The organism is Tepidiphilus baoligensis, from assembly GCF_012911495.1.
In the GTDB taxonomy this organism is placed as follows: Bacteria; Pseudomonadota; Gammaproteobacteria; order Burkholderiales; family Rhodocyclaceae; genus Tepidiphilus; species Tepidiphilus olei.
On record NZ_JAAAUB010000013.1, the window covers coordinates 1 to 54,638 of the forward strand.

58 protein-coding genes and 2 pseudogenes (1 of these 60 running past the window's edge) are annotated in these 54,638 nt (G+C 65.9%); 31 read left to right on the forward strand and 29 right to left on the reverse strand.

Annotation, left to right across the window (positions count from 1 at the left end; all coding sequences use genetic code 11):
• Positions 1-73: 73 nt before the first annotated feature.
• Genes GV368_RS08655 through GV368_RS08665 form a run of 3 tightly spaced genes read right to left on the reverse strand, consistent with a single transcriptional unit; the run spans position 74 to position 3,089 of the window.
• Positions 74-469, reverse strand: a complete 396-nt coding sequence (locus tag GV368_RS08655; RefSeq protein WP_206673363.1) for a GtrA family protein — start codon at positions 467-469, stop codon at positions 74-76.
• On the reverse strand, positions 466-2,043 hold the full coding sequence (locus GV368_RS08660; protein ID WP_142803637.1) for an ArnT family glycosyltransferase: 1,578 nt from the start codon (positions 2,041-2,043) through the stop codon (positions 466-468). The genes GV368_RS08655 and GV368_RS08660 overlap by 4 nt, the downstream gene beginning before the upstream one ends.
• A gap of 56 nt (positions 2,044-2,099) precedes the next feature.
• A complete protein-coding gene (locus GV368_RS08665) occupies positions 2,100-3,089 on the reverse strand; it encodes a glycosyltransferase family 2 protein (protein ID WP_206673364.1) in 990 nt (329 codons plus the stop codon).
• 54 nt (positions 3,090-3,143) lie between these two features.
• Here GV368_RS08665 and GV368_RS08670 point away from each other — a divergent pair, with 54 nt between their 5' ends.
• From GV368_RS08670 to ccmI, 10 genes are all read left to right on the forward strand, one after another.
• Entirely contained in the window at positions 3,144-4,136 is a 993-nt protein-coding gene (locus GV368_RS08670; RefSeq protein ID WP_169116247.1) for a ChbG/HpnK family deacetylase, read from the forward strand.
• A 61-nt stretch (positions 4,137-4,197) separates the two neighbouring features.
• Positions 4,198-4,839 (forward strand): cytochrome c biogenesis heme-transporting ATPase CcmA, encoded by a 642-nt coding sequence (gene ccmA, locus GV368_RS08675; protein WP_169116248.1) that lies wholly within the window; start codon positions 4,198-4,200, stop codon positions 4,837-4,839.
• Positions 4,839-5,507, forward strand: a complete 669-nt coding sequence (gene ccmB / locus GV368_RS08680; RefSeq protein ID WP_169116249.1) for a heme exporter protein CcmB — start codon at positions 4,839-4,841, stop codon at positions 5,505-5,507. The genes ccmA and ccmB overlap by 1 nt, the downstream gene beginning before the upstream one ends.
• Positions 5,508-5,524: 17 nt before the next feature.
• Positions 5,525-6,340: a heme ABC transporter permease CcmC gene (ccmC, locus tag GV368_RS08685; RefSeq protein WP_178086761.1), complete on the forward strand. Its 816-nt coding sequence runs from the start codon at positions 5,525-5,527 to the stop codon at positions 6,338-6,340.
• A 4-nt stretch (positions 6,341-6,344) separates the two neighbouring features.
• The gene (ccmD, locus tag GV368_RS08690) at positions 6,345-6,536 is read left to right on the forward strand and encodes a heme exporter protein CcmD (protein WP_142808499.1); all 192 of its coding nucleotides are present in this window, start codon (positions 6,345-6,347) and stop codon (positions 6,534-6,536) included.
• Positions 6,533-6,979 (forward strand): cytochrome c maturation protein CcmE, encoded by a 447-nt coding sequence (gene ccmE, locus GV368_RS08695; RefSeq protein WP_142808501.1) that lies wholly within the window; start codon positions 6,533-6,535, stop codon positions 6,977-6,979. Before ccmD ends, ccmE begins: the two co-directional genes overlap by 4 nt.
• Before the next feature lie 10 nt (positions 6,980-6,989).
• Positions 6,990-8,987, forward strand: coding sequence for a heme lyase CcmF/NrfE family subunit (locus GV368_RS08700; RefSeq protein WP_169116250.1), 1,998 nt, complete (start codon positions 6,990-6,992; stop codon positions 8,985-8,987).
• Positions 8,984-9,580, forward strand: coding sequence for a DsbE family thiol:disulfide interchange protein (locus tag GV368_RS08705; protein WP_169116251.1), 597 nt, complete (start codon positions 8,984-8,986; stop codon positions 9,578-9,580). The genes GV368_RS08700 and GV368_RS08705 overlap by 4 nt, the downstream gene beginning before the upstream one ends.
• On the forward strand, positions 9,577-10,101 hold the full coding sequence (locus GV368_RS08710; RefSeq protein WP_169116252.1) for a cytochrome c-type biogenesis protein: 525 nt from the start codon (positions 9,577-9,579) through the stop codon (positions 10,099-10,101). Before GV368_RS08705 ends, GV368_RS08710 begins: the two co-directional genes overlap by 4 nt.
• On the forward strand, positions 10,098-10,982 hold the full coding sequence (ccmI, locus tag GV368_RS08715) for a c-type cytochrome biogenesis protein CcmI (protein ID WP_142808508.1): 885 nt from the start codon (positions 10,098-10,100) through the stop codon (positions 10,980-10,982). Before GV368_RS08710 ends, ccmI begins: the two co-directional genes overlap by 4 nt.
• 19 nt (positions 10,983-11,001) lie before the next feature.
• Here ccmI and GV368_RS08720 read toward each other — a convergent pair whose 3' ends face one another.
• Positions 11,002-11,847 carry an HDOD domain-containing protein gene (locus GV368_RS08720; protein ID WP_169116253.1) on the reverse strand — a complete coding sequence of 282 codons (846 nt, stop codon included), beginning with the start codon at positions 11,845-11,847 and terminating at the stop codon, positions 11,002-11,004.
• A gap of 173 nt (positions 11,848-12,020) precedes the next feature.
• Between GV368_RS08720 and GV368_RS08725 the strand changes: the two genes are divergently transcribed.
• On the forward strand, positions 12,021-14,042 hold the full coding sequence (locus GV368_RS08725) for a methyl-accepting chemotaxis protein (protein WP_169116254.1): 2,022 nt from the start codon (positions 12,021-12,023) through the stop codon (positions 14,040-14,042).
• On the opposite strand, the gene alr is transcribed toward GV368_RS08725, so the two are convergent.
• From alr to GV368_RS08760, 7 genes are all read right to left on the reverse strand, one after another.
• Complete coding sequence (gene alr / locus GV368_RS08730) at positions 14,032-15,123, reverse strand: alanine racemase (RefSeq protein ID WP_169116255.1); 1,092 nt, start codon at positions 15,121-15,123, stop codon at positions 14,032-14,034. The genes GV368_RS08725 and alr overlap by 11 nt on opposite strands.
• Positions 15,124-15,229: 106 nt before the next feature.
• On the reverse strand, positions 15,230-16,264 hold the full coding sequence (locus tag GV368_RS08735) for a cytochrome-c peroxidase (protein ID WP_169116256.1): 1,035 nt from the start codon (positions 16,262-16,264) through the stop codon (positions 15,230-15,232).
• A 143-nt stretch (positions 16,265-16,407) separates the two neighbouring features.
• Positions 16,408-16,836, reverse strand: coding sequence for a ubiquinone anaerobic biosynthesis accessory factor UbiT (gene ubiT, locus GV368_RS08740; protein WP_206673365.1), 429 nt, complete (start codon positions 16,834-16,836; stop codon positions 16,408-16,410).
• The gene (locus GV368_RS08745; protein WP_169116257.1) at positions 16,833-17,756 is read right to left on the reverse strand and encodes a U32 family peptidase; all 924 of its coding nucleotides are present in this window, start codon (positions 17,754-17,756) and stop codon (positions 16,833-16,835) included. Before GV368_RS08745 ends, ubiT begins: the two co-directional genes overlap by 4 nt.
• A 5-nt stretch (positions 17,757-17,761) precedes the next feature.
• On the reverse strand, positions 17,762-18,793 hold the full coding sequence (gene ubiU / locus GV368_RS08750; protein WP_169116258.1) for a ubiquinone anaerobic biosynthesis protein UbiU: 1,032 nt from the start codon (positions 18,791-18,793) through the stop codon (positions 17,762-17,764).
• Positions 18,794-18,880: 87 nt separating this feature from the next.
• Positions 18,881-20,350, reverse strand: coding sequence for a sodium:solute symporter family protein (locus GV368_RS08755; RefSeq protein WP_169116259.1), 1,470 nt, complete (start codon positions 20,348-20,350; stop codon positions 18,881-18,883).
• Between the two features lie 93 nt (positions 20,351-20,443).
• Complete coding sequence (locus GV368_RS08760) at positions 20,444-21,733, reverse strand: NCS2 family permease (protein ID WP_169116260.1); 1,290 nt, start codon at positions 21,731-21,733, stop codon at positions 20,444-20,446.
• Positions 21,734-21,838: 105 nt separating this feature from the next.
• Between GV368_RS08760 and GV368_RS08765 the strand changes: the two genes are divergently transcribed.
• Entirely contained in the window at positions 21,839-22,726 is an 888-nt protein-coding gene (locus GV368_RS08765; RefSeq protein WP_169116261.1) for a DNA/RNA non-specific endonuclease, read from the forward strand.
• 6 nt (positions 22,727-22,732) lie between these two features.
• Here the strand turns inward: GV368_RS08765 and GV368_RS08770 are convergent, their stop codons facing one another.
• The 6 genes from GV368_RS08770 to GV368_RS08795 form a co-directional block, all read right to left on the reverse strand.
• Positions 22,733-23,368: an MBL fold metallo-hydrolase gene (locus tag GV368_RS08770; RefSeq protein WP_169116262.1), complete on the reverse strand. Its 636-nt coding sequence runs from the start codon at positions 23,366-23,368 to the stop codon at positions 22,733-22,735.
• A gap of 50 nt (positions 23,369-23,418) precedes the next feature.
• On the reverse strand, positions 23,419-24,693 hold the full coding sequence (locus tag GV368_RS11660) for a nucleoside recognition domain-containing protein (protein WP_169116263.1): 1,275 nt from the start codon (positions 24,691-24,693) through the stop codon (positions 23,419-23,421).
• 15 nt (positions 24,694-24,708) lie between these two features.
• Positions 24,709-25,824, reverse strand: a complete 1,116-nt coding sequence (locus GV368_RS08780; RefSeq protein ID WP_169116264.1) for a S1C family serine protease — start codon at positions 25,822-25,824, stop codon at positions 24,709-24,711.
• A 119-nt stretch (positions 25,825-25,943) separates the two neighbouring features.
• Positions 25,944-26,450, reverse strand: coding sequence for an Hsp20/alpha crystallin family protein (locus GV368_RS08785; protein ID WP_055424354.1), 507 nt, complete (start codon positions 26,448-26,450; stop codon positions 25,944-25,946).
• Between the two features lie 82 nt (positions 26,451-26,532).
• Positions 26,533-26,928 (reverse strand): Hsp20/alpha crystallin family protein, encoded by a 396-nt coding sequence (locus GV368_RS08790; protein WP_169116265.1) that lies wholly within the window; start codon positions 26,926-26,928, stop codon positions 26,533-26,535.
• Positions 26,929-26,948: 20 nt separating this feature from the next.
• The gene (locus GV368_RS08795; RefSeq protein WP_169116266.1) at positions 26,949-27,389 is read right to left on the reverse strand and encodes an Hsp20/alpha crystallin family protein; all 441 of its coding nucleotides are present in this window, start codon (positions 27,387-27,389) and stop codon (positions 26,949-26,951) included.
• Between the two features lie 338 nt (positions 27,390-27,727).
• On the opposite strand from GV368_RS08795, the gene GV368_RS08800 reads away from it, so the two are divergent.
• From GV368_RS08800 to GV368_RS08815, 4 genes and pseudogenes are all read left to right on the forward strand, one after another.
• The gene (locus GV368_RS08800) at positions 27,728-28,687 is read left to right on the forward strand and encodes a DnaJ C-terminal domain-containing protein (protein ID WP_169116267.1); all 960 of its coding nucleotides are present in this window, start codon (positions 27,728-27,730) and stop codon (positions 28,685-28,687) included.
• Between the two features lie 12 nt (positions 28,688-28,699).
• Positions 28,700-29,026 carry a chaperone modulator CbpM gene (locus GV368_RS08805; protein ID WP_142803614.1) on the forward strand — a complete coding sequence of 109 codons (327 nt, stop codon included), beginning with the start codon at positions 28,700-28,702 and terminating at the stop codon, positions 29,024-29,026.
• 11 nt (positions 29,027-29,037) lie between these two features.
• Positions 29,038-30,855, forward strand: a pseudogene (gene ftsH, locus GV368_RS08810) (ATP-dependent zinc metalloprotease FtsH); the annotation flags it as partial.
• Between the two features lie 139 nt (positions 30,856-30,994).
• A complete protein-coding gene (locus GV368_RS08815; protein WP_169116269.1) occupies positions 30,995-31,804 on the forward strand; it encodes a helical backbone metal receptor in 810 nt (269 codons plus the stop codon).
• 37 nt (positions 31,805-31,841) lie between these two features.
• On the opposite strand, the gene GV368_RS08820 is transcribed toward GV368_RS08815, so the two are convergent.
• From GV368_RS08820 to radC, 7 genes and pseudogenes are all read right to left on the reverse strand, one after another.
• Complete coding sequence (locus GV368_RS08820) at positions 31,842-32,753, reverse strand: porin (protein ID WP_169116292.1); 912 nt, start codon at positions 32,751-32,753, stop codon at positions 31,842-31,844.
• Between the two features lie 56 nt (positions 32,754-32,809).
• Positions 32,810-33,046 (reverse strand): annotated as a pseudogene (locus GV368_RS11795) (hypothetical protein); the annotation flags it as partial.
• A gap of 17 nt (positions 33,047-33,063) precedes the next feature.
• The gene (locus GV368_RS08830) at positions 33,064-33,324 is read right to left on the reverse strand and encodes a FeoC-like transcriptional regulator (protein WP_169116270.1); all 261 of its coding nucleotides are present in this window, start codon (positions 33,322-33,324) and stop codon (positions 33,064-33,066) included.
• Positions 33,321-35,630: a Fe(2+) transporter permease subunit FeoB gene (gene feoB / locus GV368_RS08835; protein WP_169116271.1), complete on the reverse strand. Its 2,310-nt coding sequence runs from the start codon at positions 35,628-35,630 to the stop codon at positions 33,321-33,323. Before feoB ends, GV368_RS08830 begins: the two co-directional genes overlap by 4 nt.
• Positions 35,627-35,857, reverse strand: a complete 231-nt coding sequence (locus GV368_RS08840; protein ID WP_142804224.1) for a FeoA family protein — start codon at positions 35,855-35,857, stop codon at positions 35,627-35,629. The genes feoB and GV368_RS08840 overlap by 4 nt, the downstream gene beginning before the upstream one ends.
• A complete protein-coding gene (locus tag GV368_RS08845) occupies positions 35,844-36,122 on the reverse strand; it encodes a FeoA family protein (protein ID WP_142803606.1) in 279 nt (92 codons plus the stop codon). Before GV368_RS08845 ends, GV368_RS08840 begins: the two co-directional genes overlap by 14 nt.
• 147 nt (positions 36,123-36,269) lie before the next feature.
• Entirely contained in the window at positions 36,270-36,944 is a 675-nt protein-coding gene (gene radC / locus GV368_RS08850; RefSeq protein ID WP_169116272.1) for a RadC family protein, read from the reverse strand.
• A gap of 79 nt (positions 36,945-37,023) precedes the next feature.
• Between radC and coaBC the strand changes: the two genes are divergently transcribed.
• The 10 genes from coaBC to GV368_RS08900 all read left to right on the forward strand — a co-directional run bounded on the left by coaBC (position 37,024) and on the right by GV368_RS08900 (position 45,999).
• Positions 37,024-38,265 (forward strand): bifunctional phosphopantothenoylcysteine decarboxylase/phosphopantothenate--cysteine ligase CoaBC, encoded by a 1,242-nt coding sequence (gene coaBC, locus GV368_RS08855; protein ID WP_169116273.1) that lies wholly within the window; start codon positions 37,024-37,026, stop codon positions 38,263-38,265.
• Entirely contained in the window at positions 38,262-38,738 is a 477-nt protein-coding gene (gene dut, locus GV368_RS08860) for a dUTP diphosphatase (RefSeq protein ID WP_169116274.1), read from the forward strand. The genes coaBC and dut overlap by 4 nt, the downstream gene beginning before the upstream one ends.
• A 5-nt stretch (positions 38,739-38,743) precedes the next feature.
• Positions 38,744-39,223: an NUDIX domain-containing protein gene (locus tag GV368_RS08865; RefSeq protein ID WP_169116293.1), complete on the forward strand. Its 480-nt coding sequence runs from the start codon at positions 38,744-38,746 to the stop codon at positions 39,221-39,223.
• Positions 39,224-39,270: 47 nt separating this feature from the next.
• Positions 39,271-40,188: a glycine--tRNA ligase subunit alpha gene (gene glyQ / locus GV368_RS08870; protein WP_169116275.1), complete on the forward strand. Its 918-nt coding sequence runs from the start codon at positions 39,271-39,273 to the stop codon at positions 40,186-40,188.
• A 3-nt stretch (positions 40,189-40,191) separates the two neighbouring features.
• Positions 40,192-42,306 carry a glycine--tRNA ligase subunit beta gene (gene glyS / locus GV368_RS08875; RefSeq protein ID WP_169116276.1) on the forward strand — a complete coding sequence of 705 codons (2,115 nt, stop codon included), beginning with the start codon at positions 40,192-40,194 and terminating at the stop codon, positions 42,304-42,306.
• A 10-nt stretch (positions 42,307-42,316) separates the two neighbouring features.
• Positions 42,317-42,856, forward strand: a complete 540-nt coding sequence (gene gmhB / locus GV368_RS08880) for a D-glycero-beta-D-manno-heptose 1,7-bisphosphate 7-phosphatase (protein ID WP_169116277.1) — start codon at positions 42,317-42,319, stop codon at positions 42,854-42,856.
• The gene (locus tag GV368_RS08885; RefSeq protein WP_169116278.1) at positions 42,853-43,626 is read left to right on the forward strand and encodes a lysophospholipid acyltransferase family protein; all 774 of its coding nucleotides are present in this window, start codon (positions 42,853-42,855) and stop codon (positions 43,624-43,626) included. The genes gmhB and GV368_RS08885 overlap by 4 nt, the downstream gene beginning before the upstream one ends.
• Positions 43,623-44,321, forward strand: coding sequence for a TetR/AcrR family transcriptional regulator (locus GV368_RS08890; protein ID WP_206673367.1), 699 nt, complete (start codon positions 43,623-43,625; stop codon positions 44,319-44,321). The genes GV368_RS08885 and GV368_RS08890 overlap by 4 nt, the downstream gene beginning before the upstream one ends.
• A 77-nt stretch (positions 44,322-44,398) precedes the next feature.
• Positions 44,399-45,196 carry an enoyl-CoA hydratase gene (locus GV368_RS08895; RefSeq protein WP_169116279.1) on the forward strand — a complete coding sequence of 266 codons (798 nt, stop codon included), beginning with the start codon at positions 44,399-44,401 and terminating at the stop codon, positions 45,194-45,196.
• Complete coding sequence (locus tag GV368_RS08900) at positions 45,190-45,999, forward strand: TatD family hydrolase (protein WP_169116280.1); 810 nt, start codon at positions 45,190-45,192, stop codon at positions 45,997-45,999. The genes GV368_RS08895 and GV368_RS08900 overlap by 7 nt, the downstream gene beginning before the upstream one ends.
• Positions 46,000-46,054: 55 nt before the next feature.
• Here the strand turns inward: GV368_RS08900 and GV368_RS08905 are convergent, their stop codons facing one another.
• The gene (locus GV368_RS08905) at positions 46,055-46,705 is read right to left on the reverse strand and encodes a TetR/AcrR family transcriptional regulator (RefSeq protein ID WP_206673368.1); all 651 of its coding nucleotides are present in this window, start codon (positions 46,703-46,705) and stop codon (positions 46,055-46,057) included.
• 92 nt (positions 46,706-46,797) lie between these two features.
• Here GV368_RS08905 and GV368_RS08910 point away from each other — a divergent pair, with 92 nt between their 5' ends.
• The 5 genes from GV368_RS08910 (at position 46,798) to GV368_RS08930 (ending at position 52,750) form a co-directional block, all read left to right on the forward strand.
• Positions 46,798-47,547, forward strand: a complete 750-nt coding sequence (locus tag GV368_RS08910) for an electron transfer flavoprotein subunit beta/FixA family protein (RefSeq protein WP_169116281.1) — start codon at positions 46,798-46,800, stop codon at positions 47,545-47,547.
• A gap of 17 nt (positions 47,548-47,564) precedes the next feature.
• Complete coding sequence (locus GV368_RS08915; protein ID WP_169116282.1) at positions 47,565-48,494, forward strand: electron transfer flavoprotein subunit alpha/FixB family protein; 930 nt, start codon at positions 47,565-47,567, stop codon at positions 48,492-48,494.
• A gap of 13 nt (positions 48,495-48,507) precedes the next feature.
• On the forward strand, positions 48,508-49,173 hold the full coding sequence (locus tag GV368_RS08920) for an energy-coupling factor ABC transporter permease (RefSeq protein WP_169116283.1): 666 nt from the start codon (positions 48,508-48,510) through the stop codon (positions 49,171-49,173).
• 95 nt (positions 49,174-49,268) lie between these two features.
• Complete coding sequence (locus GV368_RS08925; protein WP_169116284.1) at positions 49,269-51,065, forward strand: acyl-CoA dehydrogenase; 1,797 nt, start codon at positions 49,269-49,271, stop codon at positions 51,063-51,065.
• A 23-nt stretch (positions 51,066-51,088) separates the two neighbouring features.
• A complete protein-coding gene (locus GV368_RS08930) occupies positions 51,089-52,750 on the forward strand; it encodes an AsmA-like C-terminal region-containing protein (protein ID WP_169116285.1) in 1,662 nt (553 codons plus the stop codon).
• Positions 52,751-52,796: 46 nt separating this feature from the next.
• On the opposite strand, the gene GV368_RS08935 is transcribed toward GV368_RS08930, so the two are convergent.
• From GV368_RS08935 to GV368_RS08950, 4 genes are all read right to left on the reverse strand, one after another.
• A complete protein-coding gene (locus GV368_RS08935; RefSeq protein ID WP_142808576.1) occupies positions 52,797-53,582 on the reverse strand; it encodes a peptidylprolyl isomerase in 786 nt (261 codons plus the stop codon).
• A 114-nt stretch (positions 53,583-53,696) separates the two neighbouring features.
• The gene (locus GV368_RS08940) at positions 53,697-53,963 is read right to left on the reverse strand and encodes a BolA family protein (protein WP_142808579.1); all 267 of its coding nucleotides are present in this window, start codon (positions 53,961-53,963) and stop codon (positions 53,697-53,699) included.
• Positions 53,956-54,558 carry a septation protein A gene (locus tag GV368_RS08945; RefSeq protein ID WP_142808581.1) on the reverse strand — a complete coding sequence of 201 codons (603 nt, stop codon included), beginning with the start codon at positions 54,556-54,558 and terminating at the stop codon, positions 53,956-53,958. Before GV368_RS08945 ends, GV368_RS08940 begins: the two co-directional genes overlap by 8 nt.
• On the reverse strand, positions 54,555-54,638 hold the end of the coding sequence (locus tag GV368_RS08950) for an ATP-binding protein (RefSeq protein WP_169116286.1). Its footprint extends 1,308 nt past the window's final position; 84 of the gene's 1,392 nt are visible here — the last part of the coding sequence; its start codon lies off the right edge, out of view — the gene reads right to left on this strand; the stop codon is at positions 54,555-54,557. The genes GV368_RS08945 and GV368_RS08950 overlap by 4 nt, the downstream gene beginning before the upstream one ends.

Genomic DNA, 54,638 nt, shown 5'->3' on the forward strand with positions numbered 1-54,638 from the left:
TATGTGCTACGAAACCGGACAGTTCTATTTGTTGACAACAGGTGTCGATGCCGAATGTACGGAGCGCAACACCTCAGCCGCGTCGGGCGAAGGTCCAGAGGCGGTTTGCGCCGTAATGCCAGAAGAACAGCAGCCCCGTGACGAGGATTTGGGCGAGCAGATAGGGAAGCTGCAACCAGTCGAGGGCGAGCGCCATGCCGGCGACGTTGCCGGTAAAGCCGGTGGCGGCAACGGCGAGGAACTTGGGCAGGGCGACGACGTGGCGCGCGTCGCTGGCGAAGACCCAGCGTCGCGAACCGAGGTAGTTCGTTATGGCGCCGGCCAGGAAACCCAGCGCCGAAGAAGGGAGCGGCCCGAGCGTGTCCGTTTCGACCAGGGCGACCAGTACGGCATAGTGTACCAGGGTGCCGGAGACGCTCACGAGGGCGAAGCGCGACATGCGTACGAGTTCGGCCAGCGGGTTCATCATGGGTCCGCGGCCTCGTGGTCGATGAGCTCAAGGACCGCCAGCGGTGTGCCCAGGCGCTCGATGTGGGCGATTTCCTTGCCGAGCATCGCCTGGTCGCAGTCATCATGGGTGGTGGCGAGGAAGAGTTCGGCGTCGTCCCACGCTTCGGTGATATGGACGTTGGGTGGCAGCCAGGGTTCGATCTGGAAACCTTCTGCGCAATAGGCGAGCGCCCAGTCTTTGCCGGGAGGTTGTTTGGCGACCCAATCGGCGAGTACGGGCAACAAGGCTCGGGTGGCGTCGCTCCAGTAATCCATTTCCCAACGGTGCTTGGCGCCGGCTAGTCCCCGGGCGAGGTGGTTGTAGTAGAGGTGCTGATAGGGGTGCAGCCGTGCTAGGGTGACGAGATCGTCGGCGGCCGAGAGGACGAGCAGGGCGGCAAGGAGCAATGCGCCATGGCGGCGGCGCAGGGAGATCTCGGTCAGGGGGCGATGGAGTGCCGCGAGCGTGCTTTGCCAGCCCCAGCACGCGAGCAGGGCGAACCACGGGACGAGGAAGAGGAAGTGGCGCAGGCCGTTGTAGAGCGGCGGTCTGCCGATGATGACATAGGCGAGCACGAAGGCGAGCGCGAACAGCAGCGGCCACAGACGAGGGGATTCCTTGATGCGCCGCCCGTGGGCGAGCGCGAGCACGGTGCCTAGAAGCACGAATTCCGGCAGTCGCACGAGGAGGTACTTGGGTAAATAGAGACGCGAGACTTTGGCGTTTTCCACGCGCTCGCCGTCTTCCCAGGTATAGAGGTCGAAGGCGAAGTGCGAGAACTTGGTGAGCGCTTGCCAGACGTGATCCCAGCTCATTACCGACCAGGGCCAGAAAAAAGCCATGAGCGCGAGCGCGAGTGCGATGCCTGGCACGAGGCGCACGAGGAGCGCCGTGAAGAGCCGCGGCCAGGAGGGCAGTAAGCGGCGGCGCGGCCACCATGCGAGCAGGAGGGCCGCACCGAGAAAACCGAAGGCGAGCACGCCGCCCACCCGCAATCCGATCGCGGCTCCGGTGGCGAGCCCCCACAAAAGCACGTGGCGCCAACGCGGTACGGGAATCTCGTCGGCGATGCGGCTCGTGTAGTAGAGCGACCACAGCATGGCCGCGGCAAAAGGGACGTCCTTGGTGTGGGTGAAGATCGCGCCGGAGAAGACCCCGCTGCCCATCGTGGCGGCGAGCGCCGCCGTCCCCAGCCAGGCTCCTCCCAGGAAACGCCCGAAACGTGCCGCGCCCAGAAATGCCAGGGCGCCGAAAGCGGCGGTGAGGAGATGCCGTAATGGCCACCAGTCGATGCCGAAGGCCATGGTGATCCAAGCCGCGGGCAGATCGAAGAGACCTCCGTACAGATAGAGATTACTGAAGTCGAGGAAGGTCTTGTCGGCAAGTCCGCTCCTGTAGTAGGCCACGAGCAGTTCGCCGTAGATGTGCTGTACCCATTCGTCGTTGCTCGGTGCGTGGCGGTCGTAACCGTCGAAGACGTACCAGGCGAAAACGAGCCACAGGAGGAGTGAGAGGCTGCGCGGGGTGAGCAAGCGCTGCAAGAGGAGGCGCATCGGGGATGAACTCGGCACGGAATCGTGCAATCGGATGGGGTGAAGTGGCGAAAGGTTCAACGCGGCGGCGAAGGGGGTTCGGCGAGTTCGTCGGGCAGGTTGACGGTGCGCCCGATGAGGTAGAGCGGCCGGCGTTTGACTTCCTCGAAGACCCGGCCGAGATATTCGCCGAGTACGCCCAGGCTGACGAGCTGCACCCCCGAGAGAAAGAGCGTGGCGACCATGAGCGAGGCGTAGCCGGGCACGTCGCGCCCGAAAAGGAGCGTGCGCACCACCAGCCACAGACCATAGACCACCGAGGCGAGCGCCAGGAGCGCGCCGATCGAGGACCAGACGTACAAGGGGACCGTGGTAAAGGAGACCATGCCGTCGATGGCATAGCGCCAGAGTTTGCGCAGCGACCAGCGGGAGGTGCCGGCGTGGCGCTCGGCGGGCCGGTAGGGAATGGTGACCTGCTCGAACCCCACCCAGTTCGCCAGCCCTTTGAGGAAACGCTTGCGTTCGGGCAGGAGATTCAGGGCTGCCACCACGCGTCGGTCGAAGAGGCGAAAATCGCCCCCGCCCGGTGTGAGGGCGATTTCGGAGATACCGCGATAGAAACGGTAGAAGGCGAGCGAGAGCCAGCGGCGCAAGGGGGAGTCGGTGTCCCGGTCGGTGCGCACGGCCGTGACGATGGCCGCTCCGGCGCGCCAGCGCTCGAGCATCTGGGGAATGAGTTCGGGCGGATGTTGCAAGTCGGCGTCCATGATGACGGCGGCCCGTCCGGCGACGCGATGCAGCCCCGCGGCCATGGCGGCTTCCTTGCCGAAGTTGCGCGCAAACCGCACGCCCTTGACGCGGGCATCGGCTTCGCCGAGCCGCTCGATGACCGCGAAGCTCTCATCGCGGCTACCGTCGTCGACGAGGATCAATTCCCAGGAGAGCGCGAGTGCATCGAGCACGTCCTTGAGCCGTTCGTACAAAACCGGTAACGATGCCGCTTCGTTATACACGGGTACAATCACGCTCAGTTCGACCGGGGTCGGCGGTGCGGAGGCGGGAATCACGGCTATCGGCTCCTGTCGTCAGCGAATCGTAACGGGATGCAAGGCAAGGATCGCATGGACGTCCATTTCGAAAAATCCGGCGTTTTGGCGCTGACGCCGCTTCCCGGACTGGGGGTGCCTCCGGCCGATGTCCCCCTGGAAACGGTTGCACCGGTAGAGCGAACTTTCGTCTTGTGCGCCGACGATTATGGTATCGCACCGGGCGTGGATCGTGCCATCGAGCATCTGATCGAATCGGGGCGGGTGACGGCCACCGGGGCGATGGTGACCATGCCTTGCTGGAAGCGCGATGCGCCTGGCTTGGCGGCTTTGGCGCGCGCAACGGGTGCCCAGGTGGGCTTGCACCTGACGCTCACCGAGCAGCGTTCGGCGAGCCCGGCGCGTGGTTTGGCGCAAGACGGACGTCTGCCGTCGCTGCGAACGCTACTCTTGAGTGCATTGGCGAGGCGTCTGCCGGCGGCGGCAGTGGCCGAGGAGATCCGGGCGCAGTTCGATGCCTTCGAAGACGTTTGGGGGGCACCACCGGCTTTCGTCGATGGGCATCAGCACGTGCATCTCCTGCCGACGGTGCGCGAGGCGCTCGTTTCCGAGATCCTGCGCCGGTATGCGCCGGGTACGCTGTGGGTGCGCGATTGTCGCGAAACCGTGCGGCGCATCCGGATACGGGGTGTGGGGGTGCGCAAGGCGCTTTTTCTGCGTCGCTTGGGACGTGGGCTCAAGGCAGCACTGCTCGCGCACGGTATCCCGCACAACCAGGGATTCTCCGGTCTGCACGATTTCAAGGAAACGCCGCCTTTTCGCGAGAAGATGGGCCGTTTCCTCGCGGCGTTGGGGCCGAGAGCTTTGGTGCACGTGCATCCGGGCCGGGTCGATGCGGCGCTCTTGGCGGTCGACACGCTCACGACCCCGCGCGAATGGGAATACGAATATCTGGCGAGCGACGCCTTCGTTGCCGATTGTGCGCGGCTGGGTGTGCGGCCAACTACGCCTTCCTGGAGCAATCAACCCCACCGGAGCGAGGAAAATACGCCTTCCCGCGTTGCCTGAAGTCCGCTCCGCGGCCGGCTCTGCTAGACTTACGGCCTCGATCCCTCCGTCCATCGATGTCATGCTCGAAGCTTCGGCGCTCACCTGCATCAAAGGCGACCGCATCCTCTTTCGCGACCTGACGCACGTCTTCCGCCCCGGTGTGCTCACGCGCATAGCAGGTCCCAACGGCGTGGGCAAGACGAGCCTGTTGCGCCTGCTCTGCGGCTTGGCGCAGCCTGATGAGGGGGAAGTGCGCTGGCAAGGGGTGCCGGTGAGGGCGCAAACGGATGCCTGGCACCGGGCGGTATTTTTCTATGGCCATTTGCCGGCGGTGCATGAGCTCCTGAGCCCGAGGGAGAACCTACGCAGCCTCGCCGCGGTGCAGGGGCTGCCGCACGACGCAGCGGCGATCGACGCCGCCCTCGCGGAGCTTGGCCTCGCGCGGCAACGCGATCTGCCCGTGTGGGTGCTCTCGGCAGGGCAGCGGCGGCGGGTCGCGCTCGCGCGCCTCATTCTGGCGCAGGAACGACCCGTGTGGATTTTGGACGAACCCTTCACGGCGCTCGACGTCGCGGCGGTGGCCGCGCTCGCGCGCCGCATCGAAGCGCGGGTGCGCGATGGAGCCACCGTGGTGCTCACGACGCACCAGGACGTGGAATTTTCCTGTGCTTGCGAAACCCTGGAGCCGGGGCGCTTCGCGCCGCGGCGCAAGGTGGCGTGATGGGGGCGGTATTCGTGGCCATGCTGCGGCGCGAGATGGCACTTGCCTGGCGCGGCCGCACCGACGTGCTGCTCGCGCTCTCCTTTTTCGTCGTCGTGGTGTGCCTCTTCCCCTTTGGCATCGGGCCGGAGGCGAATCAGCTGCGTGCGATCGCCCCGGGCGTGGTCTGGGTGACGGCGCTGCTCGCCTCGCTCCTGGCGTTGCCAAGGCTCTTCGAGCACGATCTGAGGGACGGCACGCTGGAGCAGCTGCTGCTCTCACCCGAGCCGGCGGTGGTGTGGGTGCTGGCGAAAGTGACCGTCCATTGGCTCGTGACTGGCGTGCCGGTGGCGCTCTTCGCGCCGCTGCTCGCCGGGCTCTACGATCTGCAGCCGGAAGTCCTGCCCTTGCTGGCGGGAACGCTCTTGCTGGGCACACCGACGCTCACGCTCATCGGGGCGATCGGGGCGGCGCTCACGCTGGGGGTGCGTTCCGGGGCAGTGCTGCTGGCGCTACTGGTGCTGCCGCTGGCGGTGCCGGTGCTCATTTTCGGGGCAGGAGCGGTGGAAGCGGCCCTGGGTGGGGTATCCTACTCCGCGCACCTGGCCCTGCTGGGGGCCGGGGGACTCGCGTCGGTGGCGCTCGCGCCCTGGGCGTGCGTGGCGGCGTTGCGTTTGGCGGTGCAATGAGGGGGAAGAATCGAGGGATGGATGCGACACCAGGAAGACGGCAGCGTTGGCAGCAGGGAATCGAGGCGCGACAGCGCGCGCCGCGTAGCCTTTGGCGGTTTGCTGCGCCGCAGCAGTTCTATCCGCTCGCCGGGCGGCTCGCACCGTGGTTCGCCGCGCTCGCCGCCGTGCTCACCGTGGTGGGGCTGTACCTGGCGTTTTTCGTCGCGCCGACCGACGCGCAGCAAGGGGAGGTCTATCGCATCATTTTCCTCCACGTGCCGGCGGCATGGATGTCGATGTTCCTCTATCTCGTGATGGCCTTCTGGGGGATCGTCGGCTGGGTGCTCAATACGCGGCTCTCTTTCATGATGGCCCATGCGCTCGCGCCTACCGGGGCGATCTGGTGTTTCATCGCCTTGTGGACCGGCGCCTTGTGGGGGCGCCCTACCTGGGGGACGTACTGGGTGTGGGATGCGCGGCTCACCTCGCAGCTGCTCCTCATGTTTCTCTATTTGGGCTACCTGGCACTCACGCGGGCCATCGAGGATCCTCGCCGTGCCGATCGCGCCGGGGCCTTGCTCGCCATCGTCGGTTCGATCAACGTGCCCATCATCTATTTTTCGGTGCAGTGGTGGAACACACTGCATCAGGGCGCTTCGGTGAGCCTCACGCGTGCGCCTTCCATGGCCACCGTCATGCTGGTGACCATGCTGATCATGGCGTTCGCCGCCTGGTTCTATTCGATCGCCGTGGCGTTGTGGCGGGTCCGTACGATCATCCTCGAGCGCGAGCGGCACACCGACTGGGTGGCCGCCGAGCTCGATCGCCTGGCGGCCAGGGAACGGGGGTGAATGGATGCACTGGGAATCGTGGTCGGCTTTCTGGGACATGGGTGGACGGGGTTTCTTCGTCTGGGGCAGCTACGGCGTGAGTTTCGCCCTCATCGCCCTCGAACTTTATTTCCTCTACCGCACTCGTAAGGCCGTGATCCGCCGTCTGCTGCGCTGGCGGGCGGCACGGCTCGAAGACACGGGAGAAGACGCATGACGGCACGCGGCAAGCGGTTGACTTTGATCCTCGCGGCGCTCGCCCTGCTCGGCGGGGCCACGGCGCTGGTGCTCTCGGCGATGCGCGAGAATCTGGTGTTCTTCCACACGCCTTCCGAGGTGGCCGAGGGCAAGGCGCCTGTGGGAAGGACTTTTCGTATCGGCGGCATGGTGGCCGAGGGCTCGCTCGAACGCTTGCCCGACGGGGTGACGGTGCGTTTTGCCGTCACCGATACGGCCAAGACCATTCCTGTCGTCTATCGCGGCGCGCTGCCCGATCTCTTCAGCGAGGGCAAGGGGGCGGTGGCCCAGGGTCAGCTGGGACCGGACGGGGTGTTCGTCGCCAGCGAAGTGCTCGCCAAGCACGACGAGAACTACATGCCGGTGGAAGCGCAGCACGCCGTGGATCAGGCGCAGCGCGCGGCATCCACCCTCGAGCCATGAGGAGCGCACGATGATCCCCGAGATGGGACAGTTCGCGCTGGCGCTCGCTTGGGCGCTGGCGCTGGTGCAGGCGGTGCTGGGTCTTGCCGGAGCGGCGCGCGGTTCGGCCGGGGCGATGGCGGCAGCGCGGCGCGCGGCGCTCGTACAGTTCGCGGCGCTCGTTCTCGCCTATGCTTGTCTGACGGCTTCCTTCCTGCGCATCGATTTTTCCGTGCTGTTGGTGGCGGAACACTCGTCGACGCGCACACCGTGGGTCTATCGTCTCACCGGCGTGTGGGGTAATCACGAGGGGTCGATGCTCTTGTGGTCGCTGGCGCTGGCGGGCTGGCAGGCAGCGGTGGCGGCTTTCTCGCGCACGCTCACCGCGGCCTTTCGCGCGCGCGTGCTCGGGGTGCTGGGCGCGGTGAGCGTGGGGTTCCTCGCCTTTCTCATCCTGACTTCCAACCCCTTCGAGCGGCTGGTGCCGGTGCCAGTGGAGGGGCGTGATCTCAACCCCTTGCTGCAGGATCCAGGCATGATCATCCATCCGCCGCTCCTGTACATGGGCTACGTGGGCATGGCGGTGGCGTTTGCGTTCGCGATCGCGGCATTGCTTTCGGGGCGAATGGACGCGGCCTGGGCACGCTGGTCGCGGCCCTGGACCCTGGTCGCCTGGGTGTTCCTCACGCTGGGTATCCTGGTGGGATCGGCCTGGGCCTATTACGAGTTGGGCTGGGGGGGGTGGTGGTTCTGGGACCCGGTGGAGAACGCCTCGCTCATGCCGTGGCTGGTCGGAACCGCTTTGTTGCATTCGCTCATCGTCACCGAGAAACGGGGGGCGTTTCGCAGTTGGACGGTGCTGCTGGCGATCGGGGCGTTCTCGCTCTCGCTGCTGGGAACGTTCCTCGTGCGCTCGGGCGTGATCACTTCGGTGCACGCCTTTGCCACGGATCCCACCCGTGGGGTGTTCATCCTGGGCTTGCTCGCGCTCACCGTGGGGGTGTCGTTGCTGCTCTTCGCCTGGCGCGCGCCGCGGCTCTCGGGAGGGGGGGCGTTCGCGCCGGTTTCGCGCGAGGGTTCGCTCCTGGTCAATAACGTGCTGATGGCGGCGGCTGCCGGGGCGGTGTTGCTCGGTACGGTCTATCCCTTGATCATCGATGCGCTGCAGGGAGCCAAACTCTCGGTCGGGCCGCCGTACTTCGAAAAGGTGTTCGTGCCGCTGATGATTCCGGCGGTGGTGCTGATGGCGCTGGCGCCTTTCCTGCGTTGGAAGCGGGACGTGCTCTCGCGGGTGCTGCGCCGGGTGTGGCCGGAAACGATCGGGGCGCTGATCATCGCAGCGCTGGGCGTGTGGGCGATGGATCACGTCACGGTCGGTGCCTTCCTGGGGATCGCTTTGACGGCCTGGGTCGTTCTGGCCTCGTTGCGCCTGCTCGTCGATCGTCTACGCCAGGGGGCAGCTTCGGGGATGACGGCGCGGCTGCGCGGCATTCCCGGCTCTTGGTGGGGGATGTGGTTGTCTCACCTGGGAGTGGGGGTGTTCATTCTCGGCGTGACGCTCGTGGGGGCGTTGGAGCAGCGGCTCGACGTGAAGATGATGCCCGGGCAGGAAGCGGAGCTCGCCGGCTATCGTTTCGTGCTGCGTGGCGTGAGCGAGGTGCCGGGACCCAACTATACCGCCCAGCGCGGCGCGGTGGAAGTGTGGCGCGAAGGGCGGATGCTCACCGTGCTCGCGCCGGAGAAACGCGCCTACTTCCGTTCGGCCATGCCGATGACCGAGTCGGCGATCGATTGGGGAGTATTCCGCGACGTCTATGTGTCGCTGGGAGATCCCACCGGCGATGGTGGCTGGGTCGTTTTGCTCTTCTATAAACCCTTCATTTCCTGGATCTGGTTTGGTGCGGTACTGATCGCGCTCGGTGGTGTGGCTGCCGCGCTCGATCGGCGCTACCGGCGGCTCGCACGACGCACGGCTGCGGTCTCTGCGTCGGAGCAGTCCCACGAACCGGTGGCGGAGGCGGTGCGATGAAGCTGAAGCATCTGATTCCTTTTTTCATCTTCGTTGCGTTGCTCGGGCTCTTTGCCTATGCCTTTCGCCTCGACCCGCGGGAGGTGCCTTCCCCGCTCGTGGGCAAGCCGGCACCGACTTTCGCCTTGCCGCGGGTGGATGCGCCCGAGACGATCGCCGGCCCGGACGATCTGCGCGGTCGACCGTGGATGCTCAACGTCTGGGCCACGTGGTGCGTTGCCTGTCGTGAGGAGCACGCCATGTTGATGCGGCTCGCCCGTGAGGAGGGAGTGACGCTGCTGGGGCTGAATTACAAGGAGATCCGCGGCGATGCATCCTTGGATACGAGCCGGATTTCTCCACGGGAAGAGCGCGAGGCGGCGCTGTTGCGGGCGCGGGACTGGCTCGCCCGCCACGGCGATCCGTATCGGTTCTCCGTACTTGATCTCGAGGGGCGCGTGGCGATCGACTATGGTGTCTACGGCGTGCCGGAGACTTTCCTCATCGACGCCGAGGGCATCATCCGCCATAAGCACATCGGGCCCATCGACGAGCGGGTCTGGCGAGAGGTTTTGCAACCAAAATGGGCGGCGCTAGAGGGGGCTGCGCGATGAGGGGTCATCGGCGTGCCGAGCGGGTGAGCGCCTGGCGTGGCGTGGCGTTCGCCGCCATGATTTTCCTGCTCGCAGGGGGGGGCGACTTCGTCCGGGCGGCGGAAGATGCGCCCAAGGCGCAGCCGGTGGGCGATCCGGCGCTCGAGGCGCGTGCCCTGAAGCTCGGGCACGAGCTGCGCTGTCTCGTGTGCCAGAACCAGTCGATCGCCGAATCCAATGCCGAGCTCGCTCACGACCTGATGAATCAGGTGCGCGAGCAGCTCGCCGCTGGCAAGAGCGAGGAAGAGGTCCGCGCTTACCTGGTGGCGCGCTATGGCGATTTCGTGCTCTATCAGCCGCCCTTGAAAGCGAGTACGGTGGCGCTGTGGGTGGGGCCGTTCGTGCTGGCATTTACCGGGGTGTTCGCCCTGTGGCGGGCGTTGCGGCGCCGTGCGCGTGAAGAAGTGCCGACGCTCTCGGCCGAAGAGGCGGCGCGCGCCGAAGCCTTGTTGCGCGACACGGACGAAAGGGGGCAATCGTGACGGGATTTTTGATGGTGGCGGTGTGCATCGCTTTGGCGGCGACGGCTTGGGTCGTGTGGCCGCTCGCGCGGCGCCACGGAGGGGCTACCGACGAGGAAGCCCAGGCTCGGGTGGCGCTGACGGTATTGCGCGAGGAATTCGCCGCCTTGGAACGCGCGCGCGCAGCGGGCGAACTGGAGGATTCGGCCTATGAGCAAGCCCGGCGCGAGCTGGAAGCGCGGGCCTTGGCCGAGGCGCAGGCGCGCGACCGCCACCCTCGGCACCAGGAGGCTTCGCCCCTGGCGGTTGCGCTCGTCGGCCTAGGGCTGCCACTACTTGCCGCGGCGGCTTATCTGGTGGTGGGTTCTCCGCGCTGGGCGAGCGAGGAAGCCGTGCTCGCGGCCACGCGCGAAGCCGCAGCGGCTCAGGCGGCGGGAGCCGCCGGCGTTTCGCTCGATCAGATCAAGTCGATGGTGGCGCGGCTCGAAGAGCGTCTGGCCAGCGGCGAGGGCGACGCTCAAGCCTGGGTGATGCTCGCCCGTTCTTATCGCGTACTGGGAGATCCGGCGCTCGTGGCTGCCGGCTGGGATAGGCTGGAGGCGAAGATCCCTCAGGAACCCACGGTGCTGGTCGAGTGGGCGGAATTGCTGGTCGTCGCTCGCGACGGGTTCGATGCCGACTCGATAGCCTTGCTGGAGAGGGCGCTCGCGCTCGCTCCGAACGAACCCAAGGCGCTCGCCATGGGCGGAGCGGCAGCCGCCGCGGCCGGAGAGCACGCCAAGGCGGTGGAGCGCTGGGAGCGCTTGCTCGCGCTCGCCCCGAACGAGGGGGAATTCACCCAGACGCTGCGCGCAGCGATCGCAGCGGAGCGGCAGAAAGCAGGGCTGGCTCCGGGAAATTGAGCCCTCACGGGGCTCATGCTCAGCCCACGTTCGCTGCGGTGCGCTGCTGGGCGATCTCCGCATCGATCATGTCGTCGAGCTCATCTTCGGTGAGCCCGAAAAATTCGGCTACCGGACCGCGCGCCTTGTGCCATTCCTTGTCGCGTCCGATACCGACCGTCTCGGCCGCCACGACGTCGGCCATGGCGATGAGGCTCACCAGGTGCGGTACTTGCGGCGGCAGCGTCGTCTCCTCGAACACGGCGACATAGTCGTGGTGATGGTTGATCGCCAAGGCCACCGGCTCGGCCAATCCCCAGCGTCGGGCAAGGAAAAAACCGACCACGGCATGGTGCGTCTCGTAGCGTACGAACTCATGCTCTATAAATGGGCGCTCCGGATCGATCCGGGCGATCGACAGCGTTTCGTGATAGTCGGGATGTGTGCGCGCGAGCAGGAAGAAACCCGTATCGTGCAAGAGTGCTGCCGTGTGGGCCATGGGGGGCGGCACGGTGCGCATCAGGCGGGCGAAATCCGCGGCGGCTTCGGCCGAGACGCGCAGTTCGTCCCAGATGGAAGGCCGCAGATTTTTGGGCAGGCCAAAAGTGGAGTGCAGCAGGGCGTGCAGCACGATCTGGTGGGTGCGCTCGAGGCCGATCACCTGCAGCGCCTGGGCCACCGATTCGATTTTACGCATACGCATGACGCCGTTGGCCGCGCGCAGCACGGCGGCCGCGAGCGCCGGATCCTGCTGGATCATCTTGGCGAGTTTGGCCAGGTTCGGGTTTTCCGCCTCGGCCTCCCGGGCGATGGCGGTCAGGACATCGGGGGCGGGCGGGATGTCGAGTTGCGAAGGTTCGGCAAAGGGCGTGGGGGCTGTGTTCATGGAGTCGTTCCTCGAAGTGGGGGTGGATCACACCAAGGATGTATCGATTCCATGATAGCGCAGCACCGAGCGAATGAGGGGTGGCTCGGCAAGAAATTGGGTCACGTTCGTGAATCTTGCTAAAGTTTGCTGGAGAAGTGCCGATAAGATCATCATCCAGCGGGGAGAGAACCATGAGGGGACAGAATCTCACACGCCGCATCGCCATGGGGGTGGCGATCGCCACGGTATGCTTCATCGCGCTGAGCACCGCTCTGATCGGCGGGCTGGAGTGGCAGAAACTGCAGCGCCGCATCGACGAGACCATGAGCTTCCAGACGCGTAGTGTGCTTTCGGGTTTGCAGATGCTGCACGAGGCCGTTGCCGTGTCGATGCAGTCCCAGCTCAAAATGCTCAAGAGCTTCTTCCCCTATGGTACCCGGGTCGAGATCGACGAGAAGGAGACCACGGAGATGGGGCCGAGCAAGATGAAAGTCCCCATCTTTCGGCTCGGCGGAATCGAGATGAACGAGCGGTTCATCGAGGTCGATCTCCTCACGGAGCAGACGGGTTCGGTGGCGACGATCTTCGAGCGCATCGGCGACGATTTCCTACGCATCTCGACCTCCCTGCGCAAAGAAGATGGTTCGCGTGCTTTCCTGACCAACCTCGATCGTGATCACCCGGCCTACAAACGCTTGCTTGCAGGGCAGGAGTACATCGGGCCGGCGATCCTTTTCGGCAAGGACTACATGACCATCTACGAACCGATGAAATCGGAGGATGGCGAGGTGGTCGGAGCCTGGTTCATCGGCTATCCGCTGGGGAGCCTGTTGGCCAAGTTTCGCAGTTCGGTCATGGAAATGAAAATCGGGCAGACGGGGTACGTCTATGTGATGGACAAAAACGGCTACATGCGCATCCATCCCTCGCTCGAAGGCAAGAACGTGCGCGAGATGCGCGATGCCACCGGGTACGACTTCGTCGGTGAGATGCTGGAGAAGAAAAACGGGGTCGTCCGCTATCAATGGATCGATCCGGGCAAGGACAAGTCGCGGGAGAAAGTGGCTGCCTATGCCTATTTTCCGGAATGGGAGTGGTTGGTCGTCTCCTCGGCTTATGTCGACGAGCTGGCAGAAGAATTGATGGGAAACATTCTTCGCAATTCCCTGGCAGCCATCGGAGAGGCGGCGCTGCTCGCTCTGGTGATGATCTGGCTGGTGCGCCGTGCCTTGCGTCCGCTCGATACCTTCGTGCAGGTGACCGAGCGCATGGCGTCGGGAGATTTGAGCCAGACCCTGCACTATGAGCGCAGCGACGAGTTGGGGCGCTTGGCCACCGCGATCAACCACATGCGTTCCGAGCTCGCTGGCCTCATCGGCGCTTTGCAGCGCGAAGCGAGCGATGTGGCGGTTCGGGCCCAGACGATCGAACGGCAGGCCGAGGAGGTGCAGCAGCGCATCGCCGTTCAGGCCGACGATACCCAGGCCGTGGCTGGCGCGATGGAGGAATTCAGCGTAGCTCTCAATCAGCTCGCGCAGCACATGCGCGAGACGGCCCGGCGCGCCCAGGCATCCATGGAAAAATCAGAGGAAGGAGCGGCGACGATCGCTGCCGCGATCGAAGGGATGAACCAGATCGCGCAGATCGTGGAAACGGCGGCCGAGCGCATTCGCACTTTGGAAGGTTTCTCCCAGCAGATCTCGACCATCGTGGCCACGATCCGTGAGATCGCAGATCAAACGAATCTTCTCGCCTTGAACGCCGCCATCGAAGCGGCGCGGGCCGGTGAGCAGGGACGCGGCTTTGCCGTGGTGGCCGATGAAGTGCGCAAGCTCGCCGAGCGCACGGGTAACGCCACGCAAGAGATCGGGGATATGATCGCCAAGATCCAGCATGCCACGTCCGAAGCGGTCGCCGGAATGGATGAAGGAGTGGACGAAGTGCGGCGGGGGGTGGAACACGCGCGGCAGGCGCGTAGCGCGATCGACGAAATTCGGCAGGAGTCGCTCGAGACGGCGCGTGCAGTACAGGAAGTGGATCAGGCGCTGGACCAGCAGACCGAGGCGGTACACACGATCGCTCAGCGAGTGGAGCGCATCGCCGGTAGCGCCGAGGCGTCGGCTGCGGCGGCCAAAGACAGCGAGGCACAGGCCAAGGCACTGCAGGAGGCGGCCTCGAGCCTGCGCCAGCGGGCCGATCACTTCAAGGTGTGATCATGACCCCGCGATGGATGCGTTGGACGCGCTTGACGTGGCACAGCAACTCGTAGGAGATGGTGCCGGCGGCGCGGGCCACCTCGTCGACCGACACGGTCTTGCCCCATAGCTCCACGATCGCGCCTTGGCCGACGTCTTCAGGCAGGGGGGAGAGATCGACGGTGAGCATGTCCATCGAGATGCGACCGATGAGTCGTGTGCGCCAGCCTTCTACCGCCACGGGCGTACCGGTGGGGGCATGCCGCGGATAACCGTCGGCGTAGCCGATGGCGACCAGGCCGACGCGGGTTGGCCGTTCGGCGACGAAGGTGGCGCCATAGCCCAAGGCTTCGCCAGGGGAGAGCCAACGGGTGGCGATCACACGGCTACTGAGGGTCATTACGGGTCGCAAGCTGCGGGCCGGGTCGGGGTCGGCATGGGGAAGCAGTGGATTGCCGCCATAGAGCAAGATTCCCGGTCGTGCCCAGTCGCCGCGCGCCTGCGGCCAGGCGAGCAGCGCCGCGGAGTTTGCCAGGCTCGTCTCGCCCGGCAAGGTGGCCACCCCTCTGTGGAAACGCTGAATTTGCTCCAAGGTCATGCTCGATCGGGGGTCGTCGGCGCAGGCGAAATGTGTCATCCATACCGGAGCTTCGAGTCCGGGAATGGCCTGCAGGCGTTGCCACACGGACGAAGCCTCTCGTGGGGAGAACCCGGCGCGATTCATGCCGCTATTGATCTTGATCCAGATACGACGGGGGCGGTGTGACGCGAGCTCGAGCATGCGCAGTTGCGCTTCGTGGTGCACGACCGGCCATAAATCGAGTTCGGCGGCGGCTGTGAGCTCGCCGGGGTCGAACACCCCTTCGAGCAACACGATCGGCCGGCTGATGCCGGACGCACGCAGCGGTAGTGCTTCCTCGAGGAGGGCGACGGCAAAGCCATCGGCGATTGGCTCGAGGGCTTTGGCGCAGGCGATCGCCCCGTGACCGTAGGCGTCTGCCTTGACGACGGCCAGAGTCCGACCGCCGGCCAGGCGTTTGGCCAGGAGATAATTTGCGCGTAGCGCGTCGAGATCGATGGTGGCACAGGAGGGGCGCATCACGGGAAAAAAGAGTGAGTCCGGTACGCCATGATAGCCCATCCGGACTCGGAGAAGTGTTTCCGCCCGTGTCACGGCGCCCGTTGCGGGCACCGCCGGGTGAGCGTCACTTGAAGGGGTCGGGGCGCGGCGTCTCGGGCCCGGAAGGCGGCAGCAACGGCAAGGGCATCTGCGGCCGCTCGCCGGTGAGCGTGTGGAGGAAAGCGACGACTTTCTTCAGTTCGTCGTCGGTGAACGTGCGACCGAGTTGCAGGCGCCCCATCAGCGTGACGGCGTCTTCCAGGGTGGCGGCTTCGCCGTCGTGGAAGTAAGGATAGGTGAGCTCGACGTTGCGTAGCGTGGGCACCTTGAAGTACCAGCGGTCTTCGTCCTTCTTGGTCACCGCCGCGCGGCCTTCGGCAGGCGAAGTCGACTTGTACGGCTCGACCACGCCGATTTTCTGGAAGGAATTGCCGCCGAGGTTGGGGCCGTTGTGGCAGGCGATGCAGCCGCTCTCATAGAAGATCTTGAAGCCCTCGAGCTCGGTGGCGGTGAGCGCTTTGTCGTCGCCCTTGAGCCATTGGTCGAAGCGCGCGTTCGGCGTGACCAGGGTTTTCTCGAACTCGGCGATGGCATCGGTGATGTGATCGAGGGTGACGACGTCGGTACCATAGATGGCTTTGACCGTTTCGACGTAGCCAGGGATGGACTGGATCACGGCCACGGCGAGCGTGTGGGGCATGGCCATCTCGACCTGTGCCTGGATCGGACCGGCGGCTTGTTCCTGCAGGTCGGCGGCGCGCCCATCCCAGAACTGGGCGATGTTGAGCGAGGAGTTGAAGACGGTGGGGGCATTGACCGGGCCCGGCTGCCATTTATGACCGATGGAGGTCTTCAGGTTGTCGACCCCGCCCAGCGAGAGGTTGTGGCAGGTGTTGCAGGAGATGATGCCGGACATCGACAGGCGCGGCTCGAAGAAGAGCTGACGGCCCAAATCCACCTTGGCCGGATGTTCGATCTTCGCGGGTTCGATCGGTTGGATGATGGCCTTGGCCTTTTCGCGTAGCTCTGCCGAGAGGTTGGGTTGTGCGGCTTGAACGACGGAAACGGCGGAAACGGCCAAGCCGGCGATGAGCGCGGTGACGAGAGGTTTGCGGGTCATGAACGCCTCCAGCGGAAGGAAAAAATTTGTAAGGCGAATTTAGTCCATTTCGGCCCTCTGCTGCCGGGAAAAAGCACCGAAGTTTGCGTTGGATCAAAGTTGGCCCTTCAGAGACGTTGTCGATCGGCAACAGGAACGCTTCTTCAGTGCAGATGAGGTAGGAAACGGACCTCGAGCTCGATCGCATCCAGCGTGTTTTTCACGAGGAGCCCCAATTCGGTATCGCCGGAAAGTACCAGGCGCCGCTGGAAGAAGAGGGTGTCGGCGTCTTCTTCCCGACGTAGCAGGGCGAGGTAGTCGCGAGCGGTGGCACGCAGCGTCAGGCGCGGTGCGACGTACAGCGGCAAGGGGCGGAAGCCTTGCCGGGTGAGCGTGAGGGCGAGCCGCAATCCGAGGTCGCTCACCTCGATGCGCAGCGGTTGTTCGAGAAGTGTTTCGAGGTCGGCGAGCGGCAGGCGGGGAAAGAGCAGTCGGTCGAGGGTGAAGGCGAGCACGGCCGCCGGCGGGGTCTGTGGCAAGCGGGAGACGATCCGGGCGAGCGCGGGCGGAAAGGCGAAGCGGGATTCTTTCATTGGGCGCGGGGGGCAGTGGGGGAAGAAGAGGGTTCACGATACACGAAGCCGCTCTCGCCGTACCAGAAGCCGTTGCACGACTCTGGCTCGGGCGCGGGCATTTCACCCAGGCGTCGGGCGCGGTCGAGGGCGGCGATCCGCTCGAGGGTGCCTTCGGGGGCGGGCACGAGGCGCAGAGCCTGCGCGAGTGGGGTGACTTCCTCCAAGCGGTCCATCAGGGACCACGGGCGGGCGGAGAGGACTTGGACGCCGTTGAGCACGAGGAAGTCGGCGCCGTCGCGCGTGGCGAGCGGCAGTCCGGCTGGATGCGCCAGGCAGCGGAATTCGCAGGCGTCCTTCTGCAGCCGGTAATGGCGGGCGGTGAAGCAGCGCGCCGAATGCGCCAGCGCAAGGGGGCCCCATACCGGCAGCTCGGTTTCGATCGTTCCCTGCTCCAGAGCGGTGAAACCCTCCAGCAGGTGCGCGAGCGCCGCGCGGGAGAGCTCCGGCGGCGGCAGCCAGCGGCGCGCCCCGGCCTCATGGAGCTGCGCGAGCGCATGGGGATTGTAGACGTTGAGCGAGGCGCCGGCGATCCAGTCGCGCCGGCCGGCGGCCGCGAGCAGGCGCACCGTGCCCATCTCGTTGGCCTCGACGGCGAATTCGTCCTGTTCCACCAGGCGGCGCACCCATTTGAGGTGCGATTCGGATTCGATGAGGGCGTAGCCGGCGAGGACGACGCGCTTGCCTGCGGCGGCGAGGTCGCGTCCGAGCGCGATCCAGTCGGGCAGGCGCAGCTCGGCGCGGCGGGCACATACTGTCTCGCCCAGCACGACGGTGTCGACGGGCGCTTCGGCGATCGCCTCGTAGAAGGCGAGGACGCGTTCGCGCGGCCAGAAGTAAGGGATGGGGGCGAGCACGAGTTCGAACGAAAGCGGGTTCATGGGGGTCATTTCCACGGCCGGGAATAGGCACCTAGGGTGTGGCTCGCGCCTTCGCTGACGCGGTCGAGCGCGGCGAGCCACTGTGGGCGTGGGGAGAAATCCTGCGGGGCGGCGAACGCGGCGTCGATCGCTTCGCGCCACACGCGCGTGACCTGCGCCACGTAGGCGGCGCTGCGCTGGCGTCCTTCGATCTTGATGGCGGCGACGCCGATTTCGATGAGGCGCGGCAGCAGCTCCAGCGTGTTGAGGCTGGTGGGCTCCTCGATGGCGTAATAGGTGTGTCCGCCGACGGCAAAACGGCCCTTGCACAGGGTGGGGTAGCCGGCCGGTTCATCCGGGGCATAGCGGTCGATGAGAAAGCCGTTGAGCCGCGCCTCCAGCCCTTGCGGCGTTTCGTCCCAGCGCACGAACTTGGCCGGAGAGCAGGCGCCGTGGCAGTTGGGCGACTGACCGGTGGCGTAAGCCGAGAGGGTACAGCGCCCTTCGACCATCACGCACAAGCCGCCGAATCCGAAGACTTCGACCGCCACGGGGCTGTGCCGAACCACCTGCGCCACTTGTTCGAGCGAGAGCACGCGCGGCAGCACGGCGCGCTCGATGCCGTAGCGTTCGTGGTAGAAGGCGAGCGCCTCGTAGTTCGTGGCCGAGCCTTGCACCGACAAGTGCAGGCGTAGCTCGGGATGGCGCTCGCGCGCATGGGCGAGGAGACCGAGATCGGCGAGGATGAGGGCATCGACGCCGAGCGAGGCGGCCCGATCGACCGCCGCCGTCCAGTGGGTCCAACCCTCGGCTTGGGGGTAGGTGTTGAGAGCGAGGAAGACGCGGCAGCCTCGCGCATGCGCAGTGTCGATCGCCCGGGCGATACCGTCTTCGTCGAAATTGAGCCCATTGAAGTTGCGCGCGTTCGTCGCGTTTTTGAATCCCAGATAGACGGCGTCCGCTCCCTGTTCGATGGCCGCTTCGAGCATGGCCCGATTCCCGACCGGACAGACGAGTTCGGGGCGGCGCCCGGTCACGGGCGAAGTGGAAGATGGCATCCTGCACCTCTTCGGACGGAGAGGTGCAGGATAGCCGAAATGCTGCGCGCGCACCTTGACCAGGGTCAAGGTGCGTGAGGAAAGGATTCAGCGGCGCGAGGCGACGTGATGGGTGGCCGAGGCGGCGTTATGCTGGCGGGTGCGTTTCGGCAGATGAGGATCTTTGGGGCCGAGGAGGGTGCCAGTGACCATTCCTACGATCGAGGCCAGGAAACCATAGATCTGCGGCTCGATCTCGGATTCGGGCAACACCAGCTCGCCGAATAGCCAGGTACCGATACCCAGGATCACTGAGAAAGTGGCTCCGAGCGAATTCGCCCTCTTCCAGAAGATCCCCGCGACGAGCGGTACGAAGGCGCCGGCGAGGGTTACCCGATAGGCTTTTTCGACCATGCCGTGAATGGAGTCGTTCGACCAGAGTGCGTAGACGAGCACGATGAGCGTGAACGCCACCACCGTCAGCCGCGTCGCTAACAGCAGCTGCCGGTCGGTCAGCGTTGGCCAGGTGCTCTTGAGGATGTTCTCCGTGAAGGTTACCGAAGGGGCGAGCAGAGTGCCACTGGCGGTACTCATGATGACCGAGAGCAAGGCGCCGAAGAACACGATCTGCAGCCAGAGCGGCATGTGGGTCGTGACGAAGAGCGGCAGGATCAGTTGGGAATCCTGATCGAGGAAAGTTTGAACCAGCTGCGGATCGATCACCGTGGCGCTATACGCGATGAATAGCGGCACGGCAGCGAAGAGGAAATAGCAGATGCCGCCCAGGGTCGTGGCCCAGACGGCGACGAATTCGTTTTTCGAAGAGTTGACGCGCTGGAATACATCCTGCTGCGGGATCGAACCGAGGGCCATCGTGATCAGGGCCGAAATCCAGGTGAAGATCGAGAGCCAGTTGCGCTCCGGCAGCCATTCCAGCTTTCCCTCGGCAGCGGCTTTGTCGACCACGGGAGCAAGGCCGCCCGCCAGGTCCCCGGCGTAGAGGGCGACCAAGAAGAGGCCGATGACGATCACGATCATCTGGACGAAGGTGGTCCAGGCTACGGACCACATGCCACCGAAAATCGTATAGACGAGAACGACGAGGGCGCCGATGAGGGTTCCCTGGGTTTGCGAGATCGCCCCATCCGTGAGCGCATTGAAGACCACGCCCAGCGCCGTCATCTGCGCGCCCACCCAGCCGAGATAGGAAATGACGATGCATATCGACAAGACCATTTCTATCGTGGGGTTGTAGCGGTGGCGGAAGAAGTCGCCCAGGGTGAGCAGGTTCATGCGATAGAGCGGCCGGGCGAAGATGAGCCCGAACAGCACCAGACACAGCGAAGCGCCTAGCGGATCGGAGATCAGCCCGTGAAAGCCTTCCTCGAGGAAGGTGGCGGAGATTCCGAGCACGGTCTCTGCACCGAACCAGGTAGCGAACACCATGGCCAGGACGACGGCGAAAGGCAGGTTGCGGCCGGCGACGATGTAATCACGGGCGTTGTGCACGCGGGTGGCTGCGTACAAGCCGATGGCGATGGAGAGGGCGAGATACGCGATCACGAACCACAGCAGCATGGCGGCAGCCTCCGGTGACCGGTTAGAGGGTGAAGAAGGGCGAAGTTTACCCTCGTTTTTTTATGATGGGAGTATTTTTTTGTTCTGGCGTGATCACAGCCAGAGGAATTTCACGAGGAAGACGGTCGCGATCACGGCCACGGCGAGTGGCAACTCACGCACGCGCCCCGTGAGGAGCTTGAGGGTGGCGTAGGTGATGAAGCCGAAGGCCAAGCCGTTGGCCACCGAGAAGGTGAAGGGGATGGTGATGGCGGTGACCGCGGCCGGTGCTGCTTCGGTGAGGTCGTCCCATTGCACTTCCGATAGCCCGCGCGCCATGAGGATGGCCACGTAGAGCAGTGCCGGCGCCGTGGCGTAGGCCGGCACCATGGCCGCGAGCGGCGAGAGCACGAGCATGGCCAGGAAAAGGATCGCCACCACTACGGCGGTGAGTCCCGTTCGGCCACCCACGGCGACACCCGAGGCGGATTCGAGGTAGGCGGTGGTCGAGGACGTTCCCAGCGAGGCGCCGAGCACGATGGCGGTGGAGTCGGCCATGAGCGCTCGACCCAGGCGCGGTAGACGCCCTCGGGCATCGAGCAGTTTCGCGCGCTGGGCCACCGCGATCAGCGTGCCGGAGGCATCGAACAGTTCCACCAGAAAGAAAGTGAGCACGATGGAGAGAATACCCATGTCGATCGCCCCTTTCAGATCCATCTGCAGGAAAGTGGGGGCGAGCGATGGCGGAGGGGCGAACAAGCCCTGGAAGGGTACGAGACCCAGGGCTACGGCAGCGAGCGTCACGCCGAGGATGGCGAGCAGCACCGCACCGGTGACGCGGCGCGCTTCCAGCACCAGGATGGCGAGGAATCCGAGCACGGCAAGGAGCACCGGGAGGTGGTGCAGGTCGCCGAGGGTGACGAAGGTGACGGGGTGCGCCGTTACCAGCCCCGCGTTCTTCAGACCGATGAGGGCGAGGAAAAAGCCCACGCCGGCCGTGATGGCGGATTTGAGGCTCGCGGGAATGGCGTCGATGATCCACTCGCGTATGCGCAGTATCGAGACGACGAGAAAGAGGCAGCCAGAGATGAAAACGGCTCCCAGCGCCGTCTGCCAGGAATGGCCGAGGGTGCCGACCACGACGAAAGCGAAGTAGGCATTGAGCCCCATTCCCGGCGCGAGTGCGACGGGATAGTTGGCGTACAGCCCCATGATGGCCGAGCCGATGGCGGCTGCGAGACAGGTGGCCGTGAAGACGGCCTCGCGCGGCATGCCGGCCGAGCCGAGGATCTCGGGATTGACGAAGGCGATGTAGGCCATCGTCAGGAACGTGGTGAGCCCCGCGAGCACTTCGGTGCGCACGTCGGTGCCGTGGGCCTTGAGCTGGAAGAGGCGTTCGAGCATGGGTGGGGGTGTCCGCAGCAGAGGCTGAATTGTAGAAAAGCCGGGCGGGGAAGGCAATCTGGGGTGCCTATAATCATGAGTTTTTTGGCAACGAAGGAGGTGGACGTGAAGCGACGCAGGTCGGCGGTGGGCCGCAGGATACGCTCCTCGATTTCGGTGCTGGTGCTCGTGGCGTTGGTGGTTTTCTTCTGGGCTTGGTCGTCCGGCAGCGCACTGCCGCAGGATTCGCCCGGGGGCTGGCCGCGCATGCGCGGATTCGTCGATCGGCTGTCGGTGACGGAGCTCGTCAATCCGGGGTTCGTGGTGGGCTATTCGGAATGGCACGGGGTGCCGCGCTGGGTGGCTTATCGCGCCGATCCGCCACCGAATCATCGCCTGCAGCGGCGCCCTGCGCGTTTCGAGCCCGATATGCGTACCTGGCGTTGCCGCCTGGGTTGGTGGTGTGTACGCCACGAGTCCTATCGCAATTCGGGGTTCGATAGGGGCCACATGGCACCGAATTTCCTCATCGGGACACGCTATGGTCCCGAGGCGCAGCGTGCCACTTTTTTGCTATCGAACGTCGCGCCACAGCGCCCGTCGCTCAATCAGGGAAGCTGGCAGCGGCTCGAAGCGGTGGAGGCCGACCGTTTCGCGCCGAACGCGCGCGTGCTGTGGGTGGTGACGGGGCCGGTGTTCGACGAGCATCCGCCGAGGTTCTCGCCAGAATGGATCGCGGTGCCCAAGGCGTTCTTTCGCATCTTCTGGGCGGAGGACGAAGAAGGGCGCCTGCGGGTGCTCGCTTTTCTCATGCCGCAGGAGACGCCACCGCAGGCCGATCTGCGGGCCTATCTCACCACGGTGCGTGCGATCGAAGAGGCCACGGGCATCGACTTTTTTCCCGATTTGCCTCAGCGTGAGCAGGATCGCCTGGAGACGGCCGTTCCGGATCCCGACGCGTGGGGACTCACCGAGGAATGGGCACGGGCGCCGGGTCGCTACCGGGCCGAATGAGCGATGTTAGACGAGGAAGGGATTATGCGCGCGCTCTTCGCCGAACGTCGACATGGGCCCGTGCCCTGGGACGAAGCGCACGTCGTCGCCCAAGGGCAGCAGCTTGGTGAGGATGCCGGTGATGAGCTGGCGGTGGTTGCCGCGGGGAAAATCGGTGCGCCCGATCGAGCCGGCAAAGAGCACGTCGCCGACCAAGGCGAGGCGCTCTTCGGGCGCGAAGTAGACCACATGCCCCGGCGTGTGGCCGGGTACGTGGAGGACTTCCAGTGTGTGCTCTCCCACTCGTACCGTGTCGCCCTCCTCGAGCCAGCGATCGGGCAGGAACGCCTCGGCTTTGCCAAAGCCGAAGGTGCGGGCCTGCTCCGGCAGGGCCTGGAGCCAGAAGCCTTCTTCTTCCTGGGGACCGACGATGGGGATCCCGCCCAGACGCCGGGAGAGCTCCGGGGCGCCGGCGGCGTGGTCGATGTGGCCGTGCGTGAGCAGGATCTGGCGTATGTTCAGGTTGCGGGTACGGATCGCCTCCTCGATGCGCTCGAGGTCTCCGCCCGGATCGATGACGGCGGCTTCACCGGTGCGGTCGCACCACAGTAGCGAGCAGTTCTGCGCGAACGGCGTGACGGGGATGACGAGGGCGTGGAGCATGGCAAAGATCCGCGACGGGAGATGCCACTATTGTAGCGTGGCGCGAGCGCTCACGCAGCGCCCGGGTAGAGCCAGGAACAGATGAAAACGGCGGCGATGACGCCGGCCAGATCCGCCGCCAGCCCCGCTGCGATGGCGTGGCGCATCTTCTTGATGCCGACGGCGCCGAAATAGACCGCGAGCACGTAGAAAGTGGTCTCGGTCGAGCCCTGAATCGTGGAAGCGAGCCAACCGGCATAGCTGTCGGGGCCGACGTTCGGGTCTTTGAGCAGATCGGCGAGCAACGCAAAGGCGCCGGAGCCCGATAGCGGCCGCAGGATGGCCATGGGCAGCACTTCGGCGGGCAGCCCCAGCGGCCCGGTGATGGGCGCGAGCAGCGAGACGAAGAAGGGAAGGGCGCCGCTCGCGCGCAAAAGCGCCGTGGCCGCGAGGATGGCGACCAGATAGGGGATGATGCGCAGCGCCACCTGAAAACCTTCTTTGGCGCCATCGACGAAACTCTCATAGACCGCCACCCCGCGTGCGAGGCCATAGACGATGAATCCAACGACGAGGGTGGGTACGATCCAGGCCGAGACGATCTGCCCATGGCGCACGCTCGCGGCGATGAGCGCCACGAAAGCGAGCGCTACCGTCCATCCTACCCAGCGGGGCAGCGGTGCGAGCGGCGGCGTCTCTTCGCACACGTGCGCTTCGCTGGAATACGTGACCACCGGAGGGGTTGGGCGAGGCGCGGGGTAGAAACGCGCCAGCAGCGGCGTCAGGAAGATTGCCACCAGGGTGGCACAGGTGGTGGCAAAGAGGGTGGTAGGGAGGATGGCGGCCGGCTCGATGCTGCCGGCGGCCGCGCGCAGCGCGATCACGCCCGTGGGCAGCAGCGCCAGACCCGAGGTGTTGATCGCGAGGAGGCGCACCATGGCGTCGGTGGCGACGCCCGGGTGGGGGTTGAGCCGGTCGAGCTCCTGCATGGCACGAATGCCGAACGGTGTGGCTGCGTTGCCCAGACCCAGTAGGTTGGCCGAGAAGTTCATGATCATGGCGCCCATGGCCGGGTGCTGCGGCGGCACTTCGGGAAAGAGCCGCCGCATGAGCGGGGCGATGAGACGGGCCGTGGCGGTGAGCAACCCGCCTTGCTCGGCGATCTTCATCAACCCGAGGAAGAACGCCATCACGCCCACGAGGCCCAGGGCGAGCTCTACGGCGGCGCGCGAAGCGTCGATGACCGCCTGACTCATGGCTGTCATCACGCCCGTCGTGCCACTGAGCTCGCGGCCGGCGCCAGTGGCGAAGGCGATCAAGATGAAGGCGGCGAAGATACGGTTCATGGTGAAAAAGAGGAATCAGGAGGCAGCGGCATCCAGCGTGACGGCAACTCGGCGCCGTTCGGTACCGCGCAGCACTTCCAGCGTCACGCTATCGCCAGGCTGGTAGCGTTCGAGCACGTCGAGTAAGGTGTCGAGATCGGGTGTGGGGATGCCGTCGATGGCCACGATCAGGTCGCCGACGACGACACTGCCCTCGGTGACCGGAACGAAGGGTTTGAGCCCTGCGCGCGCCGCCGGCCCATCGGGGTCGACGCGCAAGATGGCGACGCCGGGCGGCAAACCCAGGGCCTTGTTGAAGGCCGCAGAGGCGGCGGCGATGCCGAGCACGGGGCGGCGGATGCGTCCCTCGCGGATGAGGCGCGGCACGATGCGGTTGACCTCGTCGACGGGGATGGCGAAACCGATGCCGGCAGAAGCGCCGCTGGGGCTGTAGATGGCGGTATTGACGCCGATGAGCCGACCGGCGCTATCGAGAAGCGGCCCGCCGGAGTTGCCAGGATTGATGGCCGCATCGGTCTGGATCACGCCGCGGATGGTGCGGCCGGTGACGGATTCGATCTCCCGATTGAGGGCGCTCACCACGCCGGTGGTAAGGCTCTGGTCCAGCCCGAAGGGGTTGCCGATCGCCAGCACTTTCTGCCCCACTTTGAGCCCCTTGCTCTCGCCGATGGGGATGGGGCGCAGGCGTTCGGGCGGGGCGTCGATGCGCAGCACCGCGAGGTCGCGGTCGGGATAGACACCGACGAGCTTGGCGCGCCAGGTGCTCTGGTCGGCCAGGGTGACGCGGGCCGCGTCCGCTCCCTGGATGACGTGGAAATTGGTGACGACATGCCCGGCTTCGTCCCAGACGAAGCCGCTGCCGGTCCCCTGGGGGATTTCGAGCACGTTGAGGGTGAAGAGGTTGAGCGCTTGGCGGGCGGTGGTGATATGGACCACCGAGGGCGAGGTGAGGGCGAAGATCTCGACGGTATTGCGCTCGTCGGCGGTGAGCTCGCCGCGCGGGGCGATGGCGCGCGGCTGGGCCGGGGTCGTTCCGGCGGTCTTCGCGAGCAGCGTGCCCAGCGAGGCGGCGAGCACGATGAAAAGGATGAAAAGGAGCGAGAGCAGCGTGAAGCGATGGGCGGAGCGCATGCGGCGGATTCCAGACGGTGCGAAGCGCTCATTGTACGGGAAAGGGCGAAGGCAGGGGGGATGGGGCGGGCAAAAACGGCGGCCACGCAGGCCGCCGTCGGACAGGGATGAAGAGAAGGTCAACCTTGAACGGCGATGCGCCGGGTTTTTGCGGTCTCGGCCTTGGGCAGCGTGATTTTGAGCACGCCGTCGCGATATTCCGCCTTGGCCTCTTCGGCCTTGACCGGCACGGGGAGCGCGATGGCGCGCTGGAAGCGGCCGTAGGCGCATTGCATGAGACGGTATTGCCCCTGTTTTTCCTCGCGCTCGAGGCGTTTCTCACCGCGAATCACGAGCTGGCCGTCGAGCACCTCGACTTCGAGATCCTCTCGGTCGAGCCCGGGGATCTCGACGCGGACTTCGAGCGCCTCGTCGGTCTCGTAGATGTCGGCGCCGAGCACCGCCCAGCGCACGCCTCCAGCCGGCGCCGGCAGATTGGGCGAAGCGCTTTTTTCGTCGTTGCGTTCGCGGGGCTGGAAGCGGGTGAGCGCGCCGGCGGCCCGTTCCCACAGCTGTCGCCAGCCCTCCATCAGATGCTCCCAGCTCTGGCCGAGGCCGGATTTCCATTGCTCCAGTACCGAACTCATACTTCGTCCTCCTCTGCGTCAGACGAAGGCCGCCCGGCGATGGGCGGCCAAAAAGGTCATTTCCGTACCGGAAATGAAGGAATCAGCCAGCCTGCACCGTGATGCGCTTGGGTTGAGTCTGCTGATGTTTCGGAATGCGCAGCTCGAGTACCCCTTGATCGAGTTTGGCCTGGATCGCTGCGGTGTCGAGGTCGCGCGACAGGGTGAAGCTGCGGGCATAGCGCGGGGCGCGGATCTCGGCGTAGATCGGCTCCATGCCTTCGCTCACGGGAAGCGACACGTTGCCTTCGATGGTAAGGGTGTCGCCCTCCACCTTGATCTCCAGCGAATCGCGGCTCACACCGGGCAGGTCGGCCCACAGGGTGATGCCGGTTTGATCTTCGATGATGTCGACGCGCGGCACCGCGGTCGGGACGCGCTGGGCTTCCTGGGCGGTGACGTTGGTGCCGGGGCGGGTGGTGACGTTGGTTTCAGCCATGGTCGTTCCTCCTTTCGCGATCATTTGATTTCGATGCGGCGCGGTTGCAGATGGGCTTTGCGCGCGATGCGCAGCCGCAGCACGCCGTCGCGGTAGGTTGCTTCGACCTTGTCCGGATCGAGATCCTCGGACAGGCTGATCGTGCGCTTGAATCGTCCGGCGAAGCGCTCATTGGCATAGACCGTCACTTGGTCGTTTTCCGGGATCGACGAGGGACGCTCGCCGGCGATCGTCAGCACGCCTTGCTCGAGCGTGACCTCGAGCTTCGCCGGATCCACGCCGGGTACGAAGGCATAGACTTCGACCGCTTCCGGCGTGCGGCCGACGTTGATGGCTGGATAAACGACATCGAGCGCCGTTTCACGAATGGCCGCCGGCCAGCCGCTCCACAGGCGGTCGAGTTCGCGTTGCAGCCGGTCGAACTCCTCGAACAGGTTGGTGGGAAAGAGTGTCGTGACCATCGTGCTGCCTCCTCGAAACGGATGGGACGAAAGGAATCGTCTGGAAAACGCCTGTATCACGCTCATTGATATAGGGTGTCTCGGCGAGAATTTCAAGGGACACCGCGAACAACCGCAGCGCGGCTGCAGGGGTCGCACTCCGATGCCCGGATGCCTGCCTATTGATTCGATCGGCCTCATCTCCCGCGCTGCAGCCGTTTTCCTGCGTTCGATCGCGACGGTCAATCGCAGTATCCTTGTAATTTGCCGCACCGACACCAATAATGTGAAAGCCCGGGCGGGATGGTCAAGCCGTGCCGCCCGGATCGCGCTCATCGGCTGTTTGGAGGCGGTACGGAATGAAGTTTCGCGACTACTACGAGATTCTCGGCGTGCCGCGCACGGCCACGGCGGAGGAAATCAAGAAGGCGTGGCGCAAGCTCGCGCGCAAGTACCATCCGGACGTGAGCAAGGAGCCCGACGCGGCCGAGCGCATGAAGGAGGTCAACGAGGCCTACGAGGTGCTCTCCGATCCGGAGAAACGCGCCGCGTACGATCGGCTGGGAGAGCATTGGCGTCAGGGCGAGGACTTCTCGCCGCCGCCGGGCTGGGATGCCGGCTTCGAATTCCGTGGGGCGCCGGGCGGCGGCCCTTTCGAAGGAACGGATTTCTCCGAGTTTTTCGAGTCGCTCTTCGGGCGCATGCACCGTGGCACGGGCGGGCCGCGCCAGCGTCGTACTGGTGGCTTTGCCTTGCGCGGCGAAGACCACCACGCCAAGATCCTCATCGATCTCGAAGACAGCCTGCATGGCGCTACTCGTTCCGTGACCCTGCGTGTGCCCGAGCTCGATGCGTCCGGCCACGTGGTGCTGCGTGAGCGCACCCTCAACGTGCGCATTCCCAAGGGCATCCGGGCGGGGCAGAAAATCCGGCTCGCCGGGCAGGGCGGTCCTGGAATGAACGGCGGTCCGCCGGGCGACCTCTACCTGGAAGTGGAATTCCGCCCTCATCCGCTCTATCGCGTCGAGGACAAGGATCTCTACCTGACGGTGCCGGTGGCGCCGTGGGAAGCGGTGCTCGGTGCCAAAATCCAGATTCCCACGCCGGAAGGACCGGTGACGCTCACCATTCCGCCGGATTCGCAGCACGGCCGCAAGCTGCGGCTGCGGGGCAAGGGGCTGCCGAGCGACCCTCCGGGCGATCTCTACGCGGTGCTCGAAGTGGTGTTGCCGCCTTCGAGCGATCCAAAGGTGCGGGAACATTTCACGGCGATGGCGCGCGAGGTGCGGTTCGATCCGCGCGCGCGTTGGGGCCGGTGAGGAGGAGCAGGGATGAACGCGGCGATCGTGGTGTCGTGCGAATGGTTGGGCGGCGAGCGCTGGCTCACGCTCGAGGAGCTCGCGGTGGCGGCAGGGGCCTCCCCTTCCTTCGTGCGCGCGCTGTGGGAAGAAGGCTTGATCGAGGCCGGTCTGATCGAAGCGGGGGCGCCACGATTCGAAGGAATGGCCCTGGAGCGGGTGCGCCGCATGCGCCGTCTGATGCGTGATTTCGAGGCCAGTTTCACCGCGGCGGCGATGATGATGGAGCTCATCGACGAAATCGCCCGCTTGCGGCGCATGCTCGATCGCGCCGGCATCTCCTGGCGCGATGAACCCTGAAGGGGAATGCCATGAACGAAGAGCAATTGCGCAAATGGAATGTGGGCTATTGGTTGATCGCCATCGCCCTGCTGCTCTTTCTGCAGAGCCAGTGGCAGGCAGCCAACGTCGTGGAGACGGTGTCTTACACCGAATTCGAGCAGGCGCTCGCGGAAGGTCGCGTGTCCGAGGTGATCATCGGCGATCGGGTGATCACCGGCCGCCTCAAATCGCCCGAAGGCCGGAAAGTGGCCATCGCCACGGCGAGGGTCGAGCCGGATCTGGCCGAGCGCCTGGATCGCTACGAAGTTCCCTATACTAGAGTCATAGAAAACACGTTTTTCCGTGATCTCCTCTCTTGGGTGGTCCCGGTACTCGTCTTCTTCGCCCTGTGGTACTACGTGTTTCGCCGGGTGATCGAGAAACAGGGCATGGGCGGATTCATGTCGATCGGCAAGAGTCGCGCCAAGGTCTTCGTCGAGCAGGACACCGGCGTCACTTTCGATGACGTGGCGGGCGTCGATGAAGCCAAAGCCGAGCTCAAGGAGGTGGTGGAGTTCCTCAAAGATCCGGCACGCTACGGCCGGCTCGGGGCGCGCATGCCCAAAGGCGTGCTGCTCGTGGGGCCGCCGGGAACCGGCAAGACGTTGCTCGCCAAGGCGGTGGCCGGCGAAGCGAAAGTGCCTTTTTTCTCCATCACCGGCTCGGAATTCGTCGAGATGTTCGTCGGCGTGGGCGCGGCGCGCGTGCGAGACTTGTTCGAACAAGCGCGCAAACATGCTCCTTGCATCATATTTATCGATGAGATCGACGCCCTCGGCCGCGCGCGTGGGGCCTTCCCGGGTTTCGGCGGGCATGACGAGAAGGAGCAGACCCTCAACCAGCTGCTCGCCGAGATGGACGGTTTCGATTCCTCTTCGGGCATCGTGGTGCTGGCGGCCACCAACCGACCGGAGATCCTCGATCCGGCGCTGCTGCGGCCCGGGCGGTTCGACCGGCAGGTGTTGGTCGATCGGCCCGACAAGAACGGGCGCTTGCAGATCCTCGAGGTGCACGTCAAGAAAATCCGCCTCGCGCCCGAGGTCGACCTCGAGCAAATCGCTGCCATGACGACCGGTTTCAGCGGGGCGGATCTGGCCAACCTCGTCAATGAAGCGGCCATCGTGGCCACGCGTCGGGGCGCCGATGCCGTGACCCTGGCCGATTTCACCGCCGCTTTCGAACGCATCGTCGCCGGCCTGGAGAAGAAAAACCGGGTGCTGAGCGAGCGTGAGCGTCGGGTGGTGGCCTATCACGAGATCGGACATGCCTTGGTGGCGCGGGCGTTGCCGGGCACCGACCCGGTGCACAAAATCTCCATCGTGCCGCGCGGCATCGGTGCGCTCGGTTATACGCTACAGCGCCCCTCCGAGGACCGCTATCTCATGACCCGCGAGGAGTTGCGCCACAAGATCATGGTGCTGCTCGGCGGGCGCGCCGCCGAGGTGCTCGTCTTCGGCCATCTGTCCACCGGCGCGGCGGACGATCTCATGCGGGCGACCCAGATCGCGCGCGACATGGTGACGCGCTACGGCATGGACGACGAACTGGGTTTCGTGGTGTTCGAGCAGAGCCGTCCGCGTTTCCTCGATACGCAGGCCCCCGCGCCGGGCGAAACCTTGGGGGTATCGGAAGCGCTGCACGAGCGCATCGATGCGGCAGTGCGGCGCATCGTGATGGAAGCCTTCGAATGCACGCTCGCCGTGCTCCGGGAGAACCGCGACCAGCTCGAGGCGGCGGCCCGGGAGCTGCTCGCCAAGGAAACCCTGGAGGAAGAGGACGTCGCGCGCTTGCTCTCCAACTTGCGCCGTCCCCCCTGCGTCGGGGAGATCGATGGGGATGAACCCGCTGTGGCAGCGGCAAACCCCGCGCCCGGGACCGCGGCGGCGGGTGAGCATCCGGCGGAGCAGGGATCAGCTGCCGGTACACCCTCGGCGGGAGCTCCGCGAGATGGCTGAGCCGCTGTGGTACGACGCGCTGGGCGTGCCGCACCGCCGGGCCCGGGGTACGCCGCGCATCGTCTCGCTGGTGCCCTCACTCACCGAGACGCTCTTTGCTTTCAGCCTGGGCGAATCGGTGGTGGGGCGCACCGGTTTTTGCATCCATCCCGCCGAGGTGCGGGACCTGCCCAAAGTGGGAGGAACCAAGGACGTGCGCCTCGAGCGCCTCTTCGCGCTCGAGCCGACACACGTCATTGCCAACGTCGATGAGAACCGGCGGGAACAGGTCGAGGCGATCGCCGCGGCCGGCGTCGAGGTGATCGTCACCCATCCCTGCCGGCTCGAAGACAACGTCGCGCTCTTTCGTCTGCTCGGCGGGGTGTTCGATCGCGAGGAGGCGGCGGACTATGCCGTGCAAGCCTTCGAATCCGTGCTGGAACTCGCGCGCACGATCGCTGCCTCCTTGCCGCAGGAGCGCGTGCTCTATCCCATCTGGCGCGAGCCGTGGATGACGGTGGCCCGCAGCACCTGGATCTCCGCCATGCTGGAGGCCGTTGGTTGGCAGACCTGGCCCGTGATCGAGGAACCCCGTTATCCCGTGATCGACGAAACCGCCGTTCGCCAGGCGGGCATCGCGCGCGTGTTGCTGCCCTCCGAACCCTATCGCTTCACCCGGGATCACGCCGAAGAGATTCCCCGTTTGCTCGGAGCGGAGGTGCCGGTGACGCTCGTCGATGGCGAAATGGTGTCGTGGTACGGCACCCGCGCCATCTCGGGCCTGTGCTACCTTGCCGCGGTGCGCCAGGATTTGGCGGAATGACCGCTAGTCGCGGGGGTTTCCCCGCGGTCGGTCCAGTTCAGAATTGGTGGTTCAGCCCGAGATAGAAGAGGTTGGTGTCGCCCACCTTGCTGTCGCCGGCGTGACCGTTGTCGTCCTGGCCGAGGGCGGTCGCCTGATTCCAGTGCAGATCGTCGTGATCGATCCAGGTATAGGCGGCATAGACGGTGGTTCGCTTGGAGAGCGGATGGAGATAGGCCACGCCCAGGGATTTGGGTTTGACGCTGCCGCCATCGCCCATGATGGCGTTGCCTCCGTCGAGCTTGGTCTGACCATAGGCGAGGTTGAGCGTGTCTTCGCCCACCACGGGGATGATGAGGCCGATCTGCCAGAGATGGACATCGAAGCCGCTGACGCCGAGCACGTCGCGGCCCTGCTGCCAGGAGCCGGCAAGGGTGGCAAAGCCGAAGTCGTAGGTTGCGCCAAGCAGCCATTCTTTCTGGGTTTCGTTTTCCCCGGCAGGGTTTTTATTCCAGACGCCGTCATATTGTGCTTTGTATTTGACCGCATGATAGATGGCCCCGACTTTGAGTGGGCCATTTTCATAATATAGACCTAAGCCGTACTTGTCGTCGTCGGTGCGCGAGATGCCGTGCGCCTGGTTCGTCTCGAGGTTGCCGGCCGAGTAGATGGCGCTCACCCCGAGGGTCTCGAATTCGCCGGTGTAACCGATGGCATTGTTCCAGCGTGCCAAATCTTCAGAGACGATGGTGAGGTTGGCCAGTTCAGCGAGCCGCTTCTGCGGGCTTACCGCCATATCGGGCAGTGCGTCGTAGAGCTCAGACAAATGACCCGGTGCGTGTTGACGCCCCAGGGCGATCTGACCAAAGGCGCCCTTAAGTCCGACATAGGCTTGCTGCGTGAAGAGATCGCTGCCGGAGTTGGCGTTGCTGTCGGTTTCGTTGATGCAGCAGGATTTGCCGACATCGATGTCGAACCTTGTTCAAGCACGAAGACAGCCTCGAGGCCAGCGCCAAGCGCCTCTTCGCCGCGCAAACCCAGGAAACTATCGCCGATGCCTCCTCCGTCGATTCCGGCTGTTTTGTTACCCATCTCTTTGCCGTATTGGAAGGAGGCATCAACCGAGCCGTAAAGTTGAATCCCGGACTGGGCGAGCGCGGGCAGGCAGAAGAGGCTGGTGAGCGAGAGGGCAAGCGTTTTTTTGAGCATCTTTTCATCCTTGAGCGAAAAAATAGTTCCTGTTATGCAAAATTTGCATGACATTATTATAAACAAAAAGATTAGCGCAAGGGGGCTACGGATTCAGGATGGGCGTCGGTCGTTTCGACCCATTCGTAGATCTGCAAGTGCTTCGGGTCGCAGGCGCAGCAGCTCTTGCCGCAGGACGAGCCGGCGGGAAGACGGCGTATGCGGCCCTTGCGCTCGAGCGTGGCAAGCATGGCCTCGACCGCTTCGGGCGCGGCTTGAAGGGCCGTGGCCAGATCGTCGAGGCTGGCACGGTGGTGCAGGCGCAGGGTATCAGTGAGGCGGGAGAGGATCATGCGGAACCCTCCTGACGGACGGTCTTGGCGCCTCCGGCTGCCGCCGGGAAGGCGCTTCCCCGGCGCATGAGCAGGAAGACGAGGACGAAGAACGCGGCGATGCCCGCGATCCACGCGGCGGAGGCGAGCGGCGCTCGGGGCAGGCGGGCCAGCTGGTAAAAAATCGTTGCCGCGGCCCAAGCGATAGCGGTCGTCCAGGCGACGACGAAGAGCGTCCAGCGTCGGCCGGATTCGTGGTAGATGGCGGCGGTCGCGGCGGTACAAGGGGTATAGAGCAGGATGAAGAGCAGGTAGGCAAACGCTCCGACCGCGCCGTCGAATCGTTCGGCCATGGCACCGAAGGCGGCCTGTGAGACTTCCTCGCGTTCTTCCTCGGCCTTGTGCAGTCCCAGGGGGTCGGCCCAGGAGCCGAGCGCCTCGGCGAGGTTCTGCGGAATGGTGGCAAACGCCGCCGCGATCGCCTCGCGTAGCGAGAAGGGGGTTTCTTCTTCCGTGTCAGTGTTCTCGGTGGCAAGTGCCGTATAGGTGGCGTTCAGGGTACCGATCACGGCTTCCTTGGCGAGCACGCCGGTGAAGATGCCCACCGTGGCGGGCCAGTTGTCTTCGGTCAGCCCCATGGGGGCGAACACGGGGGAGAGGGTGCGGCCGACGGCGGCGAGCACGGATTTGTCGCTGTGCTCGTTGCCGTAGCTGCCGTCGGTGCCGATCGCGTTGAGGAAGTTGATGACCACGACCATGGGAACGATGAGCCGTCCAGCACGGACGATGAACCCTTTGAGACGGTCCCAGGTGTGCAGCAGCACCCCGCGGGCGGTGGGGAGGTGGTAGGGGGGCAATTCCATGATGAAGGGCGTGGCCTCACCCTTGAGCAGGGTGTTTTTGAGCATGAGCCCGGTGAGCACGGCCACGGCGATGCCGATGAGGTAGAGGGCGAAGATGACGTTCTCGCCGCCCGTGGGAAAGAATGCGGCGGCGAAGAGCGCATAGACGGGCAACCGTGCGCCGCAGGACATGAGGGGAGCCATGGCGATCGTCATGAGGCGGTCGCGGCGATGCTCCAGCGTGCGCGTGGCCATGATGGCCGGCACGTTGCAGCCGAAACCGACGATGAGCGGCACGAAACTCTTGCCCGGCAGCCCCACCCAGCGCATGAATCGATCCATGACGAAGGCGGCGCGTGCCATATAACCGGAATCTTCGAGCACGGAGAGGAAAAGGTAGAGAAAACCGATCACGGGGATGAAAGTGGCTACCGTTTGTATGCCGGCGCCCACTCCATGGGCGAGCAGTCCGGTGAGCCATTCGGGAGCGCCGATCGCCGTGAGGACTTCGTCGAAGGCATCGACGAAGATCGCCTCGGCCAATTTGTCGAAGAAGTCGATGAAAGCCCCGCCCACGCGGATCGTGAAGAGGAACATCAGGTACATGGCCGCGAGGAAGATGGGGATGCCCAAGGCGCGGTTGAGCACGATTCGGTCGATCCGCTCGGTGAGGTCGGCAGGGGCTTGGCCGGCGAGGTGCACGGCGTGGCGCACGATGTCGTTGGCGAGGCTGTAGCGGGCGTCCGCCACGAGAATGTCGAGTTCTCCGCCGAAACGCTCGGCGATCGCCTGCGCGCGTTGCGCGAGGGATTCATCGACGCTCGCGCGTGCGAGCGCGTCCCCCTCGAGCAGCCGGACTGCGAGCCAGCGCGGTGACCAACCCTTTTGCGCGGCAGCCGGCTCGACTTCGGGCACGAGTTCGGCGAGCGCCGCTTCCACCGCCTCGCCATAGGGCACGACGCGCGGTTGCGGCGGGGCGGCTACCGCATGGTCGATCGCCTGTTTGAGCGCGTCGAGGCCGCGTTTCTCGCTGGCGACGATCGGCACCACCGGGCAGCCGAGCCGCTCGGCGAGCGCCGCCACGTCGATCTTCATGCCTTTTTTCTCGGCAACGTCGACCATGTTGAGCGCGACGAGGAGCGGCACCTGCATCTCCGCCAGTTGCAGCGTGAGGTAGAGGTTGCGCTCGAGGTTGGCGGCGTCGACCACGTTCACCACGAGGTCGGCCTGGCGGGAGAGGACGTAGTCGCGGGCGATGCGTTCGTCGAGCGAGACGTCTTCGCCCACGACGTCGAGCGAATAGGTACCGGGCAGATCGACGACTTCGACCCGCGCCCGATCGAAACGGTACTCGCCGGTCTTCTTCTCCACGGTAACGCCGGGCCAGTTGCCCACGCGCTGTTTGGCGCCGGTGAGCGCATTGAAGAGCGTGGTCTTGCCGCAGTTGGGGTTGCCGACGAGCGCGATGGTGTAGGCGTCGTTCATGGGAGCTTTTCTACCTCGACCGCGGCGGCCTCGCTCTTGCGCAGCGACAGGGAAAATCCGCGGGTACGGATCTCGAGCGGGTCGCCCAGGGGGGCGATGCGGGTGACGACGAGCTCGGCGCCGGGCGTGAGACCCATCGCCAGGAGCTTGCGCCGATAGGATTCGCCGCCGGGCGCATAGCCGGTGACGCGGGCGCGCTCGCCCACGGCGAGGTCACGCAGCAGCATGGGCATCGCGCGCTACCTCGGAATATTCCTGGACCAGGATCTTGTGGGCCATGCCGCCGCCGAGCGCGAAGCGCGTCTCGCCGCGTTTGACGACGAATTTTCCTCCTTCGCGCTGCTGCAGCACGATTTCGCAGCCGACGTTCAAACCGAGCTCGGTCAGACGGCGCGTGAGTTCGGTGCCGCCGTGGAGCGCGGCGATCCGCAGGCGGCTGCCGAGCGGGGCCACGGGCAAGGGGAAGGCTTTGGGAGCGGACTCGGGAACCATGGCAAGACTCCGGATGGCGATGGGCGAAGGCAATCGCTTGGATAGGTCTGATTGATTATAGTTCTCATTTACTCACGAGACAAGGGCTTTGCCGTAAATTTTGCAGCTTTCTTTTTGGCGCGGTGGACTCGTCGCTTCGCCCCGGGTTCAGAGCATGCCGAGTTGCGCGAGCGAGACGACGTTTCCCGCCGTGACGATGAAATGGTCGAGCAGGCGCACATCGACCAGCGCCAGCGCCTCGCGCAGCGTGCGGGTAAGTGCGGCATCGGCGCGGCTCGGCTCGGCGGCGCCGCTGGGGTGGTTGTGCGCGACGATGACGGCGCTTGCGTTGGCGTGGAGCGCCAGCTTGACGAGTTCGCGCGGGTGGACGGCCGTCTGGTCGACGGTGCCGCGAAAGAGTTCGTGGGCGGCGAGCAGGCGGTGGCGGTTGTCGAGCAGCAGGGCGTAAAAGACTTCGTGCTCCAGCCCGGCGAGCCGCAGGCGCAGCCAATCCTTGACGCTCTCGGGATCGGAGAGAAGGTCGGCTTCGCGGGCGGTTTCGGCCAGCGCCCGGCGGGCGAGCTCGAAGGCGGCCTGGAGCTGCGCGTATTTGGCCAGGCCCACGCCATGCACGGCGGCGAAGGCTTTGGGCTGGGCGGAGACGAGCGCGCGCACGCCACCGAAGTGTGTGAGTAGGTCGCGCGCGAGATCGACGGCGCTCTTGCCTCGCACGCCGACCCGGAGGAAAATCGCCAGGAGCTCGGCGTCCGAGAGGGCTGAGGCGCCGCGTTCGAGCAGTTTCTCGCGAGGGCGTTCCTGTTCTGGCCAGTCGGTGATGGGCATGGGGCGCCTGCGCAGCGAACGAGACGAGATGCATTTTCCATGAAGTGCGCCCCGGGCGCAACGGGGAAGAGGAGAGAAGATGGAGCGCAATGAAAGCGGGGCGCCGCCCTTTCTGTTCGGTCGGCGGATCGTGCTGGGCGTGACGGGGGGGGTGGCGGCCTACAAGGCGGCCGAACTCGTGCGTCGGCTCGTTCAGGCGGGAGCGCAGGTCGATGTGGTGCTCACGCCGGGCGGGGCGCATTTCGTCACGCCCACCACCTTCCAGGCGCTTTCGGGGCGGCCGGTGTGGTGCGATCCGTGGGACGAGCGGCGCGCCAACGCCATGGCGCACATCGATCTCACCCGGGGGGCGGATCTGCTGCTGGTGGCGCCGTGCACGGCCGATGCCATGGCGCGCTTCGCCCAGGGGCAGGCCGACGATCTGCTGGCGACGCTCGCGCTGGCGCGCGCCTGCCCGATGGCCGTGGCGCCGGCGATGAACCGTCAGATGTGGCTGCATCCGGCCACGCAGCGCAACCGGGCGCAGCTCGTCGCCGACGGCGTGCTCTTCTGGGGACCGGCCGAGGGCGAGCAGGCCTGCGGCGAGATCGGTCCGGGGCGCATGATCGAGCCCGACGAGATCGTGGCGCGACTGGAAGCGTTTTTCGCGCCGAAGTGGTTTAGCGGTCATGCGGTGCTGGTCACCGCTGGGCCGACCTATGAGCCGCTCGACCCGGTGCGCGTGCTCACCAATCTCAGTTCCGGCAAGATGGGCTATGCGCTGGCGCAGGCGTTCGCGCAGGCCGGCGCCGCGGTGACGCTCGTCTCCGGCCCCGTGAGCCTGCCCACGCCCTTGGGCGTGACGCGGGTGGACGTGACCACCGCCGAGCAGATGCGCGCGGCGGTGCTGGAGCGCGTGAGCGGGCACCGTATCTTCGCGTCGGTGGCGGCGGTGGCCGACTATCGACCGGCGCGCGTCTCGCCGCAGAAGATCAAGAAGGGGGCGGAACGGCTCACGCTGGAGCTGGTACGTAACCCAGACATCCTCGCCGAGGTGGCGGCGCTGCCCGAGCCGCCTTGGTGCATCGGGTTTGCCGCCGAGAGCGAGAATCTGGACGAATACGCCGAGCGCAAGCGCCGGGAGAAAGGGCTGCAGCTGGTGGTCGGCAACCTGGTGCAGGAGGCGATGGGGCGCGACGAGAACACCGTCGTGCTCTACGACGAGAACGGCCGCATCCCCTTGCCGACCGCGGACAAGGCCCAGGTCGCCTGGGGCATCGTGCGGCACGTGGCGCGGCGCCTTGGTTTGATCGATACGGCCGTGGAGCGGGGGGAGCTATGAGTGGTCAGCCGCAGGGCAAGGACGAAGTCACGGTGCAGGTGCGCTTCCTCGACGAACGCATCAAGGCCCGTCCGCCGCAATATGCCACGCCGGGGGCCGCGGGGATGGATCTGCGCGCGGCAATCGCCGCTCCGTTCGAGCTGGAGCCCGGGGCGACGGCCCTCGTGCCCACGGGTATCGCGCTGCATCTGGCCGACCCGGGCCTCGCGGCCCTGATCCTGCCGCGCTCGGGGCTGGGGCACAAGCACGGCATCGTGCTGGGCAACCTCGTCGGGCTCATCGATTCGGACTATCAGGGCGAGATCCTCGTGTCGCTGTGGAACCGCGGTGAAGAGGCGTTCGTCGTCGAGCCGCTCGCGCGCATCGCCCAGCTGGTGATCGTGCCGGTGGTCCATGCCCGCCTCGTCGCGGTGGAGTCGTTCGACCCGAGCGAACGCGGGGCGGGTGGATTCGGCAGCACGGGGCACGCTTGAGCGCGATGCCGGTACGCTTCGCCATCCCCACCGCGGTGCAGGTGCGCCTCTTCGACGAGCAGGGCCGGGTGCTCTTCCTGCGCCGCGCCGGCACGGGGTTTTTCGACGGATTCTGGAGCCTGCCGGGCGGGCACGTCGAGAACGGCGAGAGCCTGCGCCAGGCCGCGGTGCGCGAGCTCGCCGAGGAGCTCGGCATCAAGGTGGGCGCGCAGGCGCTCACGCCGGTGGCGGTGGTGCATCGCGCATCCGACACCAACCGCATCGAGTTCCTCTTTGATGCATTCCAATGGCAAGGGGAGGTGCACATCGCCGAGCCGCACCGCTGCGACGGATTGCGCTGGGACGATCCGGCCCGGCCGCCGGAGCCATTCGCGCCCTACCTCTCGGCGATCTGGCCCCGCTTGGGGCGGCAATGGTTGTTCGAGGTCGGGTGGGGCGAGGAATCCGCCGATGCGATGGCGCGTGCTGGCGCCGCGCCGCGTTAGCCCGTAAAATGGCGCCTTTGCGCCGCCATCGAGCCTCCGGACGGACCATGAGCGAAGAAAAACCCACGTTTCAGGACATCATCCTGCGCCTGCAGCGCTACTGGGCCGAGCTGGGCTGCGTGCTGCTGCAGCCCTACGACCTCGAAGTGGGCGCGGGGACCTCACACACCGCCACTTTCCTGCGCGCCATCGGCCCCGAGCCGTGGAACGCCGCCTACGTGCAGCCCTCGCGCCGCCCCAAGGACGGCCGCTACGGCGAGAATCCCAACCGCTTGCAGCACTACTACCAGTTCCAGGTGGTGTTGAAACCCTCGCCAATCGACATCCAGGACCGCTACCTCGCCAGCCTCGTGGCGCTGGGGATCGACCCGCGCGAGCACGACGTGCGTTTCGTCGAGGACGACTGGGAGAACCCCACGCTCGGCGCCTGGGGTCTGGGCTGGGAGGTGTGGCTCGACGGCATGGAAGTGACGCAATTCACCTACTTCCAGCAGGTCGGCGGCTTGGACTGTCGGCCGGTGCTCGGCGAGATCACCTACGGGCTCGAGCGCCTGGCGATGTACCTGCAGGGGGTAGAGAACGTCTATGACCTGGTGTGGACGCGCACGGGCGACGGCCGGGTGGTCACCTACGGCGACGTCTTCCACCAGAACGAGGTGGAGCAATCGAAGTACAACTTCGAATATTCCAACGTGCCGCTGCTCTTCGAACTTTTCGGGCATTTCGAGCTTGAAGCCAAGCGCCTGATCGAGGCGGCGCTGGTATTGCCCGCCTACGAGATGGTGCTCAAGGCCGCGCACACCTTCAACCTGCTCGATGCACGCGGGGCGATCTCGGTGACCGAGCGTGCCGCCTACATCGGGCGCATCCGGGCGCTCGCCCGCGCGGTGGCCCAAGCCTATCTCGCCAGCCGCGAGGCGCTGGGCTTCCCCATGCTCGCCGCGACCGCCAAGAAAGGAGCCTGAGTCATGAGCGAACGGGAAACCCTGCTGGTCGAACTCGTCACCGAGGAGCTGCCGCCCAAGGCGCTGCCGCGGCTGGGCGAATCCTTCGGGCGCGGCGTGCTCGAGCGCTTGCAGGCGCGGGGTCTGGCCGATGCCGACGCACCCTGGCGCTGGTTCGCCAGCCCTCGGCGGCTGGCGGTGCAAGTGGGCGGCGTGCGCGAGCGCGCCCCCGATCGGGCCAAAGAAGAACGCCTGATGCCCGTGACGGTGGCGTACGATGCCGCCGGCAAGCCTACGCCCGCGCTGGAAAAGCGCCTCGCCGCCAAGGGGCTCACGCCGCAGACCGCCAAGCTCGAACGCCGGCTCGAGGGCAAGCAGGAAATGCTCTATCTGCACACGGTGGAGGCCGGCGCCCTGCTCGACGAGGCGCTCGCCCCCCTCGTCGCCGAGGCGATCCGCGCGCTGCCCATTCCCAAGCTCATGCGCTGGGGCGCGGGCGAGGCGCAATTCGTGCGGCCGGTGCATCGCCTGGTGATGCTGCACGGCGCGCGCGTGGTGCCGGGGCGGGTGCTCGACCTGGAGTCTGGCCGCGAAACATTGGGACACCGCTTCATGAGCCGCGGCGCGATCGAACTCGCCAATGCCGAGGCCTATGAGCCGACGCTGCTTGCCGAGGGCAAGGTCATCGCCGATTTTGCCGCGCGGCGCGCCGAGATCGAACGGCAGCTGCACGAAAAGGCCGCCGCCGAGGGAGGCGTTCTGGGCGAGCATGCGGCGCTGCTCGACGAAGTGACCGCTCTCGTCGAGCATCCCACTATCTACGTCGGGCGCTTCGAGGAGGAGTTTCTCTCGGTGCCGCCCGAGTGCCTCATTCTGACGATGCAGGCGAACCAGAAATATTTCCCCTTGTTCGATGCGCAGGGGCGGCTCACCAACCGCTTCCTCATCGTCTCGAACATGCGCCTGTCCGAGCCCAGGAGCCGCAACATCGTCGAAGGCAACCAGCGCGTGGTGCGTCCGCGCTTGGCCGATGCGCGCTTTTTCTACGAGCAGGACCGCAAGGAACGGTTGGAATCGCGCCTGCCCCGGCTGGACGCCATCGTCTATCACAACCGCATCGGTACGCTGGGCGAGCGGGTGCTGCGCTTGGAAGTGCTCTCCGGTTGGCTCGCCGAGCGGCTCGGTGCCGACGTGGCGCTCGCCCGGCGCGCGGCCAGGCTGGCGAAATGTGACCTCGTCACCCTGATGGTGGGCGAATTCCCCGAGCTCCAGGGCGTGATGGGGCGCTACTATGCGCTCGCCGATGGAGAGTCGGAAATCGTGGCCGAGGCGATCGAGGATCACTACAAGCCGCGTTTCGCCGGCGACGCGCTGCCGCGTCGTTTGGTGGGGAAGATCGTGGCACTCGCCGAGCGGCTCGACGCACTCGCCGGGCTCTTCGCCATCGGCGAGATTCCTACCGGCGAGAAAGACCCTTACGGCTTGCGCCGCGCGGCGCTGGGGGTGCTGCGCATCGCCATCGAGACGCCGCTGCCCCTCGATCTCGATGCGGCGATCGAGCGCGCGCTCGTCGAACAGCCCGCCGCGGTACGCGCTCAGGCCCCGGCCGATACCGCCGAGAAACTGCGCCGTTTCTTCGACGAGCGTCTGCGTCATTGGCTGCGCGAGGCAGGGCATGCGCTCGATGCGATCGACGCCGTGCTCGCGCTGCGCCCGGGCCGTATCGACACGGTGCCGGCGCGGCTCGAGGCAGTGGCCGCATTTCTCGAGGCGCCGGAGGCTGCCACGCTCGCCACGGCCAACAAGCGCATCGCCAATCTGCTCAAGAAAGCGGGCGAAGAGGGCGCGGCGCACGTGGACGTGGCGCTCTTTGCCGAGCCCGAGGAAAAGGCCCTCTTCGAAAAGATGCACGCCGTGGCGCCTTACGTCGCCTCACACCTGGAAAACGAGGCCTATGCCCAGGCGCTCACCACGCTCGCCGCGCTCGCCGCGCCGGTGGATGCCTTCTTCGATCGCGTGATGGTGCTGTGCGACGAACCGCTGCTGCGGGCGAATCGCCTGGCGCTTTTGCGCGAACTGCGGCAGTTGATGAACCAGGTGGCCGATCTGTCGGTGCTGGCGCGCGAGGCGGGCGCCTGAGGAGGCGGTCATGAAACTCATCGTGCTCGACCGCGACGGGGTGATCAACGAGCATTCGGATCAGTTCGTCAAGAGCCCGGAGGAATGGATTCCCATACCCGGTTCGCTCGAGGCGATCGCCCAGCTCACGCAATGGGGGTGGCGCGTGGTGATCGCCACCAACCAGTCGGCGATCGGGCGCGGCCTCATCGGCATGGATACCCTGAACGCGATCCACGAGACCATGCTGCGCCGGCTCGCCGAAGTCGGCGGGCGCATCCATGCCATCTTTTTCTGCCCGCATGCCGAGGTGGAAAACTGTGCTTGCCGCAAACCCAAACCGGGGATGCTGCTCGAGATCGGACAGCGCTTTGGCGTGGATCTGTCGCAAGTGCCGGTGGTGGGCGATGGCATTCGCGATATGCAAGCGGCGGTCGCCGCCGGTTGCCGCCCGTGGCTGGTGCTCACCGGCAAGGGGCGCAAAACCTTGGCGAGCGGCTTGCTGCCGGAGAACGTGACCATCGCCGAGGATCTGGCCGAAGTCGCCCGCCGGCTGACGGAGTCGCCATGAGCCCACGCCGTGCTTCGCTCTCGGCCTGGATCCGGTCGATCCTCTTCGTCGTACTCATGACGCTGGTGACGGTGCCCTATTCGCTGGTGACGATCGCCGTGCGTCCCTTGCCGCCGCTGCCACGCCATCGCATCGTCAGTTTCTGGGCGAAGATCACCGCTTTCCTCATCTGGCACGTGCTCGGCATCCGCTGGCGGGTGGAAGGGCGGGAGCACATCCCGGCGCGACCCTGTGTCTTCCTCGCCAAGCATCAGTCGGCCTGGGAGACGCTGGTGCTGGAGGCCATCCTGCCGCGGCTCGTCTTCGTGCTGAAAAAGGAGCTGCTGCGCATCCCCTTCATCGGCTGGGGGTTGGCCAGCTGCTCGATGATCGCCATCGACCGCAACGACCGGCGTGGCGCGCTGCAGCAGGTGATCGAGCAGGGCAAGGAGCGGCTCACGCAAGGCTTTTCGGTGCTCATCTTCCCCGAAGGCACCCGGGTGGCGCCGGGACACACGCGGCGTTATCTCGCTGGCGGGGCGGCGCTCGCCGTGGCAGCGGGCGCCCCGGTGGTGCCGATCGCCCACAACGCCGGCGAATTCTGGCCCAAGGGAGCTTTCGTCAAGATTCCGGGCGAAGTGCTGGTGTCGATCGGCCCGCCGATCGATCCTCGGGGAAAGAGCGTCGACGAGGTCAATCGCCTGGTGGCGGAGTGGATCGAATCCGAGATGCGGCGCCGTTTCCCTTGGCATTATGGCGACGGCGACGTGACGGCGGGGGTGCGAGCGTGAGCGAGAAAAAGGAAAGGAAACCCCCGCGTCCGGTCTGCGGTGCCGAGACGCGGGAGAAAATCCTCGATGCGGCCGAGGCGCTCTTTGCCGAGCACGGCTTCGAAGGCGCTTCCATGCGCATGATCACTGCCCGCGCCGGGGTCAACCTCGCGGCGGTCAATTATCACTTCGGATCCAAAGAGAACCTGCTGCGCGAGATCTTCCGCCGGCGTCTGGCCGAGATCACGGAGGAGCGACGACGCCGCCTGGCGCAGCTTCAGCGCGACGCCGAGGCGCTGGGAAAGGCGGTGCGACCCAGTCGCATCGTCGAAGCCTTCTTCGCCCCATTGCTGGAACTGGCCCGCACGGAAGGAGGGCGGCGCTTTCTCCAGCTCCTGGGCCGGACGATGACCGATCCGAGCGCCTTCGTGCGGCACGTGCTCGCCAAGGAGTACGGCGACGTCACCGACGAATACCTCGAGGCGCTCTACCGCTCCTTGCCGGGTGTGCCGCATGCCGAGATCTTCTGGCGTTTCCACTTCATGCTGGGTGCCGTTTCTTACGCGATCGCCGGCGCCGAGGGCTTGCAAGCGCTGGCCGGCGAATCCTTCGACGATCACGATCCGGCCAAGCTCGAGGCGCGCCTCATGAGTTTCCTTTTGGGCGGATTGCGCGCGCCGCTGCCGGATTTCGCGGCGCAATCGCACGTCGGCTGAGCTTGGCGTATCATGATCCGGTGCGCGAATCCTTCGCGGGATCGCGCCGTGATCCACTTCCCGGAGGAGACCAGAACATGGACCAATCCCAGACGACCGCCGCCGAACCCCTGGTGCACTCGCGGCTCGAAGACGGCGTGCTCACCCTCACCCTGAATCGGCCGCAGCAGTACAACGCGCTCTCCTGGGCCATGCTCGAAGCTTTGCGCGAGGCGCTGCGCTCGGCGCAGGACCCGGACGTGCGCGTGGTCGTGCTCGCCGGTGCCGGCAAAGCCTTTTGTGCCGGGCACGATCTCAAGGAGATGCGGGCCAATCGTACGCTGGATTTTCAGCGCCGGCTCTTCGCCCTATGTTCCGAGGTGATGCTCTCCCTCATTCGGCTGCCGGTGCCGGTAATCGCGCGCGTGCATGGCATCGCCACCGCCGCCGGTTGCCAGCTCGTGGGCATGTGTGACCTCGCCGTGGCGAGCAGCGAGGCGCGCTTTGCCGTCTCCGGCATCAACGTGGGGCTTTTCTGCTCGACGCCTTCCGTGGCCCTGTCGCGCAACATGGGGCGCAAGGAAGCGTTCGAGATGCTGGTCACGGGAGAATTCATCGACGCCGAAGAAGCTCATCGTCGTGGCCTCGTCAATCGCGTCGTCGCCCCGGAGGTGCTCGACGAGGAAGTAGAGCGACTCACCGCCTCGATCAAGGCGAAATCCCCCGTGGCGGTACGCATGGGCAAAGAGCTTTTCTACCGTCAGCTGGAGATGGGGATCGAAGCGGCCTACCAGCTCGCCGGCGAGGTGATGGCCTGCAACATGATGGCCGAAGATGCCGCCGAAGGAATCGACGCCTTCATCGAAAAACGCCCGCCGCAGTGGCGCGGATGCTGATCGACACCCACCTGCACTGGGACGCCGAAGAATACGACGCCGATCGCGGCGCCTTGCTCGCCGAGGCGCGCGCTTGCGGCGTCGGCCTCTTCGTCGTACCGGGCGTGGAGCCGGCGCGCTTTGCCCGGCAGGCGGAGAAATGCCGGGACGTTCCCGAAGCGCGGCTCGCCTGGGGCGTGCATCCGCTCTATGTCGCGCAGGCGCAGCGCCACGCCGAGGCGCTCGCCGGTGCCCCCTTGGATGCGCCCGCTGCGCGCGCCGCCGTGATGGCACAGCTGGAATCCTGGATCGAGTCGCACCCCTGCGTGGCGATCGGGGAAATCGGGCTCGATCGTTTCGTCGCCGCCCCTGCGCTCGAAGTGCAGCGGCCCTGGTTCGAAGCCCAGCTGCGCCTGGCACAGCAACTCGGACTGCCGGTGGTCCTGCACGTGCGCCGCGCCGTCGAGGACGTGCTCCAGAGTCTGGCGAAGCACCGCGTGGTCGGCGGGATCCTGCATGCCTTCAACGGCTCCTTCGCCCAGGCGGAACGGGCGTTGCGGCTGGGGTTTGCCCTGGGATTCGGCGGCGCGATGAGCTACGAAGGGTCGCGCCAGGTACGCCGGCTCGCGGCCGAGCTGCCCTGGGAATCGATCGTGCTCGAGACCGACGGGCCGGACATCCCCCCCGCCTGGGCCCGGGATCGGCGCACCGTGCCGGCCGATCTGGCGCGCTACGCCGAGATCCTCGCCGAACTGCGCGGTTGTACCATTGCCGAGGTGATCGAGCGCACGGGCGAGAACGCGCGCCGCGTGCTCCGGCTGTGACTTACTTCGGGCACCAGGACCTGCTGCGGTGCGCAAGTGCAAGGTGCGGCATTCTTCATTCGGCATGCAAGCGCTCGCCGCTTTCCAAGGGGTCGTTGGCGGCGGGGCCCGTGATCCAGCCGGCGATGCGCGTTTTCAGGCGCTCGATTTCCTGCGGCATTCGCTCGACGTGCATGAGCGAGAAACCGAAGACGTAAGCGTAGAGGAGCGTGGCCCGCGCCGTGGCCTCTTCTTCCGTGAGCCCCAGGGCGAGAAACAGATCGCGGGCGCAGGCGAGCCGGATCGCATCGACTTCGGCCACCACTTCGGCCACTTCCGGGTCGCGCTGCGCCCATTCGCGGATGGCGAGTTCGATGAGGATGCCCTTGCGGTTGCGGCTCGCGCTATAGACGTCGATCACGTGGCGCAACTGCTCGGCCTCATGGCCAGGGAGGGCGCGGGTCTGCTTGTGGATGTCGCGGATACGCCCCTCGCGCCAGTGTTCGAGCAGCGCTTGCTGCAGCGAGCGCCGGTCGCGAAAATGCCAGTAGAAACTGCCCTTGGTGACGCGCAGGCGGCGAGCCAGCGTTTCGATGCGCAGCCCGGCGATCCCTTCGGTGGCGATGAGCTCGATCGCCGCCTCGATCCAGGCAGATCGATCGAGCGGAGCGCGCTCGGCAGGAGAGGGGTTTGGGTCGTTCACCGTTGCCATCTTGACGAAATCCATTCCATACGATACCGTATGGAACACGATCCCGCAAGGGGTGGCCCGGCTCGGCCGGGCGAGGTCGAGATGGCATACTCAACTCGGGGAGAAAAATGAAGATCCTGGTACCGGTCAAACGCGTGGTGGATTACAACGTCAAGATCCGCGTCAAGCCCGACGGCAGCGGCGTGGATACCGCCAACGTCAAAATGTCCATGAACCCCTTTGACGAGATCGCCGTGGAAGAGGCGATCCGGCTCAAAGAGGCGGGCATGGCGAGTGAAGTCATCGTGGTCAGCTGTGGTGTGGCCCAGTGTCAGGAAACCCTGCGCGCGGCCATGGCCATGGGGGCCGATCGCGGCATCCTGGTGCAGACCGACGTGGAACTGCAGCCGCTGGCGGTGGCCAAACTCCTCAAAGCCGTGGTGGAGAAAGAGCAACCGGGTCTGGTGATCGCCGGCAAACAGGCGATCGACGACGACGCGAACCAAACCGGTCAGATGTTGGCGGCGCTGCTCGGCTGGCCGCAAGCCACCTTCGCGTCCAAGGTGGTGATCTCGGAAGGCAAGGCCGTGGTCACGCGCGAAGTCGATGGGGGCCTCGAGACGCTCGAACTGCCGCTACCCGCGGTCATTACGACCGATTTGCGCCTGAATGAACCGCGTTTTGCGACGTTGCCCAACATCATGAAGGCGAAGAAAAAGCCCATCGACACGCTCACGCCCGAAGCGCTCGGCGTAGACGTCACGCCGCGGCTTGTCACGCTCAAGGTCGAAGAGCCGCCCAAGCGCAAGGCAGGCGTGATGGTCAGCAGCGTCGATGAGCTTATCGAGAAACTGCGCAACGAAGCCAAAGTGATCTGAGCGGGGAGCCCAATACCATGAAAATTCTCGTCATCGCGGAACACGACAACCAGAAACTCGCCCCGGCCACGGCGCACGCTTTGGGCGCAGCCAAAGCGCTGGGTGCAGCAGCCGACGTGCTAGTGGCCGGCCATGGCTGCCGGGCGGTCGCCGAGCAGGCGGCCAAGCTCGAAGGCGTGGCCCGGGTGCTGCTGGCCGATTCGCCGGCGCTCGCCGATCTCACCGCCGAGGCGCTCGCCGCCCAGGCGCTCCAAATCGCCAAGGAATACACCCACATCCTTGTGCCGGCCACGGCCTTCGGCAAGAACGTGGCTCCGCGCATCGCCGCTTTGCTGGACGTGGCGCAGATCTCCGACATCGTGAAAGTGATCGACGCCGACACCTTCGTGCGCCCGATCTACGCGGGTAATGCGCTCGCCACCGTGCGCTCGGGCGATCCCGTCAAGGTGATCACCGTGCGCGGTACGGCGTTCGACGCCGTAGCGGACGGCGGAAACGCCCCCATCGAGACGATCGAGACGATCGCCGAGTCGGGGCCCACCAAGGTGGTTGGCCGGGAGGTGACCAAGTCGGCCCGCCCCGAGCTGACGAACGCCCGGGTGATCGTCTCCGGCGGGCGCGGCCTGGGGAGCGCGGAGAAGTTTCACGAGGTGCTCGAACCGCTCGCCGACAAGCTCGGCGCGGCCATCGGCGCTTCGCGCGCCGCCGTCGACGCGGGCTACGCGCCCAACGACTATCAGGTGGGGCAAACCGGCAAGATCGTCGCACCCGAGCTCTACATCGCCATCGGCATCTCGGGGGCCATCCAGCACCTTGCCGGCATGAAGGATTCCAAGGTGATCGTGGCGATCAACAAGGATCCCGAAGCGCCGATTTTCCAGGTGGCCGATTACGGCCTGGTGGCCGATCTCTTCCAGGCGGTGCCGGAGCTGACGCAGAAATTGTGAGCCGCGCGGTGCGATGAACCTGCCTTCGGCGCTCTTCTCCGCGGAATGGATCGCCGGTTCTTGGTTGCTGTTCGCCGCCTGGGTCTGGCGCAGCTGGCGCCGTACGCCCTGGCAGGCGCTCAAGGACGACCGGCGTTTCCATCTCGTTGCGGGATGGGCGCTGGGTCTGGCCTTGCTGTGGAGCATCCGTGCCGGCATCGAAGCCGGGCTCACCTTCCACGTGTTGGGGGCGATGGCGGCCACGCTCTCGCTGGGGGCGCCGCTCGCCACCCTGGCACTGGGCTTGGCGCTTGTCGTGGTCTGTGCGAACGGCGCGTTCGATGCGCCGGCGTTCGCGCTCAATTTCCTCGTGACCGCGCTCTGTCCGGTGGTCTTCGCCGATGCTTGGCGTCGCTTCATCGCACGCTCCTTGCCAGCGCACTTTTTCGTGTTCATTTTCGTGGTGGCCTTCTTCGGTTCGGGATTGACGCTGCTCGTCGAAGGGGCGCTCGCCATCCTGGTGCTTTGGGGGGCTGGAGCCTATACCCTGGAGCATCTGCTGCAAGATTGGGCACCCTATTTCGTGCTCATGGGCTTTGCCGAATCGTGGCTCAGTGGGGTGGTGATCACGATGTTCGTGGTCTATCGCCCTGACTGGGTGGCGGCTTTTGACGATGCCCGATACCTGAAAAACAAATGAAAAAACGAAGCCGGCATGCGACCGGGTGGAAAGGGAACAGGTACCGGAGCCCAGGCTCCGGGATTCGAACGACGCAAACCCTGTAGGAGTAATCCATGAGTGAATATCGTGCCCCGCTGAAAGACATGCGTTTCGTGCTCGAAGAGCTGATCGGCCTCGAGCGGATCGCCCGCCTGCCGCAGTGCGAGGAGGCCAGCCCCGACGTGGTGGCGGCCATCCTCGAAGAGGGCGGCAAGTTTGCCGAGGAAGTGCTCGCTCCCCTGAATCGGGTCGGTGACGTGCACGGGGCCGTGTGGCAGGAGGGTGAAGTGAAGACGGCGCCCGGCTGGAAAGAGGCTTATACCGCCTTCCGCCAGGGCGGCTGGACGGCGCTCGCCTGCTCGCCCGAGTTCGGCGGGCAAGGGCTCCCCAAGGTGGTGGCCACCGCCGTGATGGAACTGTGGAAAAGCTCGAACCTCGCCTTCTCGCTGTGCCCCATGCTCACCCAGGGGGCGATCGAAGCCCTCATGCTGTGCGGCTCGCCCGAGCAGAAGAAAATGTACCTGCCCAAGATGGTAAGCGGCGAGTGGACCGGCACGATGAACCTCACCGAGCCGCAGGCCGGCTCCGACCTCTCGGCAGTACGTACCCGTGCCGAGCCGGTGGGCGACGGCACCTACAAGCTCTACGGCCAGAAGATTTTCATCACCTATGGGGAACACGATCTGGCCGAGAACATCGTGCACCTCGTACTCGCACGCCTGCCCGGCGCGCCCGAGGGGGTCAAGGGCATCTCGCTCTTCGTCGTGCCGAAATTCCTCGTCAACGCCGACGGCAGTCTGGGGGCGCGCAACGACGTGCGCTGTGTTTCCATCGAACACAAGCTCGGCATCCACGCCAGCCCCACCTGCGTGCTCTCCTTCGGGGACCACGGCGGCGCGGTCGGCACCCTGGTGGGCGAGCCCAACCGCGGCCTCGAATACATGTTCATCATGATGAACGAGGCACGCTTCGCCGTCGGTCTCGAAGGTCTGGCGCTGTCCGAGCGCGCCTACCAGAAGGCGCTCTCCTATGCCAAGGAGCGCATCCAGGGGTTCGACGTGGGTGTCAAGAGCGGACCTCGCGTGCCCATCATCCGCCATCCCGACGTGCGACGCATGCTGATGCTGATGAAATCGCAGACCGAGGCCATGCGTGCGCTCGCCTATACGGTGGGGGCGGCGTTCGACTTGGCCCATCACCATCCGGACGAGTCGGTGCGTCAGCGCAGCCGCGGCTTCGTCGAACTGATGACGCCGGTGGTCAAAGGCTGGTGCACCGAGAACTCGGTGACCATCGCCTCGCTCGGCGTCCAGGTGCATGGCGGCATGGGCTTCATCGAGGAGACGGGCGCAGCGCAGCACTACCGCGACGCGCGAATCACCCCCATCTACGAAGGGACCACCGCGATCCAGTCCAACGACCTCATCGGCCGCAAGATCGCCCGCAACGGCGGCGTCATCGCCCGCGGGCTCATCGAAGAGATGCGGCTGGCGGCGGAGAAACTGCGTGCCCAGCCCGGCGAGGAATTCGGCGTGCTTGCGCGCCGGCTGGGCGCCGGCATCGACGCTCTGGAAAAAGGCGTGGCCTACATCCTCGAGACCTACGGGTCCAATCCAAAAGCGGCCCATGCCGTCTCGGTGCCGCTGCTCGAGCTCTTCGGCATCGTCTGTGGCGGCTGGCAGCTCGGTCTGTCGGCTCTGGTGGCGGCCAAGCGTCTGGCCGAAGGGGCGGAAGATTCGGCGTTCTACCGGGCCAAGATCGGCACGGCGCGTTTCTATGCCGACCATGTCCTGGCCCGCGCCCCGGCCCTGGGCGTGACGGTCAGCGAAGGCTCGGCCGGCGTGCTTGCGCTCGACGAGGAGATGTTCTGAACCTGGGTAAAGAGGGACGTCCCATGATGAAACGCCTGCTCCTTGGCGTACTCGCACTCGTTGCCATCGCCGTGGCTGCGCTGGTGGTGTTCGTAGCCACTTTCGATGCGGCGCGCTACCGCGACGAGATCGACCGCTGGGCGCAGGCCCACCTGGGGCGTTCCCTCGAGGTGCGAGGAGAGTTGCAGCTCGCGCTCTGGCCCCGGCTCGCGCTCGAAGCGCAGGCGGTGAGCCTGGGCAATCCGCCGGGGTTCATTTCTCCCGCCCTGGCCGAGATTGATCGGCTCGCGCTCGGGGTGGACCCTTGGGCCCTGCTCTCCCGCCGGCTCGAGGTGGATGCGCTCACGCTGGAAGGTGTGCGCCTGCACCTCGAGCGCCGCTCCGACGGGCGGGAGAACTGGCGGTTCGACCGTCCGACGTCCGTGGCCGCGCCGTCCGGAGCCGAGGCCGAACCCGCGCCTGCGGCCGAGCCGGCGGGGGCGCGGGCGGCTGCCCTGCCGCTTGCTTTGGGCCGCGTGGCGGTGCGCGAGGCGTACGTCCTGTGGTATGGGGCGGAGCGCGAGCAACCATTTCGCCTCGGGCCGCTCGCGCTCGAGGCCGGGCCGGTGGCGTCCGAGGCACCGGTGCCGCTGAAAGTGACCCTGGTGCTGTCCAAGCTCAGCCAGATGAGCCTGGAAGGCCGGCTGGAGCAGTGGCAGCACGCGCCGCGCTGGGTGGGGCGGCTGGAAGTGCCGGAGTTCGATCTTCGCGCTTGGCTCGAGGCGCAGGGCGTGGCGCTCGATCTGCCGTCGTCCCTTCTACGTCGGGTGAGCCTGTCTTCCGACATGCAGGCCGACGCCGCCGCGCTGCACCTGGACGCGCTCGAGCTCCGCGTGGACGAGGTCGCGCTGCAAGGGCGGCTCGGGGCAGATCTGCGAGGCGATCGCGTGGAGACGGCGCTCACCGGAACCGCCTACGGCGGGACCCTGCGTCTCGAGGCGAGCCTGAACGATCTCGCCGGGTCGTCTCACTGGCAGGGCGAAGGGGGGGTCAAGGGCGTCGACGTGGCGCGTCTGCTCACCGCCGTGCACGGCAAATCTTTGCTCACCGGCCAAGGAAGCGTCGACTTTGCCCTGCGCGGGCGGGGGCTGACGGCTGAGGAGGCGCTGCGCTCGGCCCAGGGCACGCTGCGCGCACAGGTGCGCGACGGGGCCGTGCTAGGGGTAGACGTCGAACGGCTGTTGCGCGATGCTTCGGCCGTGCTGCGCGGCGAGCGGCCGACCGGCGGCGGCAGGGACCGCACGCCGTTCGAAGAGCTCTCCGGCAGCGGGGTGCTGGCCGGCGGTGTGTTGCGCAACGACGACCTCTTCGGCCGCACGGCGCTCTTCACCGCCGAGGGTGCCGGCCGCGTGGATCTGATCCGCTCGCGGCTCGATTATCGCCTGCAGGTGCGATTGGCCGCCACGCCCGAGGTGCAGCGAGACGGACCGCTCGCCATCCTGCTCGGGTTGCCGATCCCGCTGGAAGTAACGGGGCCGCTCGCTTCGCCCTCCTACCGGGTGGTGACCGAGGAACTGGCCAAGGATTTTGCCAAGGAGGCGATCCGGCGACGGATCGCCCCGACGCAAGAGGAATCGCAGCAGGAAGAAGCGCCACCGGTCGTCCCCGCGGTGAAGGAGATCTTCCGCGGCTTGATCGGTCGCTGAAACGGGTACGAGCGGGGAATCCGCCCCGTGGGCGGACTTCTCGCGCTTACTCGACCTTGGCTTTGGCGACCAGTTCTTCGAGATGATTCTGAATCTTTTGCTGCTGCAGCTGCTGTTCGATCTGCGGGCGGATCTGTTCGAGCGGCGGCGGGCTTTGCGGACGCACGTCGTCGACGTGGATCACGTGGTAGCCGAACTGGGTCTTGACCGGGGTCTTGGAAGTCTCACCTTTTTGCATCTTGCCCAGCGCCGTGCCGAAGTCGGGCACGAACATGTCGGGCGTGACCCAGCCGAGGTCGCCCCCCCTGTCTTTACTACCCGGATCTTGCGACTGCTTGACCAGCTCGTCCCATGAGGCGCCTTTCCCGAGTTTGGCAATGATGTCCTTGGCTTCCTCTTCTTTTTCCACGAGGATGTGGCGCGTGTGGAATTCATCGCCCGAGTACATCGCCGTGATTTTCGCGTAGGCGTTCTTGATCTCTTCTTCGCTCACGGGATTCTTGGCCACGAAATCCTTGAGGTAGGCGCGAACGAGCACGCCCTGGCGGGCGAGCTCCATTTCGGCCTTCACTTCGGCTTTCTTGTCGAGCCCCGCCTTCTTCGCCTGCTCGGCGATGACGGCACGGCGGATGAGTTCCTCCTTGACTGCCTGACGCAGCTGCTCGTTGTCGGGCAGCCCCTGGGCGACCTGTTCCTTGATGATCACGTCCATGTAGATCTGGGGAATGGGCTGTCCATTGACCTTGGCGACGTGTTGGGCCATGGCGGGCAGGGCGACGAGTCCGAGCCCGAGGACGGCGGCCCGGACGGGAGTGCGGAGTTTGGCGTACATGGGTTTCCTTTCACGGATGAAGAATCGGCGCGCCGTGACGGGCACCGTAGCATGGAGTTTAACCGATGGCGGAAGAAAGGTGGATGCGTCCGTGTTGCAAAATGCAAGCACGTCTCACTCCCCTGGAGCGAGCGCGGTGATGGCCAGTGCATGCACGCCTCGCTGCATCAGATCGCCCGCGGCAGCGAACACCAGACGATGGCGCTGCACCCGGGACAGCCCCGCGAAGCGCGGCGAGACGATGCGCACGCGGTAATGTCCGCCGCCGGCCGCTCCGGCGTGGCCGGCGTGCGCGGCGCTATCGTCGTGGATCTCCAGCTCGAGCGGTTCGAGTGCCTGCAGGCGCCGGCGCAGCGCGACGACACGTTCGGGTTCAAGCATCGGATTTTTCCTCTTGCAGATGACGGGACAACCAAAGGGATTGGGCGAGCACGAAGAGCACGGTCGCTCCTAGGGTGCCGAAGAGCTTGAAATTCACCCAGGCCGCTTCGGAATAATTCCATGCGACGTAGAGATTGAGCGCCCCGAGCACGAGAAAGAATCCGCTCCACAAGTCGGAGAGGTGCGCCCAGACGGGGTCGGGAAGTCGCAGCTGCGCCTGCATGGCGCTGCGGATCAGATTGCGGCGCAACAGCCGGGCGCCGATGAGCGCGGCGGCGAAACTCCAGTACAGCGCCGTGGGCTTCCACTGGATGAAGGCGGGATCGTGCAGGAAGAGCGTCGCCCCGCCCAGGACCGTGACCAGAGCGAAACTCACCCACAGCATGCGATCGACGGGGCGCCCACGCAGGCGCAACGCCAGGATCTGGGCGACGGTCGCGAGCATCGTCGCGGCAGTGGCGATCAGAAGGGGCAGGGTCGAAGGGGGCGCTGCCAAGACGGTTCCCAAGGGAGCGACCGCTTCGGGAAAGAGTCCGGCGACTCGATAAGCGAGAAAGAAGACGAGAATGGGAAGGAGGTCGAAAAGCAGTTTCATGGGGCGTCCTGCGAGGAGGAAGGGTTGGGAAGCGGAGGGGGTGTGGGCGGCAGTTCGAGGGTCACGGCAAGCCCGCCGCC

Coding starts and splice junctions, on each gene's coding strand:
- GV368_RS08925 (WP_169116284.1), top strand. CDS start 49,269: ATGAGTGAATATCGTGCCCCGCTGAAAGACATGCGTTTCGTGCTCGAA.
- ccmB (WP_169116249.1), top strand. CDS start 4,839: ATGGGGGCGGTATTCGTGGCCATGCTGCGGCGCGAGATGGCACTTGCC.
- GV368_RS08845 (WP_142803606.1), bottom strand. CDS start 36,122: ATGGTTCCCGAGTCCGCTCCCAAAGCCTTCCCCTTGCCCGTGGCCCCG.
- glyQ (WP_169116275.1), top strand. CDS start 39,271: ATGAGCGAAGAAAAACCCACGTTTCAGGACATCATCCTGCGCCTGCAG.
- GV368_RS08915 (WP_169116282.1), top strand. CDS start 47,565: ATGAAAATTCTCGTCATCGCGGAACACGACAACCAGAAACTCGCCCCG.
- GV368_RS08830 (WP_169116270.1), bottom strand. CDS start 33,324: ATGATCCTCTCCCGCCTCACTGATACCCTGCGCCTGCACCACCGTGCC.
- ccmC (WP_178086761.1), top strand. CDS start 5,525: ATGGATGCGACACCAGGAAGACGGCAGCGTTGGCAGCAGGGAATCGAG.
- GV368_RS08725 (WP_169116254.1), top strand. CDS start 12,021: ATGAGGGGACAGAATCTCACACGCCGCATCGCCATGGGGGTGGCGATC.
- ubiT (WP_206673365.1), bottom strand. CDS start 16,836: ATGAAAGAATCCCGCTTCGCCTTTCCGCCCGCGCTCGCCCGGATCGTC.
- ccmD (WP_142808499.1), top strand. CDS start 6,345: ATGCACTGGGAATCGTGGTCGGCTTTCTGGGACATGGGTGGACGGGGT.
- GV368_RS08920 (WP_169116283.1), top strand. CDS start 48,508: ATGAACCTGCCTTCGGCGCTCTTCTCCGCGGAATGGATCGCCGGTTCT.
- coaBC (WP_169116273.1), top strand. CDS start 37,024: ATGGAGCGCAATGAAAGCGGGGCGCCGCCCTTTCTGTTCGGTCGGCGG.
- GV368_RS08815 (WP_169116269.1), top strand. CDS start 30,995: ATGGCTGAGCCGCTGTGGTACGACGCGCTGGGCGTGCCGCACCGCCGG.
- GV368_RS08745 (WP_169116257.1), bottom strand. CDS start 17,756: ATGAACCCGCTTTCGTTCGAACTCGTGCTCGCCCCCATCCCTTACTTC.
- GV368_RS08790 (WP_169116265.1), bottom strand. CDS start 26,928: ATGGCTGAAACCAACGTCACCACCCGCCCCGGCACCAACGTCACCGCC.
- ccmE (WP_142808501.1), top strand. CDS start 6,533: ATGACGGCACGCGGCAAGCGGTTGACTTTGATCCTCGCGGCGCTCGCC.
- GV368_RS08940 (WP_142808579.1), bottom strand. CDS start 53,963: ATGCTTGAACCCGAACGTGTCGTCGCGCTGCGCCGGCGCCTGCAGGCA.
- feoB (WP_169116271.1), bottom strand. CDS start 35,630: ATGAACGACGCCTACACCATCGCGCTCGTCGGCAACCCCAACTGCGGC.
- GV368_RS08840 (WP_142804224.1), bottom strand. CDS start 35,857: ATGCTGCTGCGTGACCTCGCCGTGGGCGAGCGCGCCCGCGTCACCGGC.
- GV368_RS08660 (WP_142803637.1), bottom strand. CDS start 2,043: ATGCGCCTCCTCTTGCAGCGCTTGCTCACCCCGCGCAGCCTCTCACTC.
- GV368_RS08655 (WP_206673363.1), bottom strand. CDS start 469: ATGATGAACCCGCTGGCCGAACTCGTACGCATGTCGCGCTTCGCCCTC.
- GV368_RS08700 (WP_169116250.1), top strand. CDS start 6,990: ATGATCCCCGAGATGGGACAGTTCGCGCTGGCGCTCGCTTGGGCGCTG.
- alr (WP_169116255.1), bottom strand. CDS start 15,123: ATGCGCCCCTCCTGTGCCACCATCGATCTCGACGCGCTACGCGCAAAT.
- GV368_RS08670 (WP_169116247.1), top strand. CDS start 3,144: ATGGACGTCCATTTCGAAAAATCCGGCGTTTTGGCGCTGACGCCGCTT.
- GV368_RS08710 (WP_169116252.1), top strand. CDS start 9,577: ATGAGGGGTCATCGGCGTGCCGAGCGGGTGAGCGCCTGGCGTGGCGTG.
- GV368_RS08910 (WP_169116281.1), top strand. CDS start 46,798: ATGAAGATCCTGGTACCGGTCAAACGCGTGGTGGATTACAACGTCAAG.
- GV368_RS08865 (WP_169116293.1), top strand. CDS start 38,744: ATGCCGGTACGCTTCGCCATCCCCACCGCGGTGCAGGTGCGCCTCTTC.
- GV368_RS08735 (WP_169116256.1), bottom strand. CDS start 16,264: ATGACCCGCAAACCTCTCGTCACCGCGCTCATCGCCGGCTTGGCCGTT.
- GV368_RS08800 (WP_169116267.1), top strand. CDS start 27,728: ATGAAGTTTCGCGACTACTACGAGATTCTCGGCGTGCCGCGCACGGCC.
- GV368_RS08805 (WP_142803614.1), top strand. CDS start 28,700: ATGAACGCGGCGATCGTGGTGTCGTGCGAATGGTTGGGCGGCGAGCGC.
- ccmA (WP_169116248.1), top strand. CDS start 4,198: ATGCTCGAAGCTTCGGCGCTCACCTGCATCAAAGGCGACCGCATCCTC.
- gmhB (WP_169116277.1), top strand. CDS start 42,317: ATGAAACTCATCGTGCTCGACCGCGACGGGGTGATCAACGAGCATTCG.
- GV368_RS08930 (WP_169116285.1), top strand. CDS start 51,089: ATGATGAAACGCCTGCTCCTTGGCGTACTCGCACTCGTTGCCATCGCC.
- GV368_RS08945 (WP_142808581.1), bottom strand. CDS start 54,558: ATGAAACTGCTTTTCGACCTCCTTCCCATTCTCGTCTTCTTTCTCGCT.
- dut (WP_169116274.1), top strand. CDS start 38,262: ATGAGTGGTCAGCCGCAGGGCAAGGACGAAGTCACGGTGCAGGTGCGC.
- GV368_RS08895 (WP_169116279.1), top strand. CDS start 44,399: ATGGACCAATCCCAGACGACCGCCGCCGAACCCCTGGTGCACTCGCGG.
- GV368_RS08795 (WP_169116266.1), bottom strand. CDS start 27,389: ATGGTCACGACACTCTTTCCCACCAACCTGTTCGAGGAGTTCGACCGG.
- GV368_RS08720 (WP_169116253.1), bottom strand. CDS start 11,847: ATGAACACAGCCCCCACGCCCTTTGCCGAACCTTCGCAACTCGACATC.
- GV368_RS08705 (WP_169116251.1), top strand. CDS start 8,984: ATGAAGCTGAAGCATCTGATTCCTTTTTTCATCTTCGTTGCGTTGCTC.
- GV368_RS08780 (WP_169116264.1), bottom strand. CDS start 25,824: ATGCGCTCCGCCCATCGCTTCACGCTGCTCTCGCTCCTTTTCATCCTT.
- GV368_RS11660 (WP_169116263.1), bottom strand. CDS start 24,693: ATGAACCGTATCTTCGCCGCCTTCATCTTGATCGCCTTCGCCACTGGC.
- radC (WP_169116272.1), bottom strand. CDS start 36,944: ATGCCCATCACCGACTGGCCAGAACAGGAACGCCCTCGCGAGAAACTG.
- GV368_RS08885 (WP_169116278.1), top strand. CDS start 42,853: ATGAGCCCACGCCGTGCTTCGCTCTCGGCCTGGATCCGGTCGATCCTC.
- GV368_RS08935 (WP_142808576.1), bottom strand. CDS start 53,582: ATGTACGCCAAACTCCGCACTCCCGTCCGGGCCGCCGTCCTCGGGCTC.
- GV368_RS08900 (WP_169116280.1), top strand. CDS start 45,190: ATGCTGATCGACACCCACCTGCACTGGGACGCCGAAGAATACGACGCC.
- GV368_RS08760 (WP_169116260.1), bottom strand. CDS start 21,733: ATGCTCGAACGCCTCTTCCAGCTCAAGGCCCACGGCACCGACGTGCGC.
- GV368_RS08905 (WP_206673368.1), bottom strand. CDS start 46,705: ATGGATTTCGTCAAGATGGCAACGGTGAACGACCCAAACCCCTCTCCT.
- ubiU (WP_169116258.1), bottom strand. CDS start 18,793: ATGCCATCTTCCACTTCGCCCGTGACCGGGCGCCGCCCCGAACTCGTC.
- GV368_RS08785 (WP_055424354.1), bottom strand. CDS start 26,450: ATGAGTTCGGTACTGGAGCAATGGAAATCCGGCCTCGGCCAGAGCTGG.
- glyS (WP_169116276.1), top strand. CDS start 40,192: ATGAGCGAACGGGAAACCCTGCTGGTCGAACTCGTCACCGAGGAGCTG.
- GV368_RS08755 (WP_169116259.1), bottom strand. CDS start 20,350: ATGCTGCTGTGGTTCGTGATCGCGTATCTCGCCCTCTCCATCGCCATC.
- GV368_RS08770 (WP_169116262.1), bottom strand. CDS start 23,368: ATGCTCCACGCCCTCGTCATCCCCGTCACGCCGTTCGCGCAGAACTGC.